Below are 47,497 nucleotides of genomic sequence, written 5' to 3' on the forward strand. Positions count from 1 at the left end.
GGATAGATAGTCTGGCAAGTAAAAATAATTGTGTTTTTGACTACAGACGTGGTGACGATTTTTTGATGTTTTTATTGACTCCTTATCTCACTTTAAACTTTGGAGTGTTTAGGTTGAAAATGCGGGTAAATTTATTTTTAAAATAATTTTTGAATTTCTGGGCATTTTTTTGCTACTAAATCTTTATAATCTTCGTCAAGAACTATAGTTTAAGCAGCCATCTGGCCGGCTAGCTCAACAATAACAGATCGCTGCAAGCAATGTCATCCCCTTTTCACGATCCACTGGGTCAAATTCTTCAGCATTTAGATCGAGCTGTGCCATAGACTGCCGTGCAGCTTCGGTTTTGCCACAGCGGTGTAAAAATTCGCTTAAACTCATAATCGCCCGTCGTTCCAAAGACACGGCACCTTGAGAGCGAGCAACTTCAAGTGCTTTATGAAAACAAATTTCCGCCTCTGCATCTTTTGATTGCATAATTAACGCTTCACCTTTGATCCGGTAGAGTTCGGCTTTCCAATAAGCGCCCGTTGGGTCGGCTAATTCCAAACCTTTATCAATCAAACTTACACATTCTTCCACCAAACCAGCATTCAGATAACCGATAGCCGTCAACTTCATATAATAAATTTGTCCTAATCTTGTCCCCAGGCTTAAATAAGCTGTTAAATTTTGCTGCATTTGTGTCAAACCTAACTCGATTTCTCCTAACTGCTGGTTTACCCAACCCACGATAATATTCGTCAAAGTACCCCAGAAATAAAACTCGTTTTCTAGGCAGAAATTAATCGTCATTTCCCCATATTTTTGGGTACTAGATACATTTTGTAAGTAGTGATAAATCTGAGTTGCATAGCAATAGGCAAGCCCTAAAGTAAAGGGGTGTCCTATCTTTCTAGCTAAACTCAAGGATTGTTCCTTTTTCTCAAGAGCTTGCCGACAATAACCACGCAACCACAAGCATATTGATAGAAGAGCAAAATTCGCTACCCCCGAATCTTGCCCATAAATAAAAGCAAGGGAGGAATGTTTTCGATCATCGTAGTAGAATAAAGACCGTTCTAGGTGAAATTGAGCCTGAATAAAATCTCCCATATAAAGCAAGTTTGCACCCATAGAATGATGAGCGGTTACCAGCATAGCCGAATCTTCGGAATTGTTCGCTAGACAAAGAAGTTGTTGGGCTAATTCTCCGGCTGTTTTTGTATCTCCTTGCCCAATATGGGCTGCAAATAACCCCCACAACATGGGGAAAAATTAGCTGTTTCTCCGAGTTCTTGCGCCAATTCCCGCGCTCTGGTAAAAGTGTTAATTAATTCAGGCGAACCATAACCTTTAATTGCCGTTAGCGGCGCACCCAAAGCAATGTGCAACCGCAACTCTTGCTCTTTTCTCTCCACCGTATCAGGCAACGTTTCCAACCACTCCAACGCCTCCGTAAACAACTGCACCGCCTCTCGCAAAGCGTGAACCCGCACTGCCTGCTCCCCCGCCTTTTCTAAATAAAAAATCGCCTTTTCTGCAACCCGTGCCTTACTCCAATGATGCGCCAAAATCGCATAAAACCCCGACAACTCTTCATAACTTCTTTCATACCACAACGCCAAAAATTCATGAACTTGCCGGCGCTGCGAGTACAACATCAAACCATAAGCCACTTCCTGAGTAATAATATGCTTAAACATATACCCCAAATCCGGCTCCGGCGTCTCCATCGGGGTAAGATCGAACCGCTGTAACTTCATCAAATAATTAGGCAACTCAGGCTTATCATCCTCAATCGGATGAATATCTCGCAACAACTGAAATCCAAAAGACCGACCAATTACACTCGCCACTTTCAATGTAAGCTGTTCACTGGGAGAAAGCCGATCGATCCGCGAAGCAATCACCCCCTGCACAGTAGCAGGAAAATTTAGCTCACTCAAATTACCAACCCCCGCAGCAATCCGACACTCCCCATCATGAATTTCTATCACGCCCGCCTCGCGCAAACCATAAGCCAATTCCTCACTAAAAAACGGATTTCCTTCTGTTTTTTTCTCAATTAACTCCACCAGGCGATCGGGCAAACTTTTTACCCCCAAACGCTGAGACAGAAACAGTCGCGTATCTGTAGCCGGCATTGCTTCCAAATGCAACTGTTCTACCCCTTCTGTCGTCAGCAGTCGATCGTATTCCTCCGGCATCGGCTCACCCAGAGGTCTCGTCCCAATCACCAATAACAACCGCTTCACCTTCTGCGCCACCGCCAAAATCAGCGCCCAACTTGAGGAATCCAACCAATGGGCATCCTCCAAAACAAGCAACTTAGGAGAGCGATTCACCGAATCCTGCAACAATTGCACCAACAAATCCCGCGTCGCTTCCGCCCGTGGCTGCCCCACCAACCCAGCCGACACCTCCGTATCCGGCAAATCTAAACCCAAAACCCCATTTAAAAGTGCCGCTTTTTCCAACCATTGCGGTTCATCCTCCAATAAATCTAAAACCTGACGTTTTTTCGTCTCTAAATCGGGTAAAAAAGACAAATCCCACAAGTGACTAAACACCGCGTTCCAAGCATGATAGGGCTTCGAGCGAGCGATCGCATCCCCCGCACCAACCAAACTTCCGACCCCCAATTCTTGCGCCTGCAAAAGCAAATTTTCTATCAAACAAGACTTGCCAATTCCTGCCTCCCCACAAATCATAACTACCCCAGAAACACCCGCTTTCAACTGTTCTAATTTATTCCCTAACAATAACCGTTCTTTTTCCCGCCCCACCATCGACTTTTCCGTTTTTCCTGCCATCCACCAAGGCAAATCTTTACGCACCTCCCCAAGCGGACAAAATACTTGAACGACTTCTTCTATACCTTTAACTTTAATCGGAGTTAACGATTCAAACTCTATTCTTTCTTTGGCGAACTCAAACGTCCCTTCATCACACAAAATTCCGTCCTTCGCAGCCTGCATCAATCGCGCCGCCAAATTCACAACCGCCCCGATAATTGTGTATTCTCGACGTTGCTCGCTGCCAATTACACCACTATAACAAGTACCAGTCGCGATCCCTATCTTCGGTTGCAATCCTAAACTTCTTAAGTTTTCCAATAAAGCCATTCCCGCCATCACACAACGCACCGAATCATCCTCATGGGCAAACGGCGGCAAACCAAAACCAATCACCAATGTACTACCTTTATCATCCACCAAAAACTTATTTAAAGTCCCCTCATAAACTTGCAAAATATTTTGGATAGCATTAAGTGTAGTTGAAATAAAATCTAAAGCCCCCTCGGCATCATAATCCATCCCCGGCAAATTTAAAAACATCACAGTCACTCGTCGCAAATCGCCTAACCAATCAGTTTGACCGACTTTTAAACGCTGCAAAACCCCCAAGCTTACATATCTTTCCAGTCGTTCTTGCATCTGATCGTAAATCGCGATGGGAGCCGATTCAACCAGATTGAGAAACCTTCTATCCGCGACAGACTTTAAAAGATTAAATCCCTCCAAACGCACCACATTTGAAGCTAATAATTGTCCCACAAACTGGTCTTTGATTAACTCCCAAGCCGTCAGGGACAAACAAGCTTCACCTATACCCACAGCCGTTTCTGCAAGCGCCACTTGACCAATAGGTTCCCCCGCCACAAGATACTCCCATCGGCCATTCGTTCCACCGATGTAAAACTCTTTTAAGTTACCCGCTCCAATACCAATATGCAATCGCAACTGGGCATTTGCCGCTTGATATTCACCCAAATCATTTAAAATCGCCAAAGCACATTGCGCCGCACAATAAGTCGCTAGATCTAAAGACAAACTTTCCGCCGGCCAAATAGCCAACATAGCATCGCCAGCAAACTTGACAATATCCCCTTTATGTGCTATTATTAATTCAATTAATTGACCAAAATAAGCATTTAAATGAGTCGTTAATTCTTCTACTCCAATAGAACCTTTTTGAGCAAGACGTTCAGTAAGAGCAGTAAAACCAGAGATATCAACAAACAAAACTGCCGCCTCAAAAGAGCCACTAGCCGGAGAAGCAAGAGGAGTAGGATCTGCAGCAAAACAATTTAAGACACGAATCGGTAAAAAACTGGCAAGGTTTTCAACAAAAGTAGGCATAATTCGACACACAGATATTAATAGTACAATTGGCGGCAGACTTCAAAGATTCTAATAAATTCCACACCCAGAAGACAGCAGAGATTCGCAATCTATGTATATACGCTCTATTGCTTAAGCAGTCCCTAGCTTAGTTAACATATAGGTAGGGCTTGGGGAAAAAAGCTGAAACCCTTATATAGCAATCCTAAATGATTTGCTTGCATTATACGCGAGCTTTCTGGCTCGCACTGCAAGGATTCTGGTCTCGCTCGATTTTGCGACTGATTTAGGATTGCTATATCAAGTGAAAATGTTAGGCTTTTTACGCCAAGCTGTTGAACTAATTTATCAAGTAGTACAGGCTATTTATCTTCCTGCTATCCTATGCGTATTATTAATTAACGGCCATCCTCAGATTGCAATCCCTGCTCAAAGAACAGGGAATTAATATCAACCTTTATGGGTGAAAAATGTAAGTAAATCATGACTTACGCACTATCAGGCTAAAAACAAACGGTTGCAATTACAGCGCTTGGCTCATAATGACAGAAATACGCTGTTTTTGGGTAATTCCTATAAATGTATTATAAACAAACAGCCTTTGATGGTCAAGTTTTGTTCCTCATTACTTGCCAACCACCTACTTGTTATACCACATCCCGGTTATTTACCCCATTTATGATGACCCACAGAAACTTAGCCCGTTTAAGCTCGATCGCAAGCTATGTTAATGGCTGAGAGGATATCCAACCCGGATTTGGTATGACTCTACTGTTTTACTCAAATTTTTATCGCCCAACCACGGCGGTACATTCCATACAAAATTAACCACCAAAATAATACCGCTGTCACGGCAAATGCCAGAGAACCATTCAGCGGCCCCGCCCACGGCAAAAACCAGTTATCGTAAATCCAAGTGTAAGTTGTTGGAGCATTTTCGCCGCTGCCAATATGGGTTTTTAACAGGATTCTGGCGACAATACCGGAAGCAACAAACAGGAAAATTGCATTCAATCCCATGATTTCAAACGGCCGCCCCCATTTCCAATTCTGCACTTCTATTGTTTCGTAGCAAGCTGCTAGCAATAACAACGCCCAACCAGCAGTAAAAACTACATAAGAACTTGTCCAAAGTTGTTTGTTGATCGGAAAGGAAAATCCCCACAAATGGCCGATTACTAGGCAACTGAGGCCGCATATTGCTAAGTTTACACTGGTGCGGGTTTTGATTGGCTGCACGCGCAGCCACTCTCCTGTAAAGTAGCCGATCAGGACTGTTACAACTGCGGGTAAGGTACTCAACAATCCTTCTGGGTCGAAGGGGCCGCCTTTGTACAGGTGTTGGCTACCGAGAATTAGCCGATCGACATATCCCCCTACATTGCCCTCTGGCGTGAGTTCGCCGGCACTGTACCCCCCTACAGCAAATACGGTTAATGCAGCCCAATAGCCCAAAAGCACGGCAACAGCGAGCAGTTTTTGATTGCGGGGGGAGAGGTTGAGAATGGCGATCGCACTGATGAAATAAGCTAAGCCGATGCGCTGCAATACTCCCATGATGCGAATTTTACCGAAGTTTTCAAGCGAGGCGCTGTTGAGAAGTACGTCAAGGGCGATCGAAGATGTGTTTAGCAGCAATCCTAATACAAACAGAATAGCGGCGCGCCGTGCAATTCGCCAGTAAATATTTGTGTTTATTTTTGTAGTAGTTTGGGTATATTTTGACAGGGAAAAGGACATCGCGCAGCCAACGATGAACAGGAAAAACGGAAATACTAAGTCTGTCGGGGTGCAACCGTGCCATTCTGCGTGATCTAGTGGCGGATAAACCTGTTTCCAACTACCGGGGTTGTTGACTAGAATCATGGAGGCGATCGCAATTCCGCGAAAAACATCAAGGGATTTTAAGCGCATAAATTAAGTTATTTGTTCACGGTTCACTGTTCACTGTTGACTGTTGACTGTTCACTGTTCACAATCTTAGCTGATGCCCCATGCCCCATGCCCCATGCCCCATGCCCTAAATTTCAATTCCTTCCAGAGTCATAATGACTGCATTCTTCATCAACATATCGCAGCGTTCTGCATAAAAAGCTGCTGCCTTATCATACTTGTTGACTTGCAAGACGCGCAGAAACATTTGCCTTGCTTGCGCGAATTGCTGCTGGTAGTGAAAAAAAATTCCCTGTTCAAAATAAGTTTGGGTTTGTGCTTTTAGTTCGATCATGATATCCGAGTCGCCGTCATAAATTTCAAATACAGCAACAGGTGTTTGTTTTCCTTTTACTTGAACGCGATCGAGAAAACGGCACTTATAATTTTGGGGGTCGTCGATCCGGCACAAAGTTTGAACGCTAGCTACAATACCAACTCCGTAAAGCTTTGTCAATCCTTCCACGCGGGCGGCTAAATTCACAGCATCGGAAATTACTGTACTTTCCATCCGTTCCGCTTCGCCAATAGTACCCAACATTAAAGTTCCCGTATGCAAGCCAATCCCTATCGAAATAGGTTGATAGCCGCTATTTTGCCTGTGTCTGTTATAAATTTTCACTTGCTGCTGCATCTCAATTGCTGCTTGCACAGCATCTTCAGGTCTGTTAGGAAACAAAGCCATAATCCCGTCACCAATGTATTTATCTATAAAACCGTTGTACTGGCGGATAACTGGGCCAACTCGGCTTAAGTAAGAGTTAAGAAATTCAAAGTTTTCTTGGGGAGACATACTTTCTGACAGACTTGTAAATGAGCGAATGTCGGCAAACATAATCGTCATTTCTGCCTGTACAGAGTCTCCCAATCTGGCATCAACAATGCTTTCAATTTTGAGAAATCTTAAAAATTCGCGTGGAACAAAGCGGGCGGAAGCTGTTGCAATTTTTTCGAGTTCGCTTTTGCTGGCTTCGATTTGAGTCAGGGAGCGAAATGCTCTCAGTGCTGTTACTACCGTGGTAAATAACTTTTTGTTTGTCAGTTCTGTTTTAGTTTTGTAATCGTTAATATCGTAGCTGACAATTACTACATCTTCAGGGATTTGTCCGGGCTGTCCAGTGCGTAAAATAATCCGCACTATCTTATTGTCTAAAATATCGCGGATGTATTTTACTACTTCCAAGCCTGCCTCTTCTGTTTCCATAACTACATCCAGTAAAATCAATGCTATATCTGGATGGGCTTGGATCATTTCTTTGGCTTCTTTACCTGAGTAAGCGCTAATAAATGTGATGAGTTTGTTTTCAAATGTAAACTCATTTAAGGCAAGTTTTGTAATATTGTGAATTTCTATTTCATCATCTACAATTAATATTTTCCAAGTGGCTTCTATTGGCTTTTCTTCCGCCTCGTCTTCTTCGGCAAATATTAATTCATCGTCGCCCGCCGCTATTAATTCGTCATCGCCCGCAGCCAACAGGTTTTTACTAGCTTCTGACATTTATCGTTCTCCTAAATAAAACTTATATTCATGTTGGCGGTATAATAACTAATTGCTCATTTTAGCGGGAAATTCAATCATAAATTTTGTTCCTTTATCTACTTGACTTTCGCAGGAAATTGTGCCTTTTAGTTTTTGAGTAACAAGGTTATAAATAATGTGCAGTCCCAATCCTGTACCGCCCTGGCCTCTTTTGGTGGTAAAAAACGGTTCAAAAATTTTACTGAGATTTTCTGCGGTAATTCCTTTGCCGTTATCGGCATATTCAAATATTAGCCGATCGCCCTCTAGTTTGAAATCAAAACTCAGAATTCCTTCGTCTTCTCCATCGTAAGCATGAATTAAAGAATTTAACACCAGATTTGTCACAATTTGAGACAGCGTGCCGGGGTAACTGTCCAGTACAATATTTTCATCGCACTTCAGCTCTATTTTGTGTTTAGTTCTTTTTAGTTTGGCGGTTAAAGATGTCAAAATTTCCTCTAGATAGTTTTTAACTTTAAACGTGCGTTTTAACTCGCTCGACTGATCTACTGCCACTTCTTTAAAACTGTGAACTAAGTCAGCCGCCCGTGTGAGGTTGGATAAGATCATATTACTGCTTTGCATGGCGATATCCAGAAACTTTTCTAACTCGGAGCGTTTAATTTGGCCATTGCTGTAAAGCTCAAAAAATTTTGTGACTTTTTCAGAAAGTAGGGAGGCTGCAGTGATGCCGATGCCGATGGGAGTATTGATTTCGTGGGCAACACCTGCAACCAACCCTCCGAGGGCGGCCATTTTTTCCGATTCTACCAGTTGATTTTGGGCAGATTTTAGGTCTTCTAAAGTTTGGGACAGTTCGGAGGTACGCTGCTGTACTAACTTTTCGAGATTTTGATTGAATTGCTGCAAGTTGGCGTAAAGTTGGGCATTTTCGATCGAGATAGAAATTTGAGAAGACAGCAGTTTTAACATTTCTAATCTGTCTGGCGTAAAAGCACCTGTAGTCAGATTATTTTCTAAATATAGAATGCCGCTGAGTTTACCTTGATGAATTAAGGGAGTGCAAAGAATTGATTTAGGTTGAACGGCAATTATATAGGGTGTGCGAGTAAATTGTCCTTCGCGGGCGGCATCGTTTAAAACTATACTTTCCTGCGTGCGGGCGACGTAGTTGACAACGGCAACTGCCAATAAAGCTAGTTCGGGATCTTCTTCTACAAAATTTATGGGAATTGATTGCATGACAGCAACGCTATCGACATCTACATATCCTGATGCTTCAATCACCCATTCACCCTCTTTTTCTAGTATTAAAAAGCCTCTTTGCCCCCCGGCATTTTCAATAACAATTTTCATCATTTTTGCGAGCAGTTTGTCTAGAACTATTTCGCCGGCTAAGGTTTGCGATGCTTTAACTGCTGTGGTCAAGTCTAGCACGCCTGCACTGTCGCTGGTAGTGGAAGCGCTGCTGGTAGATTTGTGAGTTTCGATATTAGTTGAAATCGAGGCTGAAGTTAGCAACTGCGAGTATTTTGATTCTAAATGCGCTACTTTGGCTTTTGCTCCCCAGCGCTGATAGCAATAACGCGCTTCTGTCAAGTAAGTTTTAGCAATTTTTTCTCGTCCTATGGATAGATAAAATGATCCTGCCAATTCTGCTGCGATTGCTTGTACCTGTATGTATCCATTTTCTTGTGCTGCTTGAATTGCCCAGTCATAATATTTCATAGCTCGCACAATTTTCCCCAAAACTCGCGCTTTTTCGGCAGTGATTAAGTCGCATTTATGCTGCAAATTCATTGGCGCAGAAAGTGCTTTTTTTTGCAGCTTTTTTCGGTTACTGGTTGCGTAAAATAGATGCTCTTCTTGTTCCTCTTTTGTTGCAGATGGATATGCTGATAGTCTGGCTAGAGCATCGTAAAAATGGTATTCACTAACATTAATAAAGCCCGCAACTCCGTCTAAATAAACTTCTGCTTGCGCTGCATTTTCAAGGGCTTGCTCGACATCTCCAAATAAATAGGCTAATATTAGTTTTTGCAAATAAAATTGCTGGAGTCCCACCCGATCGTTAGCTTTTAACAGCAGCGGTAACAATTTTTCTTCGCTGTAAGCTTCACCTACTAAAATGTCTGGACTTTCCACTTTTTCCATCAATTGCAAAACAGCTTGATGATATATTTGATTCCAAGTCAATACCGTTTCTTGCTTGAGTTGAAGCAGTAAATGGTTGTAATTTGCCATTTTTTGTTCTAGTTGTGGCAATTCTTGACCGATGAAATACAAAGACTGACAAATATTTACTGCGGAATATCCGACAGATTCTAAATCACCATTATCTAGTGCACTTTGATAGGCTTCTTCTAAAAGCGGTAAAGTGTCTTTAACGTGATGTTTGCCGTGCATCAAAAGGAAGGCTACTAAATTAAGCGTCTTGCTTTTGAATTCTAAAGCATTTAGTCGATCGCTCACTTTTAAAGCTAATTGACCGAAGCGATCGCCGGATTCAATATCTCTAACTATCCCTTTTAAAATTGCTCCGTAATTAGCATAACCGAAGGCTGAAAAAGCAGAGTTTCCGTAGTTAATAGATAAATGAACTTGCTCGCACACAATCAATGGTAGCAGCATAGGCTCAACTATAGACGTAGCTGAAAACATACTGGAAAGCACGCGCATAGTTGCTAATTTACGCGGATTTGTCATCAGCGGCAAGTTAATTAAATCTTCTATCTTTTTCCCGGTTAAATAAGCTGCTGTTTTGGTCAGTGCTTTGTGAATGTGGAGGGGAATCGGTGATTCAGGAAAGTTTATTCCTAACATTTTTAGTGCTTCTCGACCAATTTTGACAGCTTCTTGGAGTTTGGTTTGCATCGCACAAGCTGTGATTCTAATTTCAAAAATTTTGATTTTGTCAAGTTCATTTTTGGCGTGTTGCAGGACAATCTTTGCCCATTTTTCCATTTGTTCAAACTCGGTATTGAGGTAAGCTGCTTCTGCTGCTGATTCGTAGAGTGCAAGAGTCAAGTCGTAATCAGTTTGCCAACTCTCTGGAGGAAGCAGCTTAATACCTGCGGTTAAATATGTGAGGGCTAGTTCGTAAGCTGCACTGGCTTTTGCTTTGCGGCCTGCAATTAAATTTAATTGGCATAATTGAAATATTTCTAATTCGTTGCTGATGATTTTTTGAGCGAAATTTAGTTGGTTTACTGTATCAAAAATATGCTCTTCTAATCGATCGGGAGAGGCGTTTTGCAGCAGAATTTGGCCGATTTTGAGATGGATTTCTTGTTTCTGAGATTCCGATAGTAAAGCGTAAGCTGCTTGCTGCACTCGCTCGTGCAAAAATTGGTAAGTCGCGCTAGCAGCATCAGAAAATGGTAGAGACAATTCATCTGTAAAGTCTCTAGATATTTTGTCTGTTACTTCTTTGTTTGCTGCTAGTGCGATCGGAATTTTGCAGGCGTTATTCACGGGAAAAATTAGACCGGACTGAAGTGCCTCCCAGAGGTCTGTTGCTGTGGAGGCTAGAGGTTTTTTGGCGATTGTAGAGAGAATTCCTAAATTAAATTTGTAGCCGATACAAGCGACTACTTTTAGCATTTCTTGCGTATTGTCTGAAAGTTTTTGAATGTTATCTATCATTAATTCTACAACATTGTCCGTTATTCCCATTTCTTGTATTTGCTCGATATCCCACTGCCACTGGCCTTTTATTGGGAAATTTTTCACAACTCGCTCTGAGATTTGTTGAGGAAAGCCAGAAAGGTTAAGTTCGGCTGGATCGCTCAATCTATTTGAGTGTGAAAATTCAAAATATAGCAATTTCTTTGAGTAAAGAGACTTTAGCAATTGAGTTAAGAAAAAGGGATTTCCTGCGGTTTTTTGAAAAAGCAATTCTGCTAAAGTTAGCGATTTTTCTGGTGGGCAGTTCAGAGTATCCGCAACGAATTGATTGACGCTGTTAATATCTAAAGGTGAAAGGGCGATCGCGCTCACAGTACCGCCGGCTTTTCTAATTGCTTCGGCGGTCAGCATTATGGGATGATTTACATCTACTTCCTGTTCTCGATAGGCTCCAATTATTAATAAATATTGACTCTCGATGTCAGTTGCTAGCAGTTGTATTAACTTGAGGGATGCTGAATCGACCCACTGCAAGTCGTCAAGGAAAATTACCAGCGGGTGTTCTTTTTGAGTAAAGATGCGGATGAATTTTTGAAATACTAAATTAAAGCGATTTTGAGATTCATTTGCTCCTAAATCTGGTACTGGGGGTTGCGTTCCGACAATCAGTTCTACTTCGGGAATAACTTCAATAATTACTTGGCAGTTACCGCCGAGGGCATTTAAGATTTTTTGTCTCCAAACTTGGACTTGGGCGGCTGTTTCTGTGAGGATTTCCCGCAACAATTCTTGAAAAGCTTGGAGCAAAAAAGCGTAGGGAATATCGCGCTTAAATTGCTCAAATTTGGTGTCAATAAAATACCCGTTTTCGCGTACTATCGGCTTGTGAATTTCATAGACTAACCACGATTTGCCCAGATTGGCGCAACCGGAAATCAGCACGATTTCTGTATTCCCTCGCCTCATGCGCTCGAAGGTACTGAGAAGCATATTAACTTCTGCTTCTCGCCCGTAAAGTTTTTGGGAAATTTGCAGATAACTTGACTGATCTTGCTCGCCGAGGGTTATGTGGGAAATTTCGCCGGTTGTTTGCAGTCGATCGAGACAATTTTCTAAGTCGTACAAAAGTCCGAAAGCACTTTGATATCTGTCTTCGGCGGTTTTTGCTAAGAGTTTCATGACGAGATCGGAAACGACTTGAGGAATCTCCTCAGTTTCTGCTTGATTGATTCTGCTTTCAATGGTTCTGCTTTCTACTTTCTGCTTTCTGCTTTCACAAGGAGAAACTGGCGTTTTGGCAATATGGCAGTGTACTAATTCCATCGGATCGATCGCATTAAAAGGCAATTCGCCGCAAAGCATTTCATAAAAGGTGACGCCTAAAGAATAAAAATCGGTGCGGTAGTCGATCGCCCGATTCATGCGTCCCGTTTGTTCGGGAGACATATAGGCGAGGGTTCCTTCGAGTAAATGGGGATGGCTGAGGGTGGGGTTTTCGCCTGGTAGCAGGGAGGCGATCGCAAAATCAGCAATCTTAACATCCCCCGTCTCGATATTGACAATAATATTGCTCGGTTTAATATCTTTGTGAATGATCTGGTGTTCGTGGAGTTGACCGAGAGTTTCTGCTAGTTTTATGCCAATTTGCAGAAATTGGTGTAACTCAAGCTGGTTGTTTGTGAGAAACTCTTTTAGGGAAATACCGCCAAAATCTTCTAAAATTAAAACAGGAAAGTGATTGTATTTTTCTATCTTGTAAAGCTTGATTATTCCTGAACTATTCAATTTTTTAAGAATTTCTGATTCGTGCAGGAGTTGGGCTATTTGTGCTGGGCTAGGGTATGGCGGCTTAAGAGTTTTGAGGATAACTGGTTTTTGTTTTTCAAGCTGCATCCCTCGATAAATAACTGTGTGAGGGTTTGTATAAAGTTCTGTGTCAATGCGATATCCAGGGATGGCAATCATGCTGTTTGGGGGTGGTTTTAAAGGTGCGGTTATACAATTTTAGATTTGAGATTGGGAATGGATGACATAATGCTTTGGATCTTGCTTACAGTTGCATTTTTTTTTGCCAGTGGTATTATTAAGTAAGTGGAAATACAGATCGGAGGTCGAGGGCGATTTTTACGACAGTAAACTGGCTGCTATTATATAGCTGAGCTAAACCAGTCCCTAAATGCTCCTCCTCGATACTTTTTTTGCGCTTATTTAGTTATCTATATTTTAGTCTTCAAAAAATCAGAAGTCGCACTTTGCTATCCCGCCAGTGCCAAAATAAACTGGTGCGTGCAAATCAACAGCTAAAATCTAAAAACAATCATGCAGAATATAACTGCCTCAAATCCAGCGACTGCGACCGATCGCGCTTTTGGCACCGCAGACATTAAACTACTGGTACTGGATATCGACGGCACGATCGCAGGTTTGTCAAATGACATCCGAGAACCCGTCAAGCAGGCAATTTTGGCAGCCGAGTTGCGGGGGGTGAAAGTGGCCGTCGCTACGGGCAGGATGTACAGATCGGCTTTGCGTTTTCACTCGGACATCGGCTCAACATTGCCGCTGATTTGCTATCAGGGCGCGTGGATTCAAGACATCGCTGCTCAAAAGCGACTGCGACACTTGCCGCTATCGAAACAAACTGCTCTGCAACTGTTAGATTATTTTGAAGAACCGCATTTGCGACCGCTCCTTTCGATCCATTTCTACATTGACGACAAACTTTATGTCCCGGAAATTACCGCAGCTACCCGAATTTATGCAGAACGATCGGGCATTGAACCGATCGTGATTAAAGATTTGCGGCGAGATATTCCGGGGGAACCGACGAAAATTTTGGCTTTGTGCAAAAATCCGGCGGTACTCGACGGCTTGCACATCAGTATGCGGGAGCGCTACACGCCTGCGGAACTTTATTTAACTCGATCGGTTTCTACTTTTTTTGAAGCTACGCATCCTTCGGCGAATAAGGGAGATGCCGTGCAGTATTTAGCCGAGGAAATTTTGGGTTTGCAGGCGGCGAACGTGATGGCGATCGGCGACAATTTTAACGATCTAGAAATGATTGCCTACGCGGGTGTGGGCGTGGCGATGGGCAATGCTCCTGATGGGGTGAAGGCTGCTGCTGATTGGGTGGCACCGGATGTGGAGGAAGACGGGGTGGCGGCTGCGATCGAACAATTTGTTTTGGGCGATCGTTGATATTTGTAGCAATAATAATTTTCCCAAAATTATAGGGACACGGCAGTGCCGTGTCCCTACAATTTTAAAAATGCCTTTCAACAGAAAAAGCACCGACGACTGGCCGTGTTTCGTCTCGGTGCTTTCTCTGGTTCGCTCCTCACACGTCCATCAATATAGCTGACTCGCTAGATTGTGTCAATGCTTTTTACAAAAGTTTTTTTTGGAGTCGGCAGAAGCTCGGATGCGGCTGCGGTGGAGCGAGGCAGAACCTTTGCAATGTAAGAGTTTTGATGGATCGTCCCGCGATTGGATCGAGCAGAAAAATTTTACTTCAATTCCAGCAGCCAGTCCAAAATCAGAGCGTTGACTTCACTCGGCCGCTCGTCGTGGGGACAGTGGCCCGTGTTGGGAATTGAAACAAATTTCACTGGTTTACCGTTGGCGGCCAATTGTTGATAAATTTGGCTGCCGGCGATCGGCGTCCAGGGGTCGTCTGCGCCCCAAAGTACCAATAACGGACGATCGACTTTGGGCAGCAATTCTGACGGTTGAGGGCCTGCTGGGGCCGTGAGAATCGAGGCAAACACCTGTTGAGCTCCCGGCTCGCAGGAGGGGGCGTGGAGGAGTTCTACGAGTTCGTCGGTGATGGCTTCGGGGTTTCTGTAGACTTGGCGCAGGGTGTTGCGGATGCGGTGTTTTTGGCGGATGTTGTTGAAGACAAACGGGCCGATCAGGGGCGATCGAACTAATTTAGTAAAAGTCCCCATCACTATTCGCAGCGGGAAATTCAGTTCGTCGGGCCGGTGGTTGAGCCCGCCGGCACAGTTGATTAAGACTCCGCCTGCTGATATTTCTGGATGGTTGGCGACTACCATCAAACTCAGCAAAGCGCCGATCGAATTCCCGACAAATACAGCCGGTTCCTGTACCAGATCCGCCGAGAAATCTGTCAGCAATTCTTCCCACAATTCCAGAGTGTAATCTAGGGCAGGTTTGGCGGAAGCGCCGAATCCCAGCAAGTCCAGCGCAAATACGCGATAGCCACCCGCCGCGAGTGCGGGGATATTTTGCCGCCAATGTCCGATCGAAGCCCCAAATCCGTGAATCAAGATCAGAGGGCGACCGGTTCCTTGGACGGTATATTGGATTTTGTGACCTTTCCAAGTCCAAATTAGCTTTTCAAAACTCGTTGCAGATACTAATTGTTGTGCTGTCACGACTGTTAATGTAAATTTTCGTTAACTACTTTCATCATAGCAGCACAATCCCGTTCCCGGCCGGGCTAGGGCGTGTTTTCTCTCCCCTGAATTGCCTTAAATTGTAGGTTGGGTTGAGGAACGAAACCCAACATTTTTCGTAGATTTGTTGGGCCAAGCGTTGCGGAGGGTGCGCTACGCTTAACCCAACCTACAGAAGAGGCAAGAAAACACGCCCTAGGAGCAACGGGCAACAAGAACATTCAACTCTGGAGAATGGTGCAAGATATCAGGTTAAATAAACATACTTCCTTCTTTCTTGCTCCTTCTTTCTTGCTCCTTCTTTCTTGCTCCTTCTTTCTTGCTCCTTCTTCCTTATTGCTTCTTCCTTCTTCCTCCCAATGGGTGCATCTCAGTTTTGCAGAAATACCAAGAACAGCGCCGGAAACCATTATTATCTCGTATACATTTACAAATGTGAGATGCACCCGTGTTGGGTTTCGTTCCTCAACCCAACCTACAGTATCTTCCTTCTTCCTTCTTTCTTCTTCCTTCAAAATCCCCATTCCCAATTTTTACTTGTTTTGTAGCAACCAATAAGTCATCATATCCCCCTTACCTTTTACTGGAATTAATCCTCGCCTCTCAAACAAATACTTATCTTTTAAAAGCTGATAAGTAACATCAGTAACTTGAATGCTGCCTGCAAAACCCGTAGCTTCCATCCTCGCCGCTACATTCACCGTATCTCCCCACAAATCATAGGTGAACTTGCTCACACCAATCACTCCCGCAACTACCGGCCCGGAATTGATGCCGACGCGAATTGCCAGTTTTTCCCCTGTCTCGGCGGACAACTTTGCTATTTTTGCCTGCATTCCCAGGGCCATTTGGGCGATCGCCTCGGCGTGGTCATGTCTCGGCGTAGGCAATCCCCCGACTACCATGTAAGCATCGCCAATAGTCTTTATTTTCTCCACACCGTACTTTTCAGCTAACTGGTCGAAGTGGGAAAAAATCACGTTTAAGCGTTTTACCAATTCCCTGGGAGACATTCTAGCAGACAACTCAGTAAAGCCAACAATATCCGCAAATAAAACACTTACTTCGGCAAAACTGTCAGCAATTGTAGTTTGCTCCGCCTTCAAGCGTTCTGCTATTGGTTTGGGTAAAATATTTAACAGCAACTTCTCGCTTTGTTCCTGTTGAATTTTCAGCTCTTCTTGCGCTAATTTCCGCTCTGTAATGTCAGAAACAGTACCCTCATAGTACATTAACACACCTTTTGAATCCCGAACAGACCGAACATTTTCTGATATCCAAATCCGGCATCCGTCCTTGCGGCATACCATAGATTCAAATCCCGAAACGGCCTTGTCCACATCCATAGCAGCCACGAATTCGAGGCGGCGTTGCGGGTCAACGTACAGTTGCTGAGAAATATTTTTAATGCAGGACATCAGTTCTTCTGGGGAGTCGTAACCGTACAATTTTGCCAAAGCTGGATTAGCGCTGATATAACCTCCTGAAGGCGTGCTTTGAAAAATGCCTTCCATCGCATTTTCTACAATGCTGTGATATCTTTCTTCAGCAATACGCAGCAATTCTTCTGCTTGTTTGCGCTGAATCAAAGAACCTAATTGAGTGCCGACCGCATTAAAAACGTCTATAAATCGCGCGTCTTTCCGACAAGATGAAATTTTAAAGAAAACTAGCACTGCCAATACTTCATCGCCTACCAAAATCGGTATCCCAAAACCCGCTTTGAATCCGAGTTCTAGTGCTATTTGACTTCGGAGAAAATGCGGGTAGCCCCTGGCAATATCTTCTACCCATTCCGGTTGCTTAGATGCCCAAACTCGTCCCGGCAGCCCTATATTCATAGGAAATGTCAGTTGTTCGCTTTGGCTGCGGAACGATTCCATGCTGGCGTTGCTGGCATACCACCCCCGGGCAGATTGCAGGAAAGTTCCTTCTGCATCGGGAATCCAAGCTTCTCCTACATCCCATCCGATGGTTTCGCCAACTTGGTGCAGAATTGCTTCTAAAGCTGAGTGAAAGTCTACAGCTTCGCCGATCGCCCGCGTAGTTTCCAGCAAAAACCGGATTGATTCTTCAGCCTGCTGCCGTTCTGCGATTTCTTCCTGCAATCTAGAATTGCGATCGTGCAGTTCTCTAGCTTGCTGTTGCAGTTTCGATTGCAGCGAACGAAGGGAAAGTTGGTTTTGGACGCGAACCAAGACTTCTTCTACTTGAAAAGGCTTAGTAATATAATCTACTCCTCCTACTTGAAAAGCTTTGACTTTTTCCAGCACGTCATCTAGCGCACTAATAAAAATTACCGGAATATCTTTAGTTTTTTCACTTAATTTTAACTTCTCACAAACTTCATATCCGTTCATTTTCGGCATATTAATATCTAGTAAAATTAGATCGGGAGGAGATATGTCTGCCCCTTGCAGAGCCAGTTTTCCGTTAATAGCCTTCCTGACTTGATACCCGTAAGATGTTAGCATAGTCGATAAAAGTCGCAAATTGTCCGGCATATCGTCAACGATCAGAATATCTCTGGGAGTCGCTGGTAATGGATGGTCGTTCATCATAATATAATTGAGTTAAATCGATAATGATATCTATCCGAAAATTATCGACTAAATCTGTTAAAGCGTTAGCGAGATTTGCCTCAGTTTCGGGAATTTCATCAATGAGTTCGAGGATGCGGTTGTCGTCAACGCACATTGCTGCTCGGTACAATTCGACCACCCAGTCTGCGGGCATTACACTCAAATCCTCGGTAGTCAAACTTTGAAGCAGTGTCGGTGCACAAAAAGAAGTAGATGAGTTTTCTTCCTTATAAATATAACGCAGTTTCAGGTGATACGCTATCTTTTCAAAGAGTACCTCTTCTCGAAACGGTTTACAGATCAAATCGTTACAACCAGCCGACAAAATTATGTACCGCTGCTCGTCAAAAGCACTGGCAGTCAGGGCAATAATTATTGTTTCTCGACCTTCTGGAGTTTGCTTGATATGTCTTGTCGCTGCGTACCCATCCATCACTGGCATCAGCATATCCATTAAGATTAGGTGCGGCTTCCAAGTTGACTGCAAAGCAATTGCTTCTTGACCGTTAGTTGCTTCGCGGACTTCAAATCCCAGCGGTACGAGGAGCTTAAGCAGCAGTTGCCGATTTTCCACGACATCTTCAACTATTAATATTCGATAAGTTTGTTGTCCGGCTTCTAGAGCAATAACTTGTTTAACCGCCGATGTTTCTTGTTCGTCACTTTGTGTTACTAATTTAACGTAGATATTAAAGCTGAAAGTTGTGCCTTTATCGAGTTGACTTTCAACAGCAATATCACCTCCCATAATCTGGACAAACTGTTGGCTGATCGGCAATCCGAGACCAGTTCCCTGCATGGATTGTCTGCCAGTTTCGGTTTGTACGAATGGCTTGAATAATGTGGAGATTTCCGAGGGAGAAATGCCGGGGCCAGTATCGGCAATTTCAAAATACAATTGGGATTTGTTTTCTTCTGTGGCGTTCTTTTCAGCTTGGCTGCTGACGCGCAAAGTAACGGTACCGTGCTGAGTGAATTTAATCGCATTGCCGAGCAGGTTAATTAAAACTTGCCGCAATTTTGCTTCGTCTGTTTGAATGTACTGCGGCAAATCCTCGGTTTTTTCAAAGATTAGGTGCAAACCTTTTGAGTTGGCTTTTAGTTGCAGCATTTCTTTGAGACTGTTGAGAAGGCTGTAGAGATTGAAGCGGCTTTCATTGATGGTAATTTGACCTGCTTCTATTTTGGACATTGACAAAACATCATTGATGAGTTCCAGCAAATGTTCGCCGCTGCGGTTGATAATTTCTATGTATTCTTTTTGTTCTTCTGTGATAAAACTGTTGCGAGCCATGACTTGAGAAAAACCGAGAATGGCGTTGAGAGGCGTGCGGAGTTCGTGGCTCATGGAAGCGAGAAATTGGCTTTTGGCGCGGTTGGCAACTTCGGCGTTTTCTTTGGATTTCATCAGTTCCATTGACTGCCTTTGAGTGCGGGCGAGCAATTCCGCTTGCTGTAAAGCAACTCCTAGCTGAGTCCCTACATCAACTGCAACGTTGATTTCAGCTTCGCTCCACTGGCGGGGAGCTGAATTTTGATAAGATGCTAGTAATCCCCAGAGATTTTTACCGCAGAAAATAGGCACAATAATGTATGATTTAGCTTGAAATGTTTCTAGCAATTTGATGTAACAATTATCGAAGCCTTGCTTGTAAATGTCTGGAACACAAAGGTAAGTTCTACCTCGGCTGTAAACTCCGCCTTGAGTTTCTTGCAAATAGGTATCGTGGACTTCTTGTGAAGTGCTATCTAATTTTTGGACGCGGCAAAGTTCGTTGTCTAAAGTGCCTTCAGTAAGGTTAGAATCGAGTTCTTGTGCTTGGATGAAAGAAACCCACTTGCGGTCAAGCGATTCGGCTACAAATTCGCCACTCCAGTCTGGATTGAAACGGTAAATGGCGACTCGATCGCACTTCATGGTTTGGCGCAATTCTCGGGTTGTGGCGTAAAAAATTTCTCGGATATCTAAAGTCTGCCGCATTCTTTCAATGATGCGGGCGATCGCTCTTTGTCGTAAAGCACTTTCTTGCAGTTTGGTTTCTGCTTGCTTGCGTTCGGTAATATCTACAGCCATTAAAGCAATGCCGATCGCTGTACCGTTATCGTCAATTAGCTGAGTATTGTACCACTCGCAGATGATAATTCTGCCGTCTTTGGTCAGATTTTCGGAAGTGCCGCTGGATTTGGCGTTCAAGCCGTGATTGAAAATCTCAGATACTTGCTGGTGGTAGCTTTCAGGTACGATCAAATCGGAGGCGACTCTCCCTTTCGCTTCTTGCTCGCTGTAGCCAAAAATAGCAACGGCCGCGGGATTCCAAGTGATAATTTCTAAATTGAGGTTTAACTCGATAACTGCGATCGGCGTTTGCTGCAATAAAAAGGAAATTCTTTGCTGCGATGCTAGCAGTTTCTCTGCCGCTAATTTGCTGTCAGTAATGTCATTAGCGGTACCGAGAATTTGTTTGGGTTTACCATCAGTTGTTCTGAGAAACACTGTATCCCAACTGTGCATCCAGCGCCATTCACCGTTTTTGTGCCGCATCCGGTATTGAAACTCAATGACATCGCCGTCTTTGGCTTGCTCCACTTTTTTGACGTTTTGAAAATACTCTGGCAAATCGTCGGGGTTGAGCAGCGTTGGCATCACTGCTGTACCCATATCTTGTATTTCTTGGGCGCTGTATCCGAGCATCGCCGCTATTTGTCGGTTGCTGTAGACATTCCGTTTTTCAATTAAATCGTAAACGTACAATAGGTTGGGATTGGAATCGGCGATCGCCTGAATGAAGTGCTGGCTTTCTCGGAGTGCAGATTCTGTTTTTTTGCGGTCGCTAATATCTCGCGCTACGATAATCACTGATTCTGGAGAAAGCGGAGAAACTTTAGCATCGAGGCAAACTTCGCGATCTCCGACTGTAAAGTTATATTCAACATTCATGCTTTGCTTCGTTTTCAGAACTTGTTGGATGGCATTTAATACCGAATCTGCCACAGGTTCCGGCAAGACTTCGTGAGCAGTTCTGTTAATCATTTCGCTTGGAGGTTTCACCAAAATCGCCGTTCCTGTCGGGGCGATTTTGATGCAGCGCCCTTCAGCATTTCTCACTAAAACTGTGTCAGTCATGGCGGCAAAAATCGCCCGCAATTCTGCTTCAGATTCTTGCAGAGCTTGCTCAGCGCAGATGCGGGTGCGAATTTCTGCCTGCAGCAATTTATTTTGCCGATCGAGCTGCACAAGCCGGTTTTTTTCTCGATCGATCAGTTTAGCTTGAGCGATCGCAATCCCTACTTGAGCCGCCACAGCTTCTAACAAGTCGATTTCATCGCACGTCCATTCCCGGTAGCGATCGCACTGGTGCAAGCAGATAGCGCCGTTTGCCCTGCCTTGGTAGGAAGTGCGAATTGCCAGCATCGATTTCAACCCAACCTTGTGACAAATCGGTTGAACCGCTTGCAAAAGAGGGTCTGAGTAAACATTGTTGGAAGCGATCGCCATATCTTGTATCATCATTTGTACGACGTGAGGATTGCCCCAAAGTGGAATGGGTACGTTCCAAATAGATTCGCACTCGGGTTCGAGATACTCGGCCGCCAGAGGAATATCGACTTGGGGAGTAGTAACGTAAGTATGAATCAAACACCGATTGACGCAGAATGTCAGACCGATTTGAGTTGCAGCTATTTGAAATATTTTTTCTGGCTGCAAGCTCGATCGAATTTCTTTAGTTATTTTTGCAATCAGCAATTCTCGCTGAACTTGCCGTTCTAAAGCAGCTTTAGCTCCTGCCATTTCTATTTCTGCTTGCTTGCGATCGCTGATATCAAAAAGTACGCCATACCAAACAATATCGCCATTATCGCGCATTTCTGGTCGAGAATTAGATTGCAGCCATTTGAGTTTACCCGACGGTGTAACAATCCGCCATTCAAAGGCAAAAGCTTCTAAACTTCGAGCGCTAGCGGCAAGTTTTTCTTCCAGATATTGTCGGTCGTCTGGATGATTTTGCTCGAAGCACAAGTCAGGATTTTTAAATATCTCCTCACTCTCTAATTCGTAAATCTCCCGACAAGCATAACTGATATATTCAAATTTGAAACTTCCATCGGGATTTTTTATAAATTGATAAATAACTCCCGGTATATTGACCGCCAATTTCTGCAACAGCGCTTTGCTTTCTCGGAGTGCTTGTTCTGTCCGCTTGCGAAATTCTACCTCTCGTTGCAGTTGGGCATTTTGCTGTTTTAATTGTTTCGATAGCTGTTGTATAGTCAATTGACTTTCGATCCGCACTAAAACTTCTTCGACTTTAAAAGGCTTAGTAATGTAGTCAACACCGCCGACTTCAAAAGCTTTGACTTTGTGAAAAGTTTCATTAAAAACGCTTAAGAATATCACCGGAATTTCCCGAGTCTTTTTGTTACCTTTCAGTCTTTCACAGACTTCGTAGCCGTTCATTTTAGGCATCGCAATATCTAGCAAAATCAAGTCTGGGAGAACGGTAAACTTAGCCTTTACCGCCATTTCTCCCGAAATCGCCCGCTGAACTTTATACCCTTCTTTGGTCAAAATATTTGATAGAAACCGGAGGTTGTTGGGCTGGTCATCAATAATTAAAATGTTAATACTTTCTTTTTCGATCGCCATTTTTTGTCTTGCCATTATGATTTTTTAGTGTTAGCAGCAGATTAATGATTTAATAAATCTAGCAATTATCTTCCAGCTAAAAACATTCATCAAACCTTTTCAACCTCAGCAAACAGAGGATTAATTTGAGATATTAGCCCCTAGACTAACGCATCTTTTATTCCTCCAACTTATTGGCTGTTTGTCTTAATTTTACAACTCAAATCAACCGCATTTTGACCGTATTTATATTGCAAAAACAAATCCGATTATTCGCTGCAAAAATTAACTCCACCGAAAAAAAATCATGAATTAGGCACTCCAGACCAAAGAAACCGGGTTTTTTAACTCTGTTCAAGGGCTGCGGCGAAGTATTTTCGTACAACTCGGTTGATGCGCCCTGGACTGTTTTTTGCTTGACTTCAGCATTAAAAGTCCCAGGAGGATAACGCAAGCTTCTTGACATTCTGCTGCTACTTTCAAAGAGTTTTAGCAGAGATAGAGACTGGGACGCACCCCGAGGTGAAGAAACCGGGTTTTTTACTCTGGCTCGCCTGCAGCAACGAAGTATTGTTGTGAAAAAACCCGGTTTCGACGCACCCGCCCATAAGTCTTAAGATAATTATAGATAACTAAGACTATAAATCCATCAACCCGCACCCAAAGCCTGCCGTATAAATCCTTTTCTCGGTCTTTCTAGGCCAGCAATTCCTTAAGTTTGGCAATATTTTCATTGGTGAGCGAGATTTTAATTTCCAGTTCTTGGTCAGCCTCCCACAGCAGCAGAATATTATCTTCCCCCAAGGCGATTTCAGGATTGTTTAATTCAAGTGTTTGATATTTAACTTCGGGAAATCCAATGCGAATTACCAATTCGGATTCCAACTGAGGATAGATGTACAATTGCTGTTGCAGGTTGTCTAGTTCTAATTTTTGAACAGTGTTGTTACGTTGGATAGGAAAATCGGCTTTGTACCAATAGAGAGTTTCCTCGCGAATTTGGGGATTGACTATCACAAATGTTTCGTCAAAACGCTGCGGGTGCCAGTGAATTTCGCTCAGACCGCCGATTTGCGGAATCAGTCGCTGTACCCAGCTAATTTCTTTGCCGTTGAGGTTTCCCCACCACTGACTGATATTATCGAGATTGTCAGCATTTTCGGGGTCGGTGCTGCCGGACTGCCAGACTGTTTTTAATGGTTGCATATAATACAGGTTCTCCTAAGAATTTAAATTTGAGATTGCAGGCTTTCCATTGGAGATTCATTCGTTATACAATAATCTTAATGGACTTACCAATTATTTACCACGAAAATTACGTTGCACCCCTGCCACCGGATCACCGCTTCCCGATGGCAAAGTTCCGGATGCTTTACCAGATGCTGCTCGCGGACGGGGTAGCAGATAAATCGCAATTTCACGCTCCCGAACTTCCCCCTCAAGAATGGATTGAATTAGTCCACGACCACCGCTACGTTCAAGCTTACTGCAACGGAACGCTCGATGACAAAGCTCAGAGACGAATTGGTCTACCTTGGAGTCGAGCCCTTGCTAACCGCACTTGCACTGCAGTTGCAGGGACGGTACTAACTGCCAAGCTCGCTTTAGACTGCGGTTTGGCTTGCAATACTGCCGGCGGAACTCATCACGCCTTCCCTGCTTTTGGGTCGGGTTTTTGTATTTTTAATGATTTGGCGATCGCCTCTCGCGTCTTGCAAAAAAGTGGTTTGGTTCGCAAAGTTTTAATTGTCGATTTAGATGTACACCAAGGAGACGGAACCGCCGTAATTTTCCAAGATGACGGCAGCGTTTTTACTTTCTCGATGCACTGCGAAGTCAATTTTCCCGGCACTAAACAAAAGGGCGATTTAGATGTACCTTTGTCTGTCGGCATGGAGGACGACGAATATTTACAAACATTGGATAAATTCTTACCAGATTTGCTGTCAAATGTCAAGCCAGATTTAGTTTTGTACGATGCCGGAGTAGATACTCATCAGGGCGACAAACTGGGAAAATTAGCTTTAACTGATACGGGCTTATTTCGCCGGGAAATGCAAGTTTTGACTGCGTGTTTGGCTGGCGGCTATCCCGTTGCCTGCGTGATTGGCGGCGGCTATTCTGATGACGCCAAGGGCTTAGTTTACCGACATTCGCTGCTGCACCGAGCTGCAAGTCAAGCCTACAGGCAGTATCGACTTTGATCCAGAGCGGCGAGACTTCCGAAATATGGCACAAAAAACAGTCTCCCCCACCCAAACCACTAAAAATACTGTTAGCGATCGCTCCTGCTTGCCAGATCGGTACAACTTGAGCTAAAAAGTTGTTAAACAAACAACCGCACTTATGTCCAATGCCAGCGAGCCCAATCACCCGTATCCACTGCTGGTTGTCATTGTTAACTACCGAACCTCTAGTTTGACAATTGACTGCTTGCGCTCTTTAGTTAGCGAAGTTCAATCGCTGCCCGGTATGCGGGTTGTAGTTGGCGACAATGCTTCAGGCGACAGTTCTACCGAAGAAATACCAGCCGCGATCGCCTCAGAAGGCTGGAGCGAATGGGCATCCTTCGTTCCCCTAGACCGCAACGGCGGATTTGCCTTCGGCAACAACGCCCTGATCCGTCCCGCCCTACAATCCACCAATCCCCCCCCTTACTTCCTGCTGCTCAACCCAGATACCGTAGTTCGCCCCGGTGCCTTAAAAGCCCTCGTCGATTTCATGGACACTCATCCCGAAGCCGGCATCGCGGGCAGCCGCTTGGAAGATCCCGACGGTACTCCCCAGCAGTCAGCGTTTCGGTTTCACACCCTAGCCAGCGAGTTCGATTTCGGCTGGCGGCTCGGGATCGTATCAAAACTACTAGCAAGGTGGGCAGTAGCTCCTCCAGTCCCCCAAGAAACCTGCCAAACAGACTGGGTAGCAGGGGCCAGCGCGATCGTCCGCCGCCAAGTATTTGAAGCAGTTGGCTTGCTGGACGAAGTATATTTCATGTATTACGAAGAAATGGACTTTTGCCTGCAAGCTAACAAAGGTGGCTGGAGTTGCTGGTACGTACCTGAAAGCCGAGTCGTGCACCTCGTCGGGCAAAGTTCCGGCGTCAATAACTTTAAACCTCGGACTAAGCGACTGCCGCAATACTGGTACGATTCCCGGCGCCGGTACTTTGTCAAAAACTACGGTTGGTTGTACACAGCATTAGCCGATTTATTCTGGGCTTCCGGTTTTGTTTTTTGGAGAATGCGGCGGGTAGTTCAGCGGAAGCCGGACACAGATCCGCCCAATATGCTCAGCGATTTCATGTCCAACAGCGTATTTTTTAAAGGAGGTTGATCTCAATGAACCAACAAGAAAAAACCGAATTTTGTACGGGAAAAGACATAAATGGCACTAGAATATTTGGGGGAATATAAAATAAGATAAAGCAACCGCACACGGCGTTTAAGACATTCTTAATTGCTGAAATTATTGCGGAAGATTGCTTCTTCCTTCTTGTTTCTGCGGTAAAAAAAAACGGGAATAAATTATGGTAGCGCAGCCGGAACTCACAGAAACTGCCAATCAAATAGAAACCCCAGAATTGGGACTTTGGCAACAAATAAAAGAAGACTGGAACGCTCACGGACGCGACTGGACAAAACCGGGATTTAGGGCTGTAGCAGTTCAAAGGTTCGGCGTCTGGAGGATGCAGGTAGAACCCAAACTGCTGCGGGCTCCGTTGAGCATTCTGTATCGATCGCTCTACCGAAAAATCCGCAATACTTACGGGATAGACTTGCCCTACACCGTTAAACTCGGCCGCCGGGTAATTGTGGAACATCAAGGGGCGATCGTGATTCACGGCTACTGTACTATTGGCGACGACAGCATCATCCGCCAAGGTGTAACTTTGGGAAATCGCTATCTCGATCGCCCCTTAGAATCTCCGAAATTGGGAGCGCGAGTCAACGTCGGTGCAGGTGCAAAAATTCTCGGCGGCGTCTGTTTGGGAGACGGCGCAAACATTGGTGCCAACGCTGTTGTCTTGTCAGATGTGCCAGCGGGTCAAACAGCCGTCGGCATCCCCGCCAAGATTCTGAAATCTACCAAAGATCGCGAACATGATTAGAGCGATTTTTGATGATACGATCGTCATCGGATCGAGATAATTAAGATTAATCAAACTTTTTGCGTTCGGCTTTGAATTCCAGAGGTAAACTTTGAAACAAGTTGGATTGGTTGCTATCGGGCGGAACGAAGGCGATCGTCTCGGAGCGTGCTTGCGATCGGCGATCGGAAAAGTAGCTCTGGTGGTTTATGTCGATTCCGGCTCAACAGACGGCAGCTTGGAATTAGCCCGGTCGATCGGCTGCGATACAGTTGAACTCGACTTATCTACACCCTTTACCGCAGCACGCGCCAGAAATGAAGGATTTGCCCGCTTGCTGCAATTAGCCCCAGACATCGAATTTGTCCAATTCGTAGACGGCGACTGCGAATTAGTTGAGGGGTGGCTCGATCGCGCCCAGCAAGAACTCACAGCCAAACCAGAATTAGCTGTAGTGTGCGGACGCCGCCGCGAGCGGTACCCCGATGCCACAGCATACAACCGACTGTGCGACATCGAGTGGGACACCCCCATCGGCGAAGCCAAAGCCTGCGGCGGCGACTCCATGATGCGAGTCTCCGCATTCGAGCAAGTCGGCGGCTTCAACCCCGCACTCATTGCCGGCGAAGAACCCGAACTCTGCGTGAGGCTGCGCCAAAACGGTTGGAAAATCGAGCGATTAGATGCAGAAATGACCCTGCACGACGCCCAAATGACAGGTTTTGACCAGTGGTGGAAGCGCTCTCAAAGAGCAGGTCACGCCTACGCCGAAGGTTCCTGGCTGCACGGGAACACCCCCGAACGCCACTGGGTGAAAGACACGCTCCGCATCTGGTTCTGGGGCTTCGTTTTGCCAGTGCTAGCATTGAGTGCAGCCTGGTTCACCCACGGGTGGAGTCTGTGGTTGCTGGCCGGCTACCCGGTACTTACTTACCGAATTTACCGCCGGATGCAGCAGCAAGGGAATTTGCCAGCCAAGGATGCTGCGCTTTATGCTATATCTTGCGCGATCGGCAGATTTCCCCAGTTGCAAGGTCAGATTCAGTTTCACCAGCGCCGATTGCTGGGACAGCGCAGCAACTTGATCGAATACAAGACATCCAACCCATCAATTGAGCAAGTTAGAATTAGTGCTAAGTCCACTAAGTAGGTTAGCCACCATCCATTTAACTTGTTTTTTCTGCAACTTCTCCCCTGTACTCCTGTGTTGGTGTAGAGGCGGGTTTTTCCCCCAACCTCTACAGCCGACGCCCGCACCTCAAAAAAACCGCAGGCGATCGAGCAATTTTTTCAAAACTCAACTTACAAATATCGATCGATCAACAAAGGCATCCAACCAATGAACAACCAAAAATTAAAAGTTTTATTAATTGTAGAGCAGTGCAACCCCGAGGCGGCATCTGTACCTTTGGTAGGTTACAAATTTTTCCAAGCAATTAGCAAACTGGCCGATGTAACTCTTGTTACCCACGAAAGAAATAAAACTCCCCTGTCAAAGTTAAAAGAACACCCTAAGATTACTTATATAGCCGAAAGCGAGCTAACAAAAAAATACTTTTCTATGGTGGTAAACACCCTGACAATGAAAGGCAAAAATAACTGGCCTTTAGCTAATGTTTTAGGCTATCCAGTTTATGCAGAATTCGACCGTAAAGTTTATAAAACTTTCAAAGAGGGCATTCAGAAAGGAGATTACGATTTAGTTCATGCCATAACTCCCATGCAGCCGCGATACCCTTTCACAATTGTGCAAGCTTGCGATCGCACTCCTGTAGCGATCGGACCGGTTAACGGAGGGGTTCCTTTTCCCGCTGGGTTTGAAGAAATAGCGAAACAGGAATTCGCTTACTTAAACTTTTTCCGAGCCATTGGTCGAGCGTTAATCCCAGGCTACAAGGAAACTTATAAAAAAGCCGATAAAATTTTAGCAGGTTCGACATATACTTTGAATTTGGTCAAAGATTTGTTTGCTATTCCCGACAATCGCATAGAACTGTTTTATGAAAACGGCATTGCCAGCAGCTTTTTAACAGAAACAAAAAAAATCACCAATAACAGTCGGATAAATTTACTGTTTGTAGCTCGGTTAGTTCCTTACAAATGTGCGGACATTCTCATAGAAGCAGTTAGTAGATTAGAGCCAAGCGTTAAAGAGAAAGTTCACTTAACCATAGTAGGTGACGGGCAAGAAAGAAACTCTTTAGAAGCTCAAGTACGGGAACTTGAATTAGGAGAAAAAGTCAAGTTTGCGGGTTGGGTAAGTCAAGAAGAAACAGTTGAATATTACAGGCAGGCGGATATTTTTTGCTTTCCTTCGATCAGGGAGTTTGGCGGGGCAGTGGTGATGGAAGCGATGGCCTGCGGCTTGCCTTGCATTGTCCCCAACAACGGCGGTATCGGCGAGTATGTAACTGAAGAAACAGGTTTTAGGATCGAACCAAAGTCTAGAGAGTATCTCACTCAAGAATTAACTAACAAAATAAAACTTCTGGTCGAAGATGATGAGTTGCGGCAAAGAATGTCTGCTAAGTCGATGGAAAAAGCCCGAGAATTTGAATGGGATGGCAAGGCAGAAAAGATTATTGAAATTTATCATAAAATGATCGCCGAGAAACAAGCAGCTCTATCTCACTAATAAACGGCTTTAGTAGGTAAAAAAGTGATGCGAATTGTAATAGTTGCTCAGAATGCTTCAAGTAAATTTGGTGGCGAAGCATTGCTACCGCTGAACTACTTCAGGATACTTCGATCGATCGCGCCAAATAAAAACATGGTTAGTAGTTCACGCGCGCACAGGCTCAACTCGAAGCGCTGTTTCCTGAAGATTGCGATCGAATGCACTTCGTACCCGACACTTGGCTGCACAAACTGATGAGTAATGTGGGCAGTTGTTGCCAGCCAGGGTAAATCTACCTACTTTAGGGCTGCTGAGTCACCTGTACACCCAAACGATTCAGCGCCGGATTGTCCGAAATCTGGTGAGCAAACACGAGATTGAAATCGTGCACGAGCCGACACCAGTATCCGCAAAATTCCCTTCGTTGATGTTCGGATTGGGCGTGCCCGTAGTGATGGGGCCGCTGAACGCAGATGTTAAATTTCCTACCGCATTTCGATCGCGCCAAAATCCTACCATTGATATTTTAATCGCGATCGGTCACCAGTGCGTCGATTTCTTCAATCATCTTTTTCCCGGTAAAATCAAAGCCGAGACACTGTTAGTGGCAAACGATCGCACTTCACAGGCACTTCCGGCTGGAGTGGGCGGTAAAGTTATTCAGCTTGTGGAAAACGGCGTGGATTTCTCCGTGTGGCGATCGGAATCTACCGTATCTAAGGAACCCAACCGGCAAGTTCATTTTGTGTTCTTGGGGGGAGGCTGGTAGACTGGAAGGGTGTAGACTTACTGCTAGAAGCCTTTGCAGCCGTTGTTGCTCAAACCGATGCAGTTTTGGAAATCATCGGTGATGGGAAGATGCGAGAGCAACTAGAAGCTCAAACAGCTCGTTTGGCGATCGATGATAGCGTCCTATTTAGTGGCTGGCTGTCTCAGCAACAGTGCGCTATCAAACTGCAACAACTGATGCAATGGTGATGCCGAGTTTGCGAGAGCCGGGGGTAGCCGTGGTTTTGGAAGCAATGGCCGTGGGGCTGCCGGTCATAGCAACGAACTGGGGCGGCACGAGCGATTATATCGATTCCACTTGCGGTATTTTAGTAGAACCAGATTCCAGAGAAAGCTTTGTCCAGGGACTAACTGACGCTATGCTGAAGCTCGCCCAGTCGCCGGAGTTGCGGCAGAGTATGGGTAGCGCTGGACGCTCGCGCGTTCGGGAGCATTTTGACTGGGAACGCAAAGTCGATCGAATACTTGAAATTTATCAACAGACGATCGACGATTCCAGCTTCCATTAGCTAGGTTTCCCAGGTAGACTGAGCAGAGTATGGGGACTGTAAAAAATCTCCCAACAAAAAACGGGTTAACCCGTATTAGGTTAACCCGCAAGCTTGGAAACGCGCAGATCAATTAGTTTTGCACTACCAGCTTAACGTTGGCGTTTTGCAAACCGCGCTGCTTGACTGCTGCCAAGGTCTTGTTAACGGCGTACTTCTGGTTGATGGAGTTGATTAACTCAGTTTGATTGTGCTTTTTGGCGACGCCCCAGAGGTCGGCAATCAGATCAAAGGAACCATCGCTATTGCGAGACCAACCCAGGTCGTATTCGCCTTCCAGAATCGCCACGATGTCGGAGCGAACGCGCTGACCGTTATAGCCACGAACATCAGCTTCTGACTTGACTGAAATGCCCAAGTCGCGCAGGGAAGCTTTCAGGATTTCGGCATCGGTGATTTTGGTACGCAGAGTGCTAAAGTGAGACATTGGATTTCCTCCTAATAAAACTGAGAGAGAAACAACAACGGTCTGGATTTAACGGTGCCGCTGGGCGGCTCTTCAATCGAACTGCTAGCTGTTGCTAGCCTTTGCTCCTGTTTGGACCAGGAGAAAGCTTTTAGAATTCCATTCGCTGGTATTCAGCGACGGAAGACGCAGCGGGCCGCGCGCGCTGTCTCGCCCAATCTCGGAGGGCGCTGACCTGTTCGGTCATGGTTTTAGACAGTGGCAATGTGGATTTAATGGCCGCGATGATATCTAACTGCGTAAACTCTCGATCTTGAGCGAAGGCTTCGTACATGGCTGCTACTAGCCCTTGCTCAATTTCTGCACCTGAAAAGCCGTCGGAAACGTTGGAAAGTTGCTCTAAATCGAAGCGAGAGATGTCCCGGCGCCGCTTTGACAGGTGAATCTTAAATATATCTTGGCGTTCTTCTTTGGTAGGCAGGTCAACAAAGAAGAGTTCGTCGAACCGGCCTTTCCTCAAGAATTCCCCCGGCAACCGCTCGATTCGGTTGGCTGTTGCCATTACGAAGACTGGGGAAGTCTTTTCTTGCATCCAAGTCAGGAACGAACCGAAAATCCGGCTGGAGGTGCCTCCGTCTGAGTCGGCCGAACCAGTTCCTCCTGCAAAGGCTTTGTCTAGTTCGTCGATGAAGAGGATGGCTGGAGAGATTGATTCTGCGGTTTTCAGGGCGTTACGCAGGTTGGCTTCCGATCGACCCACCATCGAGCCGTCGTAGACTCTACCCATATCTAGCCTCAGCAGGGGCAGTCCCCAGAGGCGGGAGGTTGTCTTGGCAATCAGCGATTTTCCGCATCCGGGTACGCCGAGAATTAGCATCCCTTTGGGTTGGGGCAAACCGTATTCTCTCGCTCTCTCTGTGAAAGCGTTGGAACGCTGCCTGAGCCACCGTTTCAATTCTTCTAAACCGCCGACTGCATCCAGGGTTTCGTCTTCTTCGATGAACTCTAGAATGCCGTTGCGCCGAATTAGCTGCTTTTTCTCGGAAAGAACTATGTCTACTTCCTCTTCCGTCAAGCGCCCCTTGCAAACTTGGGCTTTGCGATAAACTTTTTCAGCTTCGTCCTTGGTCAATCCCAAGGCTGCTTTTAAAAGTTTTTCTCGTGCTTCTGTGGTAATGCGTCGCGATTTCGTTTGCTCCAACTGGCCAGACAATACTTGGTTTAGTTCCTTCATGTCTGGGAGCGCGAAGTCTAATACCACTACTTCCTTTTCTAGCTCGATCGGAATTTGCTGCAAAGGAGACATCAGTATGATTGTCTTGTGTGTTCCTTTGAAGTTGGCGATCGCATCCCGCAACAACCTTGTTACAGTGGCATCATCTTTAAAAGGATGCAGGTCTTTGAATATATAAACACTGAGATTGTCGTTGGGTTCCCGCTGCCTGATCGCCCATTCAATTGCTGCCTGTGGCGAGAGGGTGCTTTGCTGAGTGTTTGCGCGAGGTTGACCGTACTCTACCATGCCCTGGGTTACAGTCCAGACGAAGACTCGTCCCTGTGGCTTGGCGGCTTTAGCTATTGTCGAAATTGCTTGCTCACACCGCTCTTCCTCGGATGTCACGAGGTAGATCAGAGGATATTGAGCTTGGATTAGAATACTGATCTCTTCTTGCATAGTCCTCGACCCACTAGAGACGGTGCTATCTTTGCTGAATCTCAATGCTGCCGTTAGCTCAAAACCGAAAATTTCAGTTCTAGCTTTTTGGGGAAGCAAGGCATTCTTAGCAGGGAACCAATTCTTCCTCTCCCGGTTGGGCAGTGCTGGCGCTGACGCCTGACACCTGCTTTACTGGAAGATCCTGCTCAGCCAATACGCTAGGCTGACTTTTGACGGAGGCCAGTTCTCCATCTCGCATTACTACTGAACCCGTGCATTCTGGACAGTTGTATACCCGATGGGTTTGTCCGTAGGAGGCTTCTACTTCGTCAACCAGTTCGGGGTTTCCTAAGTAGAATATAATTGCCCTTTCTGCAATTGATGACATCGGTTCTGTTTCGACTGCGGCTTTGATTTTGAGCTGGCGATGCAGTTCAGGTGGAAGATACAGTGTAACTTTTTGCTTTTCTTGCATATGACAGTGAATTGACTTACCCGGGTATGTATATCAGATTAGCCACTTAATTCTTTGCTGTCAAGCCTCTATGCTGCTTTAGCGTCATCTTGTAATATTTTGTTACAAAGAACGTGACTTTGGGGCGGTTAAGAACGGAAAAATAAGGGGTGTAGCTGATGAGGTAGCGGTGCAGGGGTAGGTATAGGTGGCGCTGCATATATTCATAACGATCGAGGAAAAACAGGGAAAGATTTTTTATTCTTGTGCTTGAGGTAAAAAAGCAACAAACGCATCGAAAGTTGCAACATCTCTTTAGACAGGAATTCCGCAAGCACGTTATATGTAGCGTGCCTGTGTTTGTACGAACACTACTGGTTGAGGTACAATCCGACATTCCGCACCCCCAACTGGCACATACGTGAATTGAGTAGCTCAAAGTCGATCGTCCGAGACAATAGACATCTCCGAAAACTCTCAAAGCTGCTCTCTGAGTAACTTTAATTCTTTAATTAACAACAAAGAAGATTACCTAGTCTACACCATAAAATAAGGTTTTGAGTTTATTGCTATTGCTAACAGAGCTAAAAAATCGAGTAATTTGCATGATTTTTAGAATGATAAAATAGGAGCTTTCACTCCTGGTAATATGAGGGATTTAATTCGGAATCTTACTAATCCACAAATAGTCATAATTACTCGTTCATACTTCTTAGGAATTAACCTAAATCTCTCTTGGAAAACTCGAAATATTTTGAGCAAACGAATTCGGTACTCAACAAGTATTCGTTGGGAGGAAAATTTTTTATTTTCTTGTTTCTGTTCTTTGGTTAACTCTCGATTTCTTGGTCTTTTAATTGGAGGATCAATTAAATCTTCCCCCTGAGCAGCTAAATCTCCCTTAAACTTTTGTGCTGCAGCAAAGCTTTCGCGATTTGATCGAAACAAATACATGGGAAACAGGACACAAGCATCAAGTACAACAGCAAGTTTAGCCATATTAAAAAGTGAATTAATCCTATTCCTCGTATAAACCTGTTTCCTCAGTCTACTCGATTAGCTGGTCTAATAGTTTACGGCGCTTTCTGTCGCGATGTTCTTTATAAATGATTAAATCTTTAAATCGAATCCGCCGATGCGAACCTACTTTGATACAAGGAATTACTCCTTCATCTAGCAATTTGACAAGAAATGGTCGCGATACATTCAGGATATCAGCAGCTTGCTGCGTCGTCAGTTGGTGATTGTAACGAACTATCGAAACAGCCTGATCTGATGCCATTGCTTGTACAGCTTGACGCAGGATATTGCAGACTGATTCTGGAATTAGAATCTCTTCTCCATTACTTGTGACTAATTTTGGTTGTGCAGATTCTCGGCTAAGTATCTGTCCTAATTGTGCTATGGATTCTTGTTCTTTTTCTGGAGGTAAAACAGACTCTGGCGATGCTTTTTGCTTCAACATAGCAAGATATATTTTTTGGTTGTTGTCTTGAGGATAACACTTTTCGCGGCGTAAACGCAATATCCGAAACAAGCGAAATATTCAAACAGCTTGAAATAATTGTTCTAGCTTCTTAGTTGCTGGGAATGGTTTACCTTCAGCTTGCAATTCTCGATTAGTAACTCTAGTACCTCTCGCGCATTGTAGATAGCTTCTTCATAAGAATCTCCGTGAGTTACCGGCTGCATTACATCCTCAAATTCAGGCAAAAACACGACAAAGCATCGATCTTCTTCTGACCATTGGATAACAACTGAATATTTCATGGTTTTGTCTCCTCTGCTTTGATTTGGCCAATTTGCCTCAATTATTTCGTTTTAGGCAATCTGTAATCGTTTCCCCAACGTCTGAGGTTGTGGTAGAGGTTTGCCATCTTCTTGATAGAGTTCAATCAATGTTTCTAACAATTCTTGTCCGTGTTTTGCGGCTTCTTCGTAAGTGTGTCCGTGAGTGCAAGGCTGCATGACATCGGTAAACTCAGGCAAGCTGACAACAAAAAGTCGATCTTCTTTTGACCACTGGATGATGAGACTGTAATGGCTATTCATTGTTATACGCGAATAGAGCAGAATGCCAGCTAACAGGGTTTACAATATTATAGCCGATCGCCCAAACTACAAAAACCTGGTTTCTGAGTCTTGCATCCCCTCGCAGATGTACAATAGGACGATCGCACTCTCCGACTCTAAGCGCGATCGAGCCCTACACCCTGCCCGAAATGGGCGACATCAGATAGAACGCAGTAAAAAAATATAAAATGGAAGCAATACAACTGTCTTTATTCTCAAATGACTCAGAACCAATTCCTGCCAAAAAGCAGAAGAAAGCAAAATTAGGGCGTTACGAACGCATCCAACGCGAACTAGAAGCCAATGACTGCGACCCCTACAAGATATTCATTGATGTTGAATCTCAGTCACTGCCAAAATCAGACTATACATTTGTCGATCTTTTTTGCGGTGCTGGCGGCATGACACAAGGTTTATTGCAAGCAGGTTTTCGACCAGTAGCAAGTGTTGAAATTAATCCCATCGCCTCGGCAACTCATACAAAAAACTTTCCCGATTGCCATCACTTGTGCGACGATATCAAAAACTTAAATCCCCAAAAGTGGCTCGCTGAAATTGGTTTTCCAGAAGTTCATGTTGTTGTAGGTGGGCCGCCGTGTCAAGGCTTCTCAGTTGCAGGAAAACGCGACCCCAACGACCCTCGAAATCGCCTCTTTAGAGAGTTTGTCCGCGTTGTCTCTGAAATACGTCCTTGGTATGTTGTCATGGAAAACGTACCCGGAATATTGACTATACAAAAAGGAGCTGTTAAGCAAGCCATTTGCGAGGCTTTTCAGGAAATTGGCTATCCCCATATGTCCGTTGCTGTTCTGGAATCAGCAACCTATGGAGTCCCGCAAATCCGGCCGCGAGCCATTTTTATTGCCAATAGATTTGGGATGCAAAATCCCTATCCGAAGCCGCAATTATTGCCGGAACAATACAAAGCGATTGAGTCAGCAATTGATGATTTACCCGAGTATACTCCCATACCAGAAATTAACCACGAATGGACTCGTCATTCTGTTGAGTACATGGAGAGACTTGCTAAAGTTCCACCAGGCGGTTCTTTGTATGAAAGCTACGCCGATGCTTTCAAGCGACAGTATCCGGGAAAACCGAGTATGACTGTTAAAGAAAATCACGGTGGCACTCATATTCATCCTTATCTCAATCGCGTGATTTCAGCTCGCGAAATGGCTAGATTGCAAACTTTCCCGGATTCATTTATTTTTGCAGGTTCAATGAAAAAGGCAATGTGGCAAATAGGAAATGCCGTGCCGCCTCGTTTAGCAGAGTGTATCGGTTTTGCACTTATTCCATACTTAACTGATATTGCTGTGAACAAATTTAAGCAGCCTGAAATAATCGTTCTAGCTTCTTAGTTGCTGGTAATGGTTTACCTTCAGCTTGACAACTCTCGATTAGTAACTCCAGTACCTCTCGCGCATTGTAGATAGCTTCTTCATAAGAATCTCCGTGAGTTACTGGTTGCATTACATCCTCAAATTCAGGCAAAAACACGACAAAGCATCGATCTTCTTCTGACCATTGGATAACAACTGTATATTTCACGGTTCTGTCTCCTCTGCTTCGATTTGCCTTAAAGCCTCAAGTGTTTCGTTGACTAACTTCTCTAAATATAGTTGAGCATCATTTCCGTTTATAACTATTTTTTAGGTCATGCAAATCTTCATTTTTGATAATTAAAGTTGATAGACGGTTATTGGGCCATTCTACTATGTAGTTATTTTTATCGGGGAAAAGCTGAGGCTTGCAAATTGTCTTTTTACCCGGAACAAAAGAAATCTCTCCTGACAGATTGTTGTATTCTATGGGCAACAAATGATTGCAATTTAAGCTAGAAGTAATGTCTATAGGAACTCCAGAAACCACAGACCAAATTTCTTTTTCAGGGGAGTATGGATAATAGCAGGGTGCTATTGTATAAAATTGACACTCATCTATAGGAAATTCAGTGTAATTAACGGAATCTCGAATTAATGACCTGAAGGTTTGACCCATCGAAAGCGTAAAGACTACTAGCACATCCTTGATATAGATTAGCTTATAAGCTTTACGTACTAACTCTAGTTTGGGGTTAATGCTTTCACAATTTGAAACCCACCACTGAAAATAAGTTATGTCATTAACCTTCTCAAACATCCCTTGTTTGTTTAAGGTAGCAATTTCAAAAGAGCCTCCATAACTAGATAATATGTTCTTAAAATCTGTAACTAATAATGCTCCACAGATACTTATCGATGCTAGAACAGCATCGTCGTATTCACTGGTCTTTTTAGGTATTGAGGGCTGTCTTGGTACCGTAGTTTCTAATCGATGTATTAGGTCGTTACTACCCGAACCAGCTATGAAGGTATTCCCATACGTCGGTATTTTTATTTCATTAATTTTTGCTCCATTAAAAGAATGCTTAAATTCTTTTATGCCGTCATCATCCATAATGTATCCTATGAAACACACCTCTGCCTTTCCCATCCAGTCTCTTATTTCGTCGCTCTCAAAAAAAAAATTTAAAGAATTTCTTGTGAAGTTTTCGGCATCAGAACGGGCTTTTAATTCTTTTAAAAGTGTATGTGCGGCGCACCAGTCTCCGCACCATGCAACCATTAGATTCGAGCTGATGATATTAACTTTTTGGCGCAGTCCCGAAACCCCGCGCCATAAATCTTCAGGAGGAGATATTTTTAGGTTTTCATGAGTAGGGATATTAATAAGTTGTGAGGGGTCTGGACAACTTATTAATACATCTCCTATTAGTACAGGATGATTATTGATGTAGAAGGCAGCTATTAATGTCATTTAACAAATCCTTAAATTTATTGATAGCTCTAATATAACAAAAATAGATTTTTTGGGAAAGAGAAATTAATCTCGGCAGTTGTCTTACAAGATGACCTAAAGCACGGAGAATCTTCTGTTTCGATCGACTCATCTGCCAATTTTCAGTCTCTGCCGACGATCGGTCTACGGACGATGTGTCACATATCTCGATCGCCCGATCGCCCGAAATTCCCCATCCTGACTCAAGACCAACACCACATAGCGGTACAATAGGACGATCGCATTCCCCAACTCCCACCGTGATAGAGCGCTACACTTTGCCCGAAATGGGCAACATCTGGACTGAAACCGCCAAGCTTAAAAGCTGGCTGCAAGTAGAAATCGCTGTCTGCGAAGCTCAAGCCGAACTCGGCTACATCCCCGCCGCCGCAGTCGAAGAAATCAAAGCTAAGGCTAATTTTGACCCCAAACGAGTCCTCGAAATAGAAGCCGAAGTCCGCCACGACATGATCGCTTTCTTGACAAATGTCAACGAATATGTAGGCGATGCCGGCCGCTACATTCACCTCGGCTTAACCAGTTCCGACGTGCTCGATACTGCTTTGGCGCTGCAATTAGTCGCCAGCGTCAATATCTTGTTAGAACGTGTCGAAGATTTGAGTCAAGCTATTCGCTATCAGGCGCAACAACACCGCAATACCGTGATGGTCGGCCGATCGCACGGAATTCACGCCGAACCCATCACCTTTGGCTTTAAACTAGCAGGATGGCTGGCAGAAGTATTTCGCAACCGCGCCCGATTGGTGAATTTGCGATCGTCCATTGCAGTCGGCAAAATCTCCGGCGCAGTCGGAACCTATGCTAATATCGATCCGCGAATAGAAGCGATCGCCTGTCAGAATCTCGGACTCGAACCCGATTGTGCATCGACTCAAGTTATTTCGCGCGATCGACACGCCGAATACGTCCAAACCTTAGCACTTTTAGCAGCATCGATCGAGCGTTTTGCAGTAGAAATCCGCAACCTGCAACGCACCGACGTTCTCGAAGTCGAAGAGTTCTTTTCCAAAGGGCAAAAAGGCTCATCCGCCATGCCCCACAAACGCAACCCGATTCGATCGGAAAGACTCACAGGGATGGCAAGAATCGTCCGCGCCAACGCCGTCGCAGCCTTAGAAAACGTTGCACTTTGGCACGAAAGAGACATCTCTCACAGTTCCGTAGAACGGATGATTTTGCCCGACAGTTCTACAGTAACTCACTTCATGTTAGTAGAAACCACAGACTTAGTAAAAAACCTGCTAGTCTATCCCGAAAATATGAAGCGAAACATGAACCTTTACGGCGGAGTCATCTTCAGCCAGCGCGTGATGCTAGCCTTAGTAGAAAAAGGCACGAGTCGCGAAGACGCATACAAAATTGTGCAATATTGCGCTCACGAAGCCTGGAATAAAGCTGAAGGCAATTTCTACAATTTGATTGCTAAGGACGATCGGGTAACAGCTAAGATGACGACCAAAGAAATTGATGATTGTTTCGATCCGCAGTATCAATTGAGGCACTTAGATTTAGTGTATCAGCGCTTGGGAATTTGAAGATCATTTAAAATCACAAGAGAGCGAGCGAAAGTTCTCGCGCCGATCCGAAAGTCCGCCGGGGGTTCAAACCCCCGTCTCATAGCTAAAGTCGGTTGAAACCGACTGAAAGACTCATAAAAACAAAATTTTCAAGAAATGAGAAATATCTTAGTCCTCTTGAGAGGACTTTCGCTATGAGACAGGGGTTTAAACCCCTGTCGGGCTGTCGGGCTTGCAGACAAGATAGTGTAGGTTGGGCCCAGGAACGAAACCCAACCTAAATTGCATCTTTGCCAAGACTGGATCTAGTTCGGATGACTCTTCAGAATAGACTTGATATCGACACAATTGCAGCAGCAATCGCTATGCTGTGAACAGAGCATCAGTCCCGATCGCCAATCGATCGCGTACCCGTCATGACCCAAAGCCTTAGTCCTATAACCCCAGTCCGCGGCTTCCCAGATCACACGCAACTCCCCGAATCCGACGGCACGTTTGTGAAAAACTTCCAAGAACATCCTCAGTGTATCCTGCTCACCGACTCCCTGGGAACCACGCTGCAAACCCTCCACCCCGACGGAATGTATGCGATCGGGCAAGATAGTGGCATCTACTGGCGCGAAACCGACCCTCCAGAACGCGGAGCCGAAGCCCCCGACTGGTTCTACGTCCCCAATGTCCCACCCCTGGTAGATGGAGAAATTCGTCGCTCTTACGTGTTGTGGCGCGAGTATATGGTGCCGCTAATTGCGATCGAGCTTGCTAGTGGAAATGGTTCGGAAGAACGCGATAATACTCCTCTATCTCGCAGCTCAGAAGGTGTCACTCAGAAGCCTGGAAAGTTCTGGGTATACGAGCAGATTATTCGGATTCCCTACTACGCTATCTACATCATCAAAACCGGTGAACTAGAAGTCTACAATTGGGTGAATACTCGTTATATTCGCTTGGAACCAAACGATCGCGGACACTACTCGATCGAACTAATGGGAGTGGAGTTGGGTGTATGGGAAGGTAGTTATCAAAATCAAACACAGCGATGGTTGCGTTGGTGGGATAACCAGGGTAATTTGTTGCTGATTGGAAGCGAACAAGCCCGACTCGAACGCCTTCATACCGAACAGGAACGCCAACGGGCTGAAGCTGAGAGCCAACGGGCTGAAGCTGAGAGCCAACGAGCTGAAGCTGAGAGCCAACGGGCTGAAGCTGAGAGCCAACGAGCCGATCGGGAACAGCAACAAAAAGAACGATTAGCGGCTTATTTGCGATCGCAGGGTATTGATCCCGATCTGATTTGAGCCTTGGCGATCGGTGTGTGGCATTTAGCTTTTGGTTGTAATCTACTATCTAAGACTAACAATCAGAACAGCTATGAAATTTAATCGTTTTGGAAAATACCCGATCGCATTTATGCTAGTGTTGCTATGTGCGATCGGTCTGCACCATACAACATTTGTTCGCGCCCAGGAGCCGCCACAAGTGCAAATTACCCAACCAGAACCAAACCCAGTATTACCTGAAAGTATTTTCATGAGTCAACTTCCCAGTTGGGCGCGACTGGTTGACATCCGCACCGTAAATCGCAACATTCGCCTCGATATCCGCTACGCCACTACTAACAATTTCTTGAAACGAAAACTTTACCCTATATCGAAATGCGCCTTGAGAAGTTCTGTTGCTCAAAAGTTAGCGCTAGTTCAAACAGATTTGGAAAAAATCGGATTGGGTGTGAAAGTTTACGATTGCTACAGGCCTTTCTCTGTGACTAAGCAAATGTGGGCAGTTTTGCCAGATCCGCGCTATGTTGCTAATCCTGCTAGGGGTTCGCGGCACAATCGCGGTGCTGCTATTGATTTGACTTTAGTCGATCGCACAGGCAAAGAATTAGAAATGCCCACACCTTACGATGATTTTACCGAAAAAGCTCACGCAGATTATCAAGGTGGCAGCGCCCAATCTCGGAAAAATCGTCAAGTGCTTAAGGATGCGATGAAAAAACACGGATTTATCGGTATCACAACAGAATGGTGGCACTTTGATTCGGAAGATTGGCAGAAATTTGCGATTCTTGATATCTCGCTTGGGGCGATTCCTTAATTACTGGAGTAGCGTCTACGAGGCACTACAAGATACAAGGGCCCGATCGTTCATCGGTTAATGAAGCTCTACATCGCACAAATCCCGCCGTCAGAAGGAATTGTGTTAGCAGGCGACCACACTAGAAAAGTCTAGACCGCTTGCTAAAACCCTTCAATAACGTATTTAATACGCTGTAAAAATAAGTCGCGCTTCTGAATTTGTTCGGCAGTTAGCGTGGCATTGAAATATTGAATAAATGGATATTTTTCTATTGTTAAGACGCTTTCCGATACTTCTGCTGTCCTGCTTTTTTTTTACGAGCGATCGCCTCGTAGGGATCTTCATCCCCTTCCGCATATTGCATCAACTCTGTCATAGACCAACCGATCGCATAGGCAAACTGAACTAACTTTTGCAATCTGGGATCGGCTTTGCCCTCGTTCCAGTTCACCAGCGTGTTGAATGAAACTCCTGTAATTCTTCCTAGTTCCCTAGAACTACCAACGCGCTCATCCTCCACCAATGCCTCTATTAACAGACCGAGACGTTTATGGATTCCAGTATCGAGTGCTAAATTTTCCTCTACTTTTGTTGACATTTCTGTTTTCTACTAGCTAAGAAGTTACCGCAGGCATAATTGTATCACCTGTATTATACCAGAATAACTCGTTTTACAGTCAATCAACGCAGCCAAAAATATAAACAAAGTCGGGATAGGGCATTGCCACGACTTTAAACGGACGCAAAGGGGACGTAAAACTACTTCGGTAGCAGACCCCAAAGAAGCGTCAAGAATCACCGCACATGAAAGGGCGGTGATTATGTCAACGCACTTGTACCCAAAATTCGTATTCGTATCCCCGGAAATTTGAGTCTAGTTGAAAAGTGTAATTTCCAGTAACAGGCATTATTCCAGTCCACTCTGTTTCATTGCCTCGATCGGGAACTCCGGCTAGAACTTTGCCATCAGGAGTTATAATTTGCGGGAAAACATCTTTCCGATTCCTAACAGTCATTGTTTGATTCTTAGTGGCGCTAATTCTGTAAGAGTGGCTGCCGCCGCCGATAATTCGACCTTTGACGATCGCCTCATCTCCTCCCGGCAGAAAATTAATCTGCTGGTTGACGTTAGAACAACTGCTTTCGGTGCGGTTTTTGGCAATCCAACCGGGCGGATCGGTAATTCGCAGCCAACCGTTTTGTTCTTCGGCAACTGAAACAAAGGTATTATTTTTAAGTTTTCCTACTATGTTGCTGCCCCTTACTTGCGGGATCGATCGCACATTTAGCGGTGGATTCGGATCGCTGACTACAGCCTGGGTGATTTTGCAACCCGAATTTGGCGGTGTGACAACTACTGGTCCAACTGTTCCCTGCGATACTCCTGCAACTAGCGAGGATTGAAGTGCCGGGGTTTTTGCAGGTTGGTTTTGGGATTTCGGAGATTCCGCAGCTTGGGTTTGTGCTTGCAGAGATTCTGGTTGCCGAGATTCGAGGTTCTTCGTCGGCGCTGCAATCGGGTTTCTGGTGGATGCCGGGGATTCAGCGAGGGGAGGATTGGATGGTTTCATCGCACCCGACTGTATAGTTGCAGCAGCGACTCCTACCGCTGTTGCCAGCCCTGCTAAGCTTACTATGATGATTTGACCCTTCGTAAATGACATAAAAAACCCTCTCTGTATCTATACTGATAATTTTTGTTTGGGAGTTGGGGCGATCGCCAGTTAATTTATAGTGGAAATACCTAGTGCGGGCCACAGGGTCAGGATTTTTAGATAAAATTTCAGATCCATAATTGCCGCAATAATTTGAGTGAATATATACTGGACGCCTATACTGATGGTAATCTTGCTCTGGGGTATTTGCGCGCAAATTTGCGAAGGTAAGCGTTCAGCGCGAGGTACATAAAATGTCAAAATTGATTCCTCTGAGATTACAACCGCCTCGCGATCGATTGTTGGAGGAGGTGAAGCAGGAAGTCCAAGCAGGACGATCGCAGTCTTTGCACGCGGCTGTGCTGGCTAACCTCAGTCAAAACTCGCCGCCAACGGGTGTTAACCGCTGTTGGGATGTGGAAGTGAAAGCCGGCAACCGTCCGAGTTTTCGGCTTCCTCCCAAAGCCAGCATTGCTCAAGTTTTCGATCGCACCAACGGCAAATTGGTAATTTTGGGAGCGACGGGTTCCGGCAAAACTACGACGCTGCTAGAATTAGCTCGGGTGTTAGTTTCCCGCGCCCAAAAAGATGCTAGTTTGCCAGTACCAGTGCTGTTTGAACTCGGATCGTGGAAAGCAGAATCCGGGGCGATCGCAGATTGGTTAATTGCTCAACTTCACTTCAAATACGGCATCTCTCCTGCTGCAGGCAAAAAATGGCTTGCCGAACAACAATTGCTGCCTCTCCTCGACGGCTTGGACGAAGTAGAAACCCACCGCCAAAATATCTGCATTCAAGCAATCAATCAGTTTGTGGAAAGCGAATTTAAACCCAAACATTTAGTAGCTTGCAGCAGTTTTGAAGCTTACAAAAACTGCCAGACTAGATTTCGCCTGCAAGCAGCGGTTTTATTGAAACCTTTAACAGAAACTCAAATTCAAAATTATCTGCTAGAAGCCAGAAGCCGCGAACTTTGGTACAGCATTGAGCGCGAGCCGGAGTTGTTGAAATTGGCAAAAGTTCCCTTGCTTTTGAGCATGATGGCTTTGGCTTACGACGATATTTTAATTGAAGCTTGGAAGCGCATAACTTCCGCAGAAGAACAGCGCAAATATCTGTTAACTGCCTATATCCGCCACCAAATGACCGGGGAAGTCAAGCAGTATCCTAGAGGTAAGGAACTGCGGCCGGAACAAATTCGCCACTGGCTGGGATGGTTGGCGAGAAAGATGGAACAGCAAGGAAATCAAGAATTTTACCTCGATCGCATACCGTCTAGCTGGCTGCAAACAGACGAGGAACGGCGCAAGTATCAGTTGGGAGTTAAGCTGGTTGGCGGGCTGATTTGGGTGATTTTGGGATTAATTGCCAGCCTAGTCTCAGGGTCGATTTGGGGATTAATTGCGGGTGCTGTTGCTGCGGTAATTAGTGCTTTGTTGCCGGGAATTCCGGCGATTGAAAGTTTTATATTGCACCTAGTGCTGTGGTCTAACGGCTACATTCCTTGGGATTACAGGCGTTTTCTCGATGCAGCAGCCGATCGCTTGTTGCTGCAAAAAACGGGCGATCGGCGCTATCGATTTATTCACGATTTGTTGCAAAAACATTTTGCTGAAATATAAATTATCGAGCGCCCCTACCTGAAACAAAATAGCGATCGAATTACTGACTGCCATTAGTTCAAATTGTCTGGGTCTACTCCCAACTCTCGCAATCTTTGAGCTAATTGTTGGGCCCGCCGATCTAATTGTTGGGCGCGCCGATCTAATTCTTGGGCCCGTTGCGCTTCATATTTCACTTGTTCTTCAGGTGTCAAATAGCGTTTGCCACCGGCATCGTACCAATACAACCACTCTCTTGTCACCCCAGAATAATTTCCCCTTTCACAACCAATTCCCAAACCGATTTCTGGCATCCAAATCGGATTTCCTGACTGCAATTCATAGCGGCCATTGACTAACTTGTGTACTTCCAAACGCGGTTTACGGCGGCGGCGGGAAGAATAGATCACGTAATAAAGTACGCCTAAAGCTTGATATTCTTCCAATTTCGTGCTGTATTCCTTGCGATAATTTTGGGAAACAACTTCTAGCACGAACAGCGGCATGACATTTTCATCCCACACCACGTAACTGGGACGCAATTCTTCGTCGTAAAACCGTTCTACTCCTAAACTCAAGAAAGCATCTGGGACAATAGCTGGCCTGTCAGGGTGATAATAAATACCCATATCTATGCCAAAAAACCAGTCCATGCGTGACGACCAAAGTATCAGCAAGATTGCTTTTAGCAACCCCGGGATTAGTTCTTGCAGTTCGTTATCCACAGGCGTTTCATCCGAGTCTGGTAGTTCGTCGGCTGAGGGCAAGTTCCTCGGCAAGTTGTACTGTAACATTGCTGCTTTCCTCAAAACTAATTCATATTATAGCTGTTCTCAAATAAGTGAGGTACGTAGTTGGGCTTTAGCCCTCTTAATTGTGCTTATGTAGAGCTCAGTGAGGTAAGCACCTAACAACTCCGATTACCAATTAATACTCATACCTCATCTACCTGAGAAAGGCTATATATAGCAATTCTAAATGAGTCGTAAATCTTTTTACCCCACCCCAACCCTCCCCGAACTCGCGGGGAGGGAGTAAGAAATTCACAAATGATTTAGGACTGCTATATAAACGCAAATTACTCTTGAACAAGAGAATAGTTTTTCAATGATTTGACAAAAATAGCCAAACATGATAAGGGTATTGCCAATTCTGCACGCTTTAAGTACAAAATGTTCGATCGACTCCTAGATCGACACCCCCAAAAGGTTAAGATTCTAATCTGACCCTCCTGCAATCATTGCTTCACCTCCTATGGCAGAAACCTTATTGTTCAACGCCCTCCGCGAGGCGTTAGACGAAGAAATGGCCCGCGACTCCTCCGTATTCGTACTCGGCGAAGACGTAGGTCAATACGGCGGTTCCTATAAAGTCACCAAAGACCTCTACAACAAATACGGCGAACTTAGAGTGCTCGACACCCCGATCGCCGAAAATAGCTTTACGGGCATGGCAGTAGGCGCAGCAATGACGGGACTGCGGCCGATCATCGAAGGCATGAACATGGGCTTTTTGCTGCTGGCCTTCAACCAAATTTCCAACAACGCCGGAATGCTGCGCTACACATCCGGCGGCAACTTCAAAATGCCGATGGTAATTCGCGGGCCCGGCGGCGTGGGCCGGCAACTCGGCGCGGAACACTCCCAGCGGTTAGAAGCATATTTCCAAGCTGTACCGGGTTTGAAAATAGTCGCCTGTTCGACTCCCTACAACGCCAAAGGACTCTTAAAATCAGCCATCCGCGACGATAACCCGGTTCTGTTTTTCGAGCACGTCCTTCTTTACAACCTCAAAGAAAATTTGCCAGAAACAGAATATTTAGTGCCGCTGGACAAAGCAGAAATTGTGCGATCGGGCAAAGATGTCACCATCCTGACATATTCCAGGATGCGGCACCACGTCTTGCAAGCCGTGCCCGCACTGGTAAAAGAAGGTTACGATCCAGAAGTAATCGACCTAATTTCTCTCAAACCCCTGGACATGGAGACGATCGGCGCATCCATTCGCAAAACTCACAAAGTAATTATTGTGGAGGAATGCATGAAAACCGGAGGCATCGGTGCCGAACTAATTGCTTCGATTAGCGATCGATTTTTTGACGAGCTCGACGCACCAGTTTTGCGCCTGTCTTCACAAGATATTCCCACACCTTACAACGGCAATTTGGAAAGACTGACAATTGTCCAGCCCAACCAAATTGTCGAAGCCGTCCAAAAAATGGTAGCATTGCGAGTATAAATAGTTATTGGTAATTTGTTATTTGTTGTTGGTTATTTGTTATTTGTTATTTGAAGACCGAAAAAAAGCTCGGGACGAACCAATAACCAATAACCAATAACCAATAACCAATAACCAATAACCAATAACCAATAACCAATAACCAATAACCAAT

At 44.9% G+C, this 47,497-nt stretch carries 36 protein-coding genes and 1 pseudogene; 15 read left to right on the forward strand and 22 right to left on the reverse strand.

Annotated features, from left to right (window positions below):
• Positions 1 to 234: 234 nt before the first annotated feature.
• The 5 genes from QUA56_RS15560 to QUA56_RS15580 form a co-directional block, all read right to left on the reverse strand.
• A complete protein-coding gene (locus QUA56_RS15560) occupies positions 235 to 1,140 on the reverse strand; it encodes a hypothetical protein (protein ID WP_333359065.1) in 906 nt (301 codons plus the stop codon).
• A 44-nt stretch (positions 1,141 to 1,184) separates the two neighbouring features.
• The gene (locus QUA56_RS15565) at positions 1,185 to 4,124 is read right to left on the reverse strand and encodes an adenylate/guanylate cyclase domain-containing protein (protein ID WP_333359067.1); all 2,940 of its coding nucleotides are present in this window, start codon (positions 4,122 to 4,124) and stop codon (positions 1,185 to 1,187) included.
• A gap of 762 nt (positions 4,125 to 4,886) precedes the next feature.
• Positions 4,887 to 6,020, reverse strand: a complete 1,134-nt coding sequence (locus QUA56_RS15570) for a heparan-alpha-glucosaminide N-acetyltransferase domain-containing protein (RefSeq protein ID WP_333359069.1) — start codon at positions 6,018 to 6,020, stop codon at positions 4,887 to 4,889.
• 106 nt (positions 6,021 to 6,126) lie between these two features.
• Positions 6,127 to 7,539 carry an adenylate/guanylate cyclase domain-containing protein gene (locus QUA56_RS15575; RefSeq protein ID WP_333359071.1) on the reverse strand — a complete coding sequence of 471 codons (1,413 nt, stop codon included), beginning with the start codon at positions 7,537 to 7,539 and terminating at the stop codon, positions 6,127 to 6,129.
• 48 nt (positions 7,540 to 7,587) lie between these two features.
• Entirely contained in the window at positions 7,588 to 13,116 is a 5,529-nt protein-coding gene (locus QUA56_RS15580; protein ID WP_333359073.1) for an ATP-binding sensor histidine kinase, read from the reverse strand.
• Between the two features lie 354 nt (positions 13,117 to 13,470).
• Between QUA56_RS15580 and QUA56_RS15585 the strand changes: the two genes are divergently transcribed.
• Positions 13,471 to 14,352 carry a Cof-type HAD-IIB family hydrolase gene (locus QUA56_RS15585; protein WP_333359075.1) on the forward strand — a complete coding sequence of 294 codons (882 nt, stop codon included), beginning with the start codon at positions 13,471 to 13,473 and terminating at the stop codon, positions 14,350 to 14,352.
• A 308-nt stretch (positions 14,353 to 14,660) separates the two neighbouring features.
• Here the strand turns inward: QUA56_RS15585 and QUA56_RS15590 are convergent, their stop codons facing one another.
• From QUA56_RS15590 to QUA56_RS15610, 5 genes are all read right to left on the reverse strand, one after another.
• Positions 14,661 to 15,551, reverse strand: coding sequence for an alpha/beta fold hydrolase (locus QUA56_RS15590; RefSeq protein WP_333359077.1), 891 nt, complete (start codon positions 15,549 to 15,551; stop codon positions 14,661 to 14,663).
• 242 nt (positions 15,552 to 15,793) lie between these two features.
• Positions 15,794 to 16,087: a hypothetical protein gene (locus tag QUA56_RS15595; protein ID WP_333359079.1), complete on the reverse strand. Its 294-nt coding sequence runs from the start codon at positions 16,085 to 16,087 to the stop codon at positions 15,794 to 15,796.
• An 18-nt stretch (positions 16,088 to 16,105) separates the two neighbouring features.
• Positions 16,106 to 18,133 carry an adenylate/guanylate cyclase domain-containing protein gene (locus QUA56_RS15600; protein WP_333359081.1) on the reverse strand — a complete coding sequence of 676 codons (2,028 nt, stop codon included), beginning with the start codon at positions 18,131 to 18,133 and terminating at the stop codon, positions 16,106 to 16,108.
• Positions 18,081 to 22,814 (reverse strand): PAS domain S-box protein, encoded by a 4,734-nt coding sequence (locus tag QUA56_RS15605; RefSeq protein ID WP_333359083.1) that lies wholly within the window; start codon positions 22,812 to 22,814, stop codon positions 18,081 to 18,083. Before QUA56_RS15605 ends, QUA56_RS15600 begins: the two co-directional genes overlap by 53 nt.
• Before the next feature lie 660 nt (positions 22,815 to 23,474).
• Positions 23,475 to 23,984, reverse strand: coding sequence for a hypothetical protein (locus QUA56_RS15610; protein WP_333359085.1), 510 nt, complete (start codon positions 23,982 to 23,984; stop codon positions 23,475 to 23,477).
• 80 nt (positions 23,985 to 24,064) lie between these two features.
• Between QUA56_RS15610 and QUA56_RS15615 the strand changes: the two genes are divergently transcribed.
• From QUA56_RS15615 to QUA56_RS15650, 8 genes are all read left to right on the forward strand, one after another.
• Positions 24,065 to 24,982, forward strand: coding sequence for a histone deacetylase (locus QUA56_RS15615; protein ID WP_333359087.1), 918 nt, complete (start codon positions 24,065 to 24,067; stop codon positions 24,980 to 24,982).
• A 142-nt stretch (positions 24,983 to 25,124) separates the two neighbouring features.
• Complete coding sequence (locus QUA56_RS15620) at positions 25,125 to 26,111, forward strand: glycosyltransferase family 2 protein (protein WP_333359089.1); 987 nt, start codon at positions 25,125 to 25,127, stop codon at positions 26,109 to 26,111.
• A gap of 193 nt (positions 26,112 to 26,304) precedes the next feature.
• On the forward strand, positions 26,305 to 26,886 hold the full coding sequence (locus tag QUA56_RS15625) for a serine acetyltransferase (RefSeq protein WP_333359091.1): 582 nt from the start codon (positions 26,305 to 26,307) through the stop codon (positions 26,884 to 26,886).
• 91 nt (positions 26,887 to 26,977) lie between these two features.
• Positions 26,978 to 28,015: a glycosyltransferase family 2 protein gene (locus QUA56_RS15630; RefSeq protein ID WP_333359093.1), complete on the forward strand. Its 1,038-nt coding sequence runs from the start codon at positions 26,978 to 26,980 to the stop codon at positions 28,013 to 28,015.
• Between the two features lie 189 nt (positions 28,016 to 28,204).
• Positions 28,205 to 29,500 carry a glycosyltransferase family 4 protein gene (locus tag QUA56_RS15635; RefSeq protein WP_333359095.1) on the forward strand — a complete coding sequence of 432 codons (1,296 nt, stop codon included), beginning with the start codon at positions 28,205 to 28,207 and terminating at the stop codon, positions 29,498 to 29,500.
• A gap of 256 nt (positions 29,501 to 29,756) precedes the next feature.
• Positions 29,757 to 30,251 (forward strand): hypothetical protein, encoded by a 495-nt coding sequence (locus QUA56_RS15640; RefSeq protein ID WP_333359098.1) that lies wholly within the window; start codon positions 29,757 to 29,759, stop codon positions 30,249 to 30,251.
• Positions 30,252 to 30,271: 20 nt separating this feature from the next.
• Positions 30,272 to 30,460, forward strand: a complete 189-nt coding sequence (locus QUA56_RS15645) for a hypothetical protein (RefSeq protein ID WP_333359133.1) — start codon at positions 30,272 to 30,274, stop codon at positions 30,458 to 30,460.
• The gene (locus QUA56_RS15650) at positions 30,424 to 30,780 is read left to right on the forward strand and encodes a glycosyltransferase family 4 protein (protein ID WP_333359100.1); all 357 of its coding nucleotides are present in this window, start codon (positions 30,424 to 30,426) and stop codon (positions 30,778 to 30,780) included. Before QUA56_RS15645 ends, QUA56_RS15650 begins: the two co-directional genes overlap by 37 nt.
• Positions 30,781 to 30,892: 112 nt before the next feature.
• Here QUA56_RS15650 and QUA56_RS15655 read toward each other — a convergent pair whose 3' ends face one another.
• From QUA56_RS15655 to QUA56_RS15685, 7 genes and pseudogenes are all read right to left on the reverse strand, one after another.
• Positions 30,893 to 31,246, reverse strand: a complete 354-nt coding sequence (locus tag QUA56_RS15655) for a DUF1257 domain-containing protein (protein ID WP_006635781.1) — start codon at positions 31,244 to 31,246, stop codon at positions 30,893 to 30,895.
• Positions 31,247 to 31,376: 130 nt separating this feature from the next.
• Positions 31,377 to 32,900, reverse strand: a complete 1,524-nt coding sequence (ycf46, locus tag QUA56_RS15660; RefSeq protein ID WP_333359102.1) for a stress-responsive protein Ycf46 — start codon at positions 32,898 to 32,900, stop codon at positions 31,377 to 31,379.
• Positions 32,901 to 33,006: 106 nt separating this feature from the next.
• A complete protein-coding gene (locus QUA56_RS15665; protein WP_333359104.1) occupies positions 33,007 to 33,357 on the reverse strand; it encodes a hypothetical protein in 351 nt (116 codons plus the stop codon).
• 591 nt (positions 33,358 to 33,948) lie between these two features.
• Positions 33,949 to 34,335, reverse strand: coding sequence for a transposase family protein (locus tag QUA56_RS15670; RefSeq protein WP_333359106.1), 387 nt, complete (start codon positions 34,333 to 34,335; stop codon positions 33,949 to 33,951).
• A gap of 49 nt (positions 34,336 to 34,384) precedes the next feature.
• Positions 34,385 to 34,801: a helix-turn-helix domain-containing protein gene (locus QUA56_RS15675; protein ID WP_333359108.1), complete on the reverse strand. Its 417-nt coding sequence runs from the start codon at positions 34,799 to 34,801 to the stop codon at positions 34,385 to 34,387.
• Between the two features lie 81 nt (positions 34,802 to 34,882).
• Positions 34,883 to 35,106: pseudogene (locus tag QUA56_RS15680) on the reverse strand (type II toxin-antitoxin system HicB family antitoxin).
• A 51-nt stretch (positions 35,107 to 35,157) separates the two neighbouring features.
• Complete coding sequence (locus QUA56_RS15685; protein ID WP_333359110.1) at positions 35,158 to 35,388, reverse strand: type II toxin-antitoxin system HicB family antitoxin; 231 nt, start codon at positions 35,386 to 35,388, stop codon at positions 35,158 to 35,160.
• A 209-nt stretch (positions 35,389 to 35,597) separates the two neighbouring features.
• Between QUA56_RS15685 and QUA56_RS15690 the strand changes: the two genes are divergently transcribed.
• Positions 35,598 to 36,773, forward strand: a complete 1,176-nt coding sequence (locus QUA56_RS15690; RefSeq protein WP_333359112.1) for a DNA cytosine methyltransferase — start codon at positions 35,598 to 35,600, stop codon at positions 36,771 to 36,773.
• Here QUA56_RS15690 and QUA56_RS15695 read toward each other — a convergent pair.
• Together QUA56_RS15695 and QUA56_RS15700 are read right to left on the reverse strand one after the other, a co-directional pair.
• On the reverse strand, positions 36,739 to 36,963 hold the full coding sequence (locus tag QUA56_RS15695; RefSeq protein WP_006631052.1) for a type II toxin-antitoxin system HicB family antitoxin: 225 nt from the start codon (positions 36,961 to 36,963) through the stop codon (positions 36,739 to 36,741). The genes QUA56_RS15690 and QUA56_RS15695 overlap by 35 nt on opposite strands.
• A gap of 78 nt (positions 36,964 to 37,041) precedes the next feature.
• The gene (locus tag QUA56_RS15700; protein ID WP_333359116.1) at positions 37,042 to 38,211 is read right to left on the reverse strand and encodes a hypothetical protein; all 1,170 of its coding nucleotides are present in this window, start codon (positions 38,209 to 38,211) and stop codon (positions 37,042 to 37,044) included.
• Positions 38,212 to 38,492: 281 nt separating this feature from the next.
• Here QUA56_RS15700 and purB point away from each other — a divergent pair, with 281 nt between their 5' ends.
• From purB to QUA56_RS15715, 3 genes are all read left to right on the forward strand, one after another.
• Entirely contained in the window at positions 38,493 to 39,788 is a 1,296-nt protein-coding gene (gene purB, locus QUA56_RS15705) for an adenylosuccinate lyase (RefSeq protein ID WP_333359135.1), read from the forward strand.
• A 398-nt stretch (positions 39,789 to 40,186) separates the two neighbouring features.
• A complete protein-coding gene (locus tag QUA56_RS15710; protein WP_333359118.1) occupies positions 40,187 to 41,068 on the forward strand; it encodes a Uma2 family endonuclease in 882 nt (293 codons plus the stop codon).
• Positions 41,069 to 41,141: 73 nt separating this feature from the next.
• A complete protein-coding gene (locus QUA56_RS15715) occupies positions 41,142 to 41,867 on the forward strand; it encodes a M15 family metallopeptidase (RefSeq protein ID WP_333359119.1) in 726 nt (241 codons plus the stop codon).
• Between the two features lie 256 nt (positions 41,868 to 42,123).
• On the opposite strand, the gene QUA56_RS15720 is transcribed toward QUA56_RS15715, so the two are convergent.
• Positions 42,124 to 42,447 carry a transcriptional regulator gene (locus QUA56_RS15720; protein ID WP_333359121.1) on the reverse strand — a complete coding sequence of 108 codons (324 nt, stop codon included), beginning with the start codon at positions 42,445 to 42,447 and terminating at the stop codon, positions 42,124 to 42,126.
• Between the two features lie 226 nt (positions 42,448 to 42,673).
• The gene (locus tag QUA56_RS15725) at positions 42,674 to 43,513 is read right to left on the reverse strand and encodes an SH3 domain-containing protein (RefSeq protein ID WP_333359123.1); all 840 of its coding nucleotides are present in this window, start codon (positions 43,511 to 43,513) and stop codon (positions 42,674 to 42,676) included.
• Positions 43,514 to 43,758: 245 nt separating this feature from the next.
• Between QUA56_RS15725 and QUA56_RS15730 the strand changes: the two genes are divergently transcribed.
• Positions 43,759 to 45,126, forward strand: coding sequence for an NACHT domain-containing protein (locus QUA56_RS15730; RefSeq protein WP_333359125.1), 1,368 nt, complete (start codon positions 43,759 to 43,761; stop codon positions 45,124 to 45,126).
• A 53-nt stretch (positions 45,127 to 45,179) separates the two neighbouring features.
• On the opposite strand, the gene QUA56_RS15735 is transcribed toward QUA56_RS15730, so the two are convergent.
• The gene (locus QUA56_RS15735; protein WP_333359127.1) at positions 45,180 to 45,899 is read right to left on the reverse strand and encodes a Uma2 family endonuclease; all 720 of its coding nucleotides are present in this window, start codon (positions 45,897 to 45,899) and stop codon (positions 45,180 to 45,182) included.
• Between the two features lie 460 nt (positions 45,900 to 46,359).
• Between QUA56_RS15735 and QUA56_RS15740 the strand changes: the two genes are divergently transcribed.
• A complete protein-coding gene (locus QUA56_RS15740) occupies positions 46,360 to 47,343 on the forward strand; it encodes an alpha-ketoacid dehydrogenase subunit beta (protein ID WP_333359129.1) in 984 nt (327 codons plus the stop codon).
• The last annotated feature ends 154 nt before the right edge of the window (positions 47,344 to 47,497 follow it).

Source organism: Microcoleus sp. N3A4 (genome assembly GCF_036701805.1).
In the GTDB taxonomy this organism is placed as follows: domain Bacteria; phylum Cyanobacteriota; class Cyanobacteriia; order Cyanobacteriales; family Microcoleaceae; genus Microcoleus.

What these genes read in the sequence shown, in the direction of transcription:
- QUA56_RS15560 (WP_333359065.1), bottom strand. Translation starts at nt 1,140, where the DNA reads ATGCTGGTAACCGCTCATCATTCTATGGGTGCAAACTTGCTTTATATG.
- QUA56_RS15565 (WP_333359067.1), bottom strand. Translation starts at nt 4,124, where the DNA reads ATGCCTACTTTTGTTGAAAACCTTGCCAGTTTTTTACCGATTCGTGTC.
- QUA56_RS15570 (WP_333359069.1), bottom strand. Translation starts at nt 6,020, where the DNA reads ATGCGCTTAAAATCCCTTGATGTTTTTCGCGGAATTGCGATCGCCTCC.
- QUA56_RS15575 (WP_333359071.1), bottom strand. Translation starts at nt 7,539, where the DNA reads ATGTCAGAAGCTAGTAAAAACCTGTTGGCTGCGGGCGATGACGAATTA.
- QUA56_RS15580 (WP_333359073.1), bottom strand. Translation starts at nt 13,116, where the DNA reads ATGATTGCCATCCCTGGATATCGCATTGACACAGAACTTTATACAAAC.
- QUA56_RS15585 (WP_333359075.1), top strand. Translation starts at nt 13,471, where the DNA reads ATGCAGAATATAACTGCCTCAAATCCAGCGACTGCGACCGATCGCGCT.
- QUA56_RS15600 (WP_333359081.1), bottom strand. Translation starts at nt 18,133, where the DNA reads ATGATGAACGACCATCCATTACCAGCGACTCCCAGAGATATTCTGATC.
- QUA56_RS15605 (WP_333359083.1), bottom strand. Translation starts at nt 22,814, where the DNA reads ATGGCAAGACAAAAAATGGCGATCGAAAAAGAAAGTATTAACATTTTA.
- QUA56_RS15610 (WP_333359085.1), bottom strand. Translation starts at nt 23,984, where the DNA reads ATGCAACCATTAAAAACAGTCTGGCAGTCCGGCAGCACCGACCCCGAA.
- QUA56_RS15615 (WP_333359087.1), top strand. Translation starts at nt 24,065, where the DNA reads ATGGACTTACCAATTATTTACCACGAAAATTACGTTGCACCCCTGCCA.
- QUA56_RS15620 (WP_333359089.1), top strand. Translation starts at nt 25,125, where the DNA reads ATGTCCAATGCCAGCGAGCCCAATCACCCGTATCCACTGCTGGTTGTC.
- QUA56_RS15625 (WP_333359091.1), top strand. Translation starts at nt 26,305, where the DNA reads ATGGTAGCGCAGCCGGAACTCACAGAAACTGCCAATCAAATAGAAACC.
- QUA56_RS15635 (WP_333359095.1), top strand. Translation starts at nt 28,205, where the DNA reads ATGAACAACCAAAAATTAAAAGTTTTATTAATTGTAGAGCAGTGCAAC.
- QUA56_RS15655 (WP_006635781.1), bottom strand. Translation starts at nt 31,246, where the DNA reads ATGTCTCACTTTAGCACTCTGCGTACCAAAATCACCGATGCCGAAATC.
- ycf46 (WP_333359102.1), bottom strand. Translation starts at nt 32,900, where the DNA reads ATGCAAGAAGAGATCAGTATTCTAATCCAAGCTCAATATCCTCTGATC.
- QUA56_RS15665 (WP_333359104.1), bottom strand. Translation starts at nt 33,357, where the DNA reads ATGCAAGAAAAGCAAAAAGTTACACTGTATCTTCCACCTGAACTGCAT.
- QUA56_RS15670 (WP_333359106.1), bottom strand. Translation starts at nt 34,335, where the DNA reads ATGGCTAAACTTGCTGTTGTACTTGATGCTTGTGTCCTGTTTCCCATG.
- QUA56_RS15675 (WP_333359108.1), bottom strand. Translation starts at nt 34,801, where the DNA reads ATGTTGAAGCAAAAAGCATCGCCAGAGTCTGTTTTACCTCCAGAAAAA.
- QUA56_RS15685 (WP_333359110.1), bottom strand. Translation starts at nt 35,388, where the DNA reads ATGAATAGCCATTACAGTCTCATCATCCAGTGGTCAAAAGAAGATCGA.
- QUA56_RS15690 (WP_333359112.1), top strand. Translation starts at nt 35,598, where the DNA reads ATGGAAGCAATACAACTGTCTTTATTCTCAAATGACTCAGAACCAATT.
- QUA56_RS15700 (WP_333359116.1), bottom strand. Translation starts at nt 38,211, where the DNA reads ATGACATTAATAGCTGCCTTCTACATCAATAATCATCCTGTACTAATA.
- QUA56_RS15710 (WP_333359118.1), top strand. Translation starts at nt 40,187, where the DNA reads ATGACCCAAAGCCTTAGTCCTATAACCCCAGTCCGCGGCTTCCCAGAT.
- QUA56_RS15715 (WP_333359119.1), top strand. Translation starts at nt 41,142, where the DNA reads ATGAAATTTAATCGTTTTGGAAAATACCCGATCGCATTTATGCTAGTG.
- QUA56_RS15720 (WP_333359121.1), bottom strand. Translation starts at nt 42,447, where the DNA reads ATGTCAACAAAAGTAGAGGAAAATTTAGCACTCGATACTGGAATCCAT.
- QUA56_RS15725 (WP_333359123.1), bottom strand. Translation starts at nt 43,513, where the DNA reads ATGTCATTTACGAAGGGTCAAATCATCATAGTAAGCTTAGCAGGGCTG.
- QUA56_RS15730 (WP_333359125.1), top strand. Translation starts at nt 43,759, where the DNA reads ATGTCAAAATTGATTCCTCTGAGATTACAACCGCCTCGCGATCGATTG.
- QUA56_RS15735 (WP_333359127.1), bottom strand. Translation starts at nt 45,899, where the DNA reads ATGTTACAGTACAACTTGCCGAGGAACTTGCCCTCAGCCGACGAACTA.
- QUA56_RS15740 (WP_333359129.1), top strand. Translation starts at nt 46,360, where the DNA reads ATGGCAGAAACCTTATTGTTCAACGCCCTCCGCGAGGCGTTAGACGAA.